General features: G+C 56.3%; 39 protein-coding genes, 1 tRNA gene, 2 rRNA genes and 5 pseudogenes (2 of these 47 cut by a window edge). 30 read left to right on the top strand and 17 right to left on the bottom strand.

Translation table 11 applies throughout. The annotated features are described in order from the left end of the window. From ETW23_RS18715 to ETW23_RS18750, 9 genes are all read right to left on the bottom strand, one after another. Window positions 1–231: the 5' portion of a hypothetical protein gene (locus ETW23_RS18715; RefSeq protein WP_134830893.1), read on the bottom strand. 624 nt of this gene lie to the left of the window's left edge; the window shows 231 of its 855 coding nt (coding positions 1–231); the start codon lies at window positions 229–231; its stop codon lies off the left edge, out of view. After that, window positions 189–434, bottom strand: coding sequence for an abscisic acid-deficient protein Aba4 family protein (locus ETW23_RS26235; protein ID WP_134830894.1), 246 nt, complete (start codon window positions 432–434; stop codon window positions 189–191). The genes ETW23_RS18715 and ETW23_RS26235 overlap by 43 nt, the downstream gene beginning before the upstream one ends. Window positions 435–917: 483 nt before the next feature. Next, window positions 918–2,636: an AMP-binding protein gene (locus ETW23_RS18725; RefSeq protein WP_134830895.1), complete on the bottom strand. Its 1,719-nt coding sequence runs from the start codon at window positions 2,634–2,636 to the stop codon at window positions 918–920. Window positions 2,637–2,661: 25 nt separating this feature from the next. Continuing rightward, the gene (locus tag ETW23_RS26240) at window positions 2,662–3,315 is read right to left on the bottom strand and encodes a flavin reductase family protein (RefSeq protein ID WP_254695079.1); all 654 of its coding nucleotides are present in this window, start codon (window positions 3,313–3,315) and stop codon (window positions 2,662–2,664) included. Continuing rightward, window positions 3,312–3,824: an FAD-binding oxidoreductase gene (locus ETW23_RS26245; RefSeq protein ID WP_254695080.1), complete on the bottom strand. Its 513-nt coding sequence runs from the start codon at window positions 3,822–3,824 to the stop codon at window positions 3,312–3,314. The genes ETW23_RS26240 and ETW23_RS26245 overlap by 4 nt, the downstream gene beginning before the upstream one ends. A 4-nt stretch (window positions 3,825–3,828) precedes the next feature. Further along, on the bottom strand, window positions 3,829–5,346 hold the full coding sequence (locus ETW23_RS18735; RefSeq protein ID WP_134830896.1) for an NAD(P)/FAD-dependent oxidoreductase: 1,518 nt from the start codon (window positions 5,344–5,346) through the stop codon (window positions 3,829–3,831). A 29-nt stretch (window positions 5,347–5,375) separates the two neighbouring features. After that, on the bottom strand, window positions 5,376–7,451 hold the full coding sequence (locus ETW23_RS18740) for an NADPH-dependent 2,4-dienoyl-CoA reductase (RefSeq protein ID WP_134830897.1): 2,076 nt from the start codon (window positions 7,449–7,451) through the stop codon (window positions 5,376–5,378). Window positions 7,452–7,535: 84 nt separating this feature from the next. Then, complete coding sequence (locus ETW23_RS18745) at window positions 7,536–8,402, bottom strand: bile acid:sodium symporter family protein (protein WP_134830898.1); 867 nt, start codon at window positions 8,400–8,402, stop codon at window positions 7,536–7,538. 79 nt (window positions 8,403–8,481) lie between these two features. Continuing rightward, window positions 8,482–9,093, bottom strand: a complete 612-nt coding sequence (locus ETW23_RS18750) for a TetR/AcrR family transcriptional regulator (protein WP_134830899.1) — start codon at window positions 9,091–9,093, stop codon at window positions 8,482–8,484. A 265-nt stretch (window positions 9,094–9,358) separates the two neighbouring features. Here ETW23_RS18750 and ETW23_RS18755 point away from each other — a divergent pair, with 265 nt between their 5' ends. From ETW23_RS18755 to ETW23_RS18785, 7 genes and pseudogenes are all read left to right on the top strand, one after another. Further along, a complete protein-coding gene (locus tag ETW23_RS18755; protein ID WP_134830900.1) occupies window positions 9,359–10,231 on the top strand; it encodes a fumarylacetoacetate hydrolase family protein in 873 nt (290 codons plus the stop codon). Next, complete coding sequence (locus ETW23_RS18760; RefSeq protein ID WP_134830901.1) at window positions 10,182–11,363, top strand: AraC family transcriptional regulator; 1,182 nt, start codon at window positions 10,182–10,184, stop codon at window positions 11,361–11,363. The genes ETW23_RS18755 and ETW23_RS18760 overlap by 50 nt, the downstream gene beginning before the upstream one ends. Window positions 11,364–11,463: 100 nt before the next feature. Further along, a complete protein-coding gene (locus tag ETW23_RS18765) occupies window positions 11,464–12,288 on the top strand; it encodes a luciferase family protein (protein ID WP_134830902.1) in 825 nt (274 codons plus the stop codon). 4 nt (window positions 12,289–12,292) lie between these two features. Further along, window positions 12,293–12,805 carry a hypothetical protein gene (locus ETW23_RS18770; protein WP_134830903.1) on the top strand — a complete coding sequence of 171 codons (513 nt, stop codon included), beginning with the start codon at window positions 12,293–12,295 and terminating at the stop codon, window positions 12,803–12,805. Continuing rightward, window positions 12,802–13,344, top strand: coding sequence for a lactonase family protein (locus ETW23_RS18775; protein WP_167738153.1), 543 nt, complete (start codon window positions 12,802–12,804; stop codon window positions 13,342–13,344). The genes ETW23_RS18770 and ETW23_RS18775 overlap by 4 nt, the downstream gene beginning before the upstream one ends. Before the next feature lie 255 nt (window positions 13,345–13,599). After that, window positions 13,600–14,100, top strand: a pseudogene (locus ETW23_RS18780) (transposase); the annotation flags it as partial. A gap of 421 nt (window positions 14,101–14,521) precedes the next feature. After that, a pseudogene (locus ETW23_RS18785) lies at window positions 14,522–14,746 on the top strand (integrase core domain-containing protein); the annotation flags it as partial. 232 nt (window positions 14,747–14,978) lie between these two features. On the opposite strand, the gene ETW23_RS18790 reads toward ETW23_RS18785, so the two are convergent. Beyond that, entirely contained in the window at window positions 14,979–15,902 is a 924-nt protein-coding gene (locus ETW23_RS18790; RefSeq protein ID WP_134830905.1) for a LysR substrate-binding domain-containing protein, read from the bottom strand. Window positions 15,903–16,099: 197 nt separating this feature from the next. On the opposite strand from ETW23_RS18790, the gene ETW23_RS18795 reads away from it, so the two are divergent. The 6 genes from ETW23_RS18795 to proC all read left to right on the top strand — a co-directional run bounded on the left by ETW23_RS18795 (window position 16,100) and on the right by proC (window position 21,126). Next, a complete protein-coding gene (locus ETW23_RS18795; RefSeq protein WP_247676922.1) occupies window positions 16,100–17,161 on the top strand; it encodes a low specificity L-threonine aldolase in 1,062 nt (353 codons plus the stop codon). After that, window positions 17,151–17,921, top strand: coding sequence for an amino acid ABC transporter ATP-binding protein (locus tag ETW23_RS18800; protein WP_275423092.1), 771 nt, complete (start codon window positions 17,151–17,153; stop codon window positions 17,919–17,921). The genes ETW23_RS18795 and ETW23_RS18800 overlap by 11 nt, the downstream gene beginning before the upstream one ends. 29 nt (window positions 17,922–17,950) lie before the next feature. Continuing rightward, window positions 17,951–18,751: an ABC transporter substrate-binding protein gene (locus ETW23_RS18805; protein ID WP_129369406.1), complete on the top strand. Its 801-nt coding sequence runs from the start codon at window positions 17,951–17,953 to the stop codon at window positions 18,749–18,751. A 69-nt stretch (window positions 18,752–18,820) separates the two neighbouring features. Then, entirely contained in the window at window positions 18,821–19,510 is a 690-nt protein-coding gene (locus tag ETW23_RS18810) for an amino acid ABC transporter permease (RefSeq protein ID WP_205877321.1), read from the top strand. Between the two features lie 10 nt (window positions 19,511–19,520). Further along, window positions 19,521–20,210 carry an amino acid ABC transporter permease gene (locus ETW23_RS18815; protein WP_129369408.1) on the top strand — a complete coding sequence of 230 codons (690 nt, stop codon included), beginning with the start codon at window positions 19,521–19,523 and terminating at the stop codon, window positions 20,208–20,210. Between the two features lie 106 nt (window positions 20,211–20,316). Further along, entirely contained in the window at window positions 20,317–21,126 is an 810-nt protein-coding gene (gene proC, locus ETW23_RS18820; RefSeq protein ID WP_134830906.1) for a pyrroline-5-carboxylate reductase, read from the top strand. Between the two features lie 258 nt (window positions 21,127–21,384). On the opposite strand, the gene ETW23_RS25445 is transcribed toward proC, so the two are convergent. Continuing rightward, window positions 21,385–21,786 (bottom strand): FAD-binding oxidoreductase, encoded by a 402-nt coding sequence (locus tag ETW23_RS25445; protein ID WP_205879917.1) that lies wholly within the window; start codon window positions 21,784–21,786, stop codon window positions 21,385–21,387. Then, entirely contained in the window at window positions 21,783–22,811 is a 1,029-nt protein-coding gene (locus ETW23_RS18825) for an FAD-binding oxidoreductase (RefSeq protein WP_205879918.1), read from the bottom strand. The genes ETW23_RS25445 and ETW23_RS18825 overlap by 4 nt, the downstream gene beginning before the upstream one ends. Window positions 22,812–23,389: 578 nt before the next feature. On the opposite strand from ETW23_RS18825, the gene dctP reads away from it, so the two are divergent. From dctP to ETW23_RS18905, 16 genes and pseudogenes are all read left to right on the top strand, one after another. Continuing rightward, complete coding sequence (gene dctP, locus ETW23_RS18830; protein ID WP_134830907.1) at window positions 23,390–24,388, top strand: TRAP transporter substrate-binding protein DctP; 999 nt, start codon at window positions 23,390–23,392, stop codon at window positions 24,386–24,388. Between the two features lie 132 nt (window positions 24,389–24,520). After that, the gene (locus ETW23_RS18835) at window positions 24,521–25,036 is read left to right on the top strand and encodes a TRAP transporter small permease (RefSeq protein WP_237456708.1); all 516 of its coding nucleotides are present in this window, start codon (window positions 24,521–24,523) and stop codon (window positions 25,034–25,036) included. After that, window positions 25,033–26,321 (top strand): annotated as a pseudogene (locus ETW23_RS18840) (TRAP transporter large permease). Before ETW23_RS18835 ends, ETW23_RS18840 begins: the two are co-directional and overlap by 4 nt. Before the next feature lie 777 nt (window positions 26,322–27,098). Continuing rightward, complete coding sequence (locus ETW23_RS18845) at window positions 27,099–28,232, top strand: Xaa-Pro peptidase family protein (protein WP_129369413.1); 1,134 nt, start codon at window positions 27,099–27,101, stop codon at window positions 28,230–28,232. 37 nt (window positions 28,233–28,269) lie between these two features. Then, complete coding sequence (locus ETW23_RS18850; RefSeq protein WP_129369414.1) at window positions 28,270–29,268, top strand: TRAP transporter substrate-binding protein; 999 nt, start codon at window positions 28,270–28,272, stop codon at window positions 29,266–29,268. A gap of 54 nt (window positions 29,269–29,322) precedes the next feature. Further along, entirely contained in the window at window positions 29,323–29,817 is a 495-nt protein-coding gene (locus tag ETW23_RS18855; RefSeq protein ID WP_167738154.1) for a TRAP transporter small permease, read from the top strand. Between the two features lie 2 nt (window positions 29,818–29,819). Further along, window positions 29,820–31,130 carry a TRAP transporter large permease gene (locus tag ETW23_RS18860; RefSeq protein WP_129369416.1) on the top strand — a complete coding sequence of 437 codons (1,311 nt, stop codon included), beginning with the start codon at window positions 29,820–29,822 and terminating at the stop codon, window positions 31,128–31,130. A gap of 3 nt (window positions 31,131–31,133) precedes the next feature. Continuing rightward, window positions 31,134–31,760 carry a TetR/AcrR family transcriptional regulator gene (locus ETW23_RS18865; protein WP_134830910.1) on the top strand — a complete coding sequence of 209 codons (627 nt, stop codon included), beginning with the start codon at window positions 31,134–31,136 and terminating at the stop codon, window positions 31,758–31,760. A gap of 125 nt (window positions 31,761–31,885) precedes the next feature. After that, window positions 31,886–33,244 carry an aminotransferase class III-fold pyridoxal phosphate-dependent enzyme gene (locus ETW23_RS18870; RefSeq protein WP_134830911.1) on the top strand — a complete coding sequence of 453 codons (1,359 nt, stop codon included), beginning with the start codon at window positions 31,886–31,888 and terminating at the stop codon, window positions 33,242–33,244. Window positions 33,245–33,249: 5 nt separating this feature from the next. Then, window positions 33,250–33,972, top strand: coding sequence for a haloacid dehalogenase type II (locus ETW23_RS18875; RefSeq protein WP_134830912.1), 723 nt, complete (start codon window positions 33,250–33,252; stop codon window positions 33,970–33,972). Window positions 33,973–33,990: 18 nt separating this feature from the next. Further along, complete coding sequence (locus ETW23_RS18880; RefSeq protein WP_129369420.1) at window positions 33,991–34,482, top strand: Lrp/AsnC family transcriptional regulator; 492 nt, start codon at window positions 33,991–33,993, stop codon at window positions 34,480–34,482. 122 nt (window positions 34,483–34,604) lie between these two features. After that, window positions 34,605–36,059, top strand: a complete 1,455-nt coding sequence (locus ETW23_RS18885) for an NAD-dependent succinate-semialdehyde dehydrogenase (protein WP_134830913.1) — start codon at window positions 34,605–34,607, stop codon at window positions 36,057–36,059. 12 nt (window positions 36,060–36,071) lie between these two features. Further along, window positions 36,072–37,135: pseudogene (locus tag ETW23_RS18890) on the top strand (tartrate dehydrogenase). An 11-nt stretch (window positions 37,136–37,146) separates the two neighbouring features. Next, entirely contained in the window at window positions 37,147–37,485 is a 339-nt protein-coding gene (locus ETW23_RS18895; protein ID WP_134830914.1) for a tRNA-binding protein, read from the top strand. Further along, window positions 37,485–38,369, top strand: a complete 885-nt coding sequence (locus tag ETW23_RS18900; protein WP_134830915.1) for a DMT family transporter — start codon at window positions 37,485–37,487, stop codon at window positions 38,367–38,369. Before ETW23_RS18895 ends, ETW23_RS18900 begins: the two co-directional genes overlap by 1 nt. Window positions 38,370–38,758: 389 nt before the next feature. Then, window positions 38,759–39,118, top strand: coding sequence for a hypothetical protein (locus ETW23_RS18905; protein WP_254695081.1), 360 nt, complete (start codon window positions 38,759–38,761; stop codon window positions 39,116–39,118). A gap of 83 nt (window positions 39,119–39,201) precedes the next feature. Here ETW23_RS18905 and ETW23_RS18910 read toward each other — a convergent pair. Together ETW23_RS18910 and ETW23_RS18915 are read right to left on the bottom strand one after the other, a co-directional pair. Next, window positions 39,202–40,331 (bottom strand): IS3 family transposase gene (locus ETW23_RS18910; RefSeq protein ID WP_134828802.1). Its coding sequence is split into 2 segments (ribosomal slippage): window positions 39,202–40,097 and window positions 40,097–40,331, totalling 1,131 coding nucleotides; the frame shifts between segments, so codons are not numbered across the junction. Window positions 40,332–40,472: 141 nt separating this feature from the next. Continuing rightward, window positions 40,473–41,598 (bottom strand): annotated as a pseudogene (locus ETW23_RS18915) (IS3 family transposase); the annotation flags it as partial. Window positions 41,599–41,767: 169 nt separating this feature from the next. Between ETW23_RS18915 and ETW23_RS18920 the strand changes: the two are divergent. After that, window positions 41,768–42,112 (top strand): hypothetical protein, encoded by a 345-nt coding sequence (locus tag ETW23_RS18920; RefSeq protein WP_134830916.1) that lies wholly within the window; start codon window positions 41,768–41,770, stop codon window positions 42,110–42,112. 7 nt (window positions 42,113–42,119) lie between these two features. On the opposite strand, the gene ETW23_RS18925 is transcribed toward ETW23_RS18920, so the two are convergent. The 3 genes from ETW23_RS18925 to ETW23_RS18935 all read right to left on the bottom strand — a co-directional run. Continuing rightward, window positions 42,120–42,196: transfer RNA gene (locus ETW23_RS18925), tRNA-Met, on the bottom strand. A 46-nt stretch (window positions 42,197–42,242) separates the two neighbouring features. After that, a 5S ribosomal RNA gene (gene rrf, locus ETW23_RS18930) occupies window positions 42,243–42,357 on the bottom strand. A 222-nt stretch (window positions 42,358–42,579) separates the two neighbouring features. After that, window positions 42,580–43,726, bottom strand: a 23S ribosomal RNA gene (locus ETW23_RS18935) (it continues 1,696 nt past the right edge of the window).

Below are 43,726 nucleotides of genomic sequence, written 5' to 3' on the forward strand. Positions count from 1 at the left end.
GAAAAAGATCGCGAAGCTGAACGCGAACTTCATAGGCTTCCCCCAAACCGGTGTGCCATCCACCAACCGGTGATCAGCGAAGCTCCACAGCCCGCAAATCACCATCAGCGCCAAGGAAAAGACGGTCAACACTCGGAACCGGGTGCAATTCTGATAGTTTTCCCGACAGTCAGCTTCTTTAGAGCCTGTCACAAGATCGTCCTTTCCGCGGTGGCTTGTTTTTCCAGCCATGCAGATCCGCTGAGGCCATAGACAATCAGGATGGTCAGCAAATAGCCAATCGGCCCCAGCATGAAAACCAATATCAAAACAGGCACCTGAACAATTCGGGTGACACCGGCGACATCCAGCCGTGCAGCTGCAAAGCAGCCCACAATCAGGTCAAATGCCAGGTAATGCACCCAGCCCGCCAGCAAGCCCCACTCGTTCGTCATGAACACAGCAAAGTCAGCGAGGCTGCCAAATCCCCCCCGGTTTCGGAAAAGCGGCTTAAGGCGACCGCCGTGTAAACCGCTGCAAGGATTGCAGGAATGAGCAGCCGCGGGAACAGGTTCAGCCAGCCGATACTGCGCGGACCAAGAACCAGAATGACCCAACCGGCTGTTGCAAGGCTGCTGGAATGCGAAAAAAGCGCTTCAGGCGTCAAACCCAACGTCTCCTGTTTTAGGCCAGGCCTCTATGGTACTTCAGCTTCTACAGCCTTCCACGATCTTGTTCAGAGCAAACATCTGAAAGCTCATTGCTGCGACAGATGCCGAGAAACCATGCACACGAAAATATGGTCGCGACAGCGATCAATTTGGCAGCCATGTAATACCCGGGGCGGTGCCGCATGAACGCTGCCGTGCAATGACGGCTCGCAAGGCACGGGCCGTCTTGCGTCAGGAACCGCTAAAGCTGCACCGTGAGAGTTCTGGCTACAAGTCTTTCCGCAAGATCTTTCCCACCGGGCTTTTGGGCAGTTCGGACAGGAATGTAACATGTGTCGGAATCTTGTACCCCGTCAGATTTGCACGGCAATGGTCAACCACCATCTTCTCAGTCAGGCCATCATTGTTACGTTTGATGAATGCATGAGGGCTTTCACCCCGCTCGCTGTGCGGTTTGCCGACAACAGCCACTTCATCGACCTGCGGCAGCGCCTGGATAACCGCCTCCAACTCATTCGGGTAAACGTTGAAACCGCTGACCAGAATCATGTCCTTCTTACGGTCGACAATTGTAACGTAGCCATCAGCGTCCATTGTTACGACATCCCCTGTCGCCATCCAGCCGTCCTGGAACGTCCCGCCGCTTGCTTCCGGCTGATTGCGGTACCCGGTTGCAATATTTGGTCCCCTTACATGCAATTCGCCGGGTTCACCGATACCCATTGGATTGCCCTGATCATCGGTTATCTTGGCATCTAGACCGGGCACAATGAAGCCGACCGTGCCTGGCTTGCCGCGGCCGTCAAACGGGCTGATCGCAATGATACAGGTAGACTCCGTCATTCCGTACCCTTCGGCGATCGGACCAACCGCCGCCCGCCAGCGCGACGCCGTATCCTCCTTCAACGCTGTGCCACCGCCGATCGTAAGTTCGATTTCAGGCTTCATCTCCTGGAACCAGTCCTGTGCCATCAGCCCATTGAACAGCGTGTCAACACCGGTCAGCCAGTCTATTCGGTAGTTCTCAAATGCGGGTTTGAGATTGGAAACCGGATTTGGGTTCGGGATCAGGATATTGCGCCCGCCTTGGGAGGTGAACAGCATCATGTTCACGATCAACGCGAAGATATGGTAGTATGGGATGACCGTAAGAATTGAGTTCTGCCTGTCTGGGTCCAGCGCGTCCCGGACGCTGCATTCAAGCATTTCAAGGACGTGTGCGACATTGTCATGTGTCAGCTCAGCGCCTTTGCTGGCTCCGGTTGTGCCGCCAGTATACTGTATGAAAGCCGGCGCAGAGCAGTCCTTGCCCTCTGCCAAGCAGTCTTTGCCGCGATGGCGGCCGCCCTTTTCCAGAGCGTCTGCAAAATTCTCATGGTCGAACGGCACGTCAGGTACCTGTTTGGCCACATTGCGCAGGTAGTGTTCCAGCTGCGACGACACTTCCTGCGGAAAAAAGTCCCAGACAGCCGCAACAATCACCCGGTCAACTGGCACATCTTCAAGCGCCTTGGCCAGCCGGTCCGCAAACAGATTGAACCCGAACAAGACTTTGGCGCCGGAATCCCGAAGCTGATGGGCGATCTCGCGCGGGGTATAGAGCGGGTTGAGATTGGTCACCGTCAGACCGGCACGCAGCGCACCAAACAAAACAACCGGATAGTGAAGCGAATTCGGCAACTGTACCGCAACTACATCCCCCGGCTGCAAGCCCAGATCTTCGCGCAGGTAGGCGGCCACCGCCTCTGCAGCTTGACCGATTTCCGCATATGTCTTGTCCAGGCACTGCCCGCCAGGCAGCACAAGAGAAAAGCCTACACGATCAGGAAACGCCTTTACCGTGTCAAAGAGAATGTCTGAAACATGTGCATAGCGCCGCGCGTTCGGATCATATGCGGCCTGTGCAGCTGTGTATGAGCGGTCCCACCAACGACTGTTCCCATCGATGCGCCGAGTGCTTTCTGCGAGTGTTTCCGTGGTTGGCATGTTCGTTCCTCCCTTATCGTTTTTCCTAAATCAGGATTTCAATATCGCTGAGCGCAAAGGCAACGCAGGCGTGCGTCCAGCCAAACGTGCGGTCAGAACTGCGCAGGTGGGATTGCGGCGGGTTGAATACATCGCCCGACAAGACCTTGACCCGGCACAGGCTGCATTCACCAGAACGGCAGGCATTTTCTGCCTGGTAGCCGTTGCGCTCCATCGCGTTCAGCAGCGGCTCGCCGACGGGCATCTTGAACTGTCCCCGGCCGCGCACGGTAACAGTGACTTCTTTACTGGTCTCAAGGCCCTGCGGCCAGCCGGTCAGTTTCTGCGGCGCTGGCGGCGGCCCGTTTGCTTCAATCCGAACGCGGCGGCCGGGCACTCCCAGTTTTTCCAATTCCGGCTTACAGAAGTCATACATGGCGTTCGGGCCGCAAAGATAAAACATCTTGCCGTCAACATCGCCGGTCAGACGCTGGATCATTTCCGCGCTGAGATATCCGGTGTGGCCTGTATAATCCGCGTCTGGTTCAGAGATAACCTCATCAACGGTCAGGAAGTCATGCTGTTTTGCCAGTGTCTTCAGCTGTTGCCGGAAAATGATGTCATCCGTGCTGCGCGAACCATAGATCAGGTGGAAGTTCAGCGGGCGCTTCTTGTTTATGATATCCCTGATCATGCTCATTGCCGGCGCAACACCGGACCCGCCGGCCAGGAAAACCAGATCCCCCCGTGGAACAACGGATTGTAGTAGAAGGAACCCATCGGGCCGGAGCTTTGCAAGATCTGGCCTTCGAACATCTCGCCGACCATGTAGGGGCTGACAAAACCTCCGGGCACACTGCGAACCGTCACATCATAATAGTCCCGGCTTTGCGGCGCGGACGAAATGGCAAACGGGCGGGCCGTCTCAACTCCGTCGACAGTCAGAAACAAATTGATGTACTGCCCTGCCTGAAACGGAGGCAGCGGTGAGCCATCATCGCTCAGCAAGCGCAGGCTGCACGCCGTCGGGGTTTCGCGGATGATTTCACCAACTGTCAGGGTCAGCCGCTTGGGGTGCAATTTGCGGATCTGCCGCGCGACCGCATTCCGGTCTGCGGCAAAGTTGCTGCCTTTTTGGGCCAGTTCAGCCTTCTCCGCGCAGACCTTGTCATAGGCGGCAATCACATTCAGTGTGGATTTTGTGCTCATGGTTTCACTCCGCAGCCAGAAGTTGAGTATTGTTGCGCACGACAGTGTTCGCCGCAGACAGCCCAGCCATATAGGTTGGCTGGAATCCGCCCGGACCGCTCCAGGCCCCTGCAAGATAAAGGCCTTCTGGCCCTCTAAGACGTTTGCGGAACACCGGGGTTTCCAACGCGTTCTGATCAAAGCCGTAAATCGCGCCGCCAGGCGTGTTGAGGTAGCGCATAACCGTCAATGGAGTGGCGACCTCGACCTCTTCGATATGGTCTTTCAACCCCGGATAGACCTGTTCCGCCAGCGCGATCAGGCGCTCTGCAAAGTCATATTTCGCATCAAAATAGACTTCCGGGTCCATCGCCTCCCATGGGGCGGCGTATTGGGCACACATCAGCCCGATCATCGACTTTCCGTCCGGCGCAAAGGACGGGTCGTCATAGTTGTAGCAGGTGAACAGGCAACCGGCTGGATCTGTCAGCGCGTTGGCTGTTTCAAAAACCACACGATCGTCCAGATCAGAGCAAATAAAGTTGGACGCGGCGGTCACGCCCAATTCCTCCGGCGAAACATCAAGCCCCATATAGACAATGAACCCCGAGACCCCGACCCGGCTGTGGCGGAATATCTGCTGCACCTGTTCTGGAGCCTCATCCCAATCCAGCAACTCGTTGAACGTATGGATCGAACTTGAATTTGAAACCACATGGTTACAGCTGAAGCGATCGCCATGTTCTGTGGTCACCCCACAGACCCGGCCACCTTTGGTATGGATGGTTTGCGCCGCAGTATTGAACCGCACTTCACCGCCGGCTTCCATAAAACTGTCCAGCAGCGCGTTGGACATCGCCTGCGACCCGCCCCGCATGTGGTAGGGGCGGTATTCGGCATAGAGAAAGAACATTGGCCCCAGTTCGACAAAAGGCAGCTCATCCAGGGGCAGCCCTAGATACGGCCAATATGCACCCAGCGCTGCCTTAAGACGCTCATCCGCAAAAAACTCATCCAGCACATCACGCGCTGTGCGCACTCCGTATTTGACGACATTGGGACAGCGCCGCTCCAATTCTTCCTGGTCTTTTAATGCCTTGGCCCGCGGGAACAGCACATAATATTCATGTGTCAGCTGTCCGCAGACCTTCATGAAATCGCGGATTTTCCCGGCTTCCTCCGGAAACTCGCGGCTCAACACCGCAACAATCCCAGGAATGCTTGCAGGCAGCGTGACATCCACCTTGCCCGGAACGCAGAACCGGTAGATTTCGCCTTCCTCGACAAAATCAACCTTATCCATCACGCCAAGTTCCTCAAATGTCTGGCGCAGAACAAAAGGGTTATCATCAGATCCCATCCCGCTCAGCTGGTGGAGCGCGACCTCGAACTCGAATTCTCCCCGCACGAAAGACGTCCCGCATCCACCAGGGATATTATGCCGTTCAAGCAGAAGCGTCCGCAGCCCCTTGCGCTGCATGCCCGCAGCGGCGGTCAGGCCGCTGTTGCCTGCACCAATGACAATCGCATCATAATCAGTCATGTGTTCGTTCCTCATGTCGGACTTTGCATTCAGGCGCATGCCTGGGCCTGGGGTTTGCTCAGGCTCTCAGCCAGTGTCAGCCCTTGCTGAATGGCGCGCTTTGCATCGAGTTCGGAAGCCACATCGGCGCCGCCGATCAGGTGCGCCGGGATCCCGCGAGCCTGCAGCCCCTCCAGCAGATCCCGCTTGGGAAGCTGGCCTGCACACACCACAACCGTGTCGACGTCCAGAACTTCACTTTGGCCATTCACGGTCACATGCAGCCCCGCGTCATCAACCTTTTGATACTGAACCCCGCCCAGCATCCGCACCTTGCCCAGCTTCATCTCAGCGCGGTGAATCCAGCCGGTGGTTTTGCCCAGCCCAGCACCCAGGGGCGTTGTTTTGCGCTGCAGCAAAGTGATATCCCGGAACGGAGCATCCGGTGCCGGCGCCTCCGCGAGCCCGCCGCGCAAGCCGCCTTCCCCCTGACCCCAGCCAGGGTTCACACCCCATTTCCGCATGAAAGAGGGAACATGGGCATGGTCATGCCCCGGCGCGGCCAGAAGAAACTCTGACGTGTCAAAACCGATGCCGCCCGCGCCGATGACTGCCACGCGTCTTCCCGCGACCACACGCCCGGTCAGAATGTCGATATAGCTGCACACTTTGGGCTGATCTGCGCCAGGAATGTCCAAGTCGCGCGGCTCGATCCCCGTGGCCAGAACCACCTGATCAAATCCGGCTTCCAGATCAGGCAATCCAACCCGAGCGCCAAGCCGGATCTCCACACCAGCGCGTTCAAGCCGGTTGCCGAAGTAACGCACGGTTTCATCGAATTCGGTTTTCCCCGGAACATTGCGCGCAATGTTCAGCTGCCCGCCAATCTTCTTTTCGGCATCAAACAGAACAACCTGATGACCCCGCTCCGCCGCTTCGCTTGCAAAGCTCATGCCCGCAGGGCCTGCTCCCACAACGGCAATCCGCTGCGGCTTGTCCGAAGGGGTCGTGGCAAAACGAGTTTCGTTACAGGCCCGCGGGTTCACCAGACAGGAACAGGTCTTCATGCTGAAGATATGGTCCAAACAGGCCTGGTTGCAGGCGATGCAGGTATTGATGGCCGCCTCATCCCCATCGAGGGCCTTGTTCATGAAATCCGCATCCGCCAGAAACGGGCGCGCCATCGACACCATATCCGCATGGCCATCACGTAGGGCCTCTTCCACCTGATCCGGTGCATTGAACCGGTTCGAGGTGATCAGCGGGATCGAAACCTCACCCATCATCCGCCGGGTCACCCAGGACCAGGCCTGCCGGGGCGTGGCCTGTGCAATAGTGGGCACTCTGGCCTCGTGCCAGCCAATTCCGGTGTTCAGGACAGTGGCACCGGCTTCTTCCAGCGCTTTGGCCAGTTGCACCACTTCTTCCCAGTCGGAACCGCCCTCAACCAGGTCAATCATTGATAGGCGGAACATGATGATGAAGTCCGGGCCGACCATCTCGCGGGTCTGGCGTACAATTTCAACAGGAAAACGGATACGGTTCTCATAGGCGCCGCCCCATTCATCGGTGCGGTGATTGGTGCGCTGCGCAATGAACTGGTTGATCAGGTAACCTTCTGAACCCATGATCTCGACACCGTCGTACCCACCTTTCTGGGCCCGCCGGGCGCATTTGGCGAAGTCATGGATCGTCCGTGTAATATCCGCACCTGTCAGCTCGCGAGGCACATGCGCTGAAATCGGAGCCTGAATTGCTGATGGCGCAACAGATCCGGGCGCATAGGAATACCGGCCAGTGTGCAGGATCTGCAACAGAATGCGGCCGCCTTCGTCATGCACAGCCTGTGTGACACGCTGATGGATCGCCAGGGATTTTGGTGAGTCAAGCCGCCCGTAGCTGTCTGGCTTGCTGGGAATACCGGTGCTGCCTTCTTCGTTCGGAGCAACGCCCCCAGTCACGATCAGCGCGCAGCCGCCGCGCGCGCGCGCCGCATAAAAGGCTGCTATGCGCTCACCCGTCTGGTCAATTTCTTCCAGGCCTGTGTGCATGGACCCCATGATGACCCGGTTGGGCAGGGTGACGTGCCCCAGTTCAATCGGCTCAAATGTCATTGGATATTTCATCTTGCTTCTCTTCGGCAGTCTTCGAACGCTTCAGCGCAAACGAAGATGTTACGATTCAGTGGCGAGGTTTGTTCCCGAGGCTGCTCAGGCCAGCGCCGGAGCACGGAGCTTGCGGACCAGGAAAGCAAAGCCTAAGCCCGTGACATAGGCCCAAGGCAGGTAGAAGAAGGTTGGTCCCAAAAGCTCAGGTGCGTTCAAGATTCCCATGATGACCACGATCGACATGGAGATATTCTGCATCCCGACTTCGACGGTCACCGCACGGGTTTCATCTTCCTTCAGGCGGGCCATCCGCCCAAGTACGAAGGCAAGCCCCATCATCAGCACATTCAGCACCACCACCGCGCCAAACGCATCAAACGCTGAAATCAGATGCATACGGCCAGCCACAAACAACAGGGACGTGATCAGAATGGTCACGAAGCCACCGATAAACATCGGCCGGCGGACTTTGACTGCAAACTCAGGGGCCACAGCTCCCACCACGATCCCGCTCACAACCGGCAAGAACGTCGTCAGAAATATACGAAACGCCGTTTCCCAGAACGGCAGGTGCAGCGTCGTGCTTTCGCCCAAGAAGAACTCAATTCCCAGTCCGATTATGAAAGGCACGGTCAGAAAGGCCAGAACACTGGCGACCGCTGTCAGTGACACCGAAAGCGCGACATCCCCACGGGCAACAGCGCAAACAGCATTCGATGGCGCCCCTCCCGGGCAAGCCGCAATGACCATTAACCCCACTGAAGCCGCCGGGGACAGGTCCATGGCAATAGCTATACCTGCAGCCGCCAGCGGCAGAAGCAGGATCTGTCCGGTGATCCCCAGAAAAAGCGCTTTGGGCTGCCGCAAAACGCGTAGAAAGTCGGCCGCCGACAGCGACGTTCCCATGGAAAACATGACCGACACTAACCCGGCAAGCGCGATGCTGGTGATGATTGCCCCGATATCCATCGGCTCCTCCTTCATATTGGGATTACACTGTAAACCTGAAGGGCAAAAATAACCTAGCCAGTTCTCCTGCGACGTAGCGTCAATCCAACTGCATAGCCCTTATCGACGCCGGAGCAGACCGGCAGATAATGTCCGCAAGTTCTTGTATATCAATATTAAAAACTAACTTCCGCGACAGGTGAAGCTGCAGCGCCCCATGCAGGGACGACCATAACCAATGCGCCGCTGCATTCGGTGAAACCGGCAGATTTTCCGCAGCACAAAACGCGGAAACCACGTCCAGATTCACTTGCCAGCTCAGCGATTCCCGATTGGCGGATTCACCAAAGTCACTAAGAATCCGCTCATAAGCGTCAAACTCCCAGGGGTCGAACATCAGGCGGTATTCGTTTGGATGCGCCAGGCCAAACAGCACGTATGCCCGGCTTACCTGTACCAACGCATCGTATGGATCCTCTGTGGTGCCCTGTGCCTTGCGCATCTGTTTTGTCAGGCCCTCAAACGCCTCGAGGCGTAACTCCATCAGGATATGATCTTTGCTCGGAAAATGCTTGTAGGGCATCATCTGCGATACACCGATGACACCAGCGACAGAGCGCATAGACACCGCCGAGACTCCGCCCTTTTGCAGCAGACTCTTTGTTGCCTTTAGTATCTGGCTGCGTGGTGCTGATGCCCTGTCGAACTTCATAAAACCGCCTCAGAATAAACACTGTCGACCGCCCTTGTCGGGCGGCTACCCCGCCGTGTCAATTCCCCGCTATTGCAGGCAGCTGTGCGATTGCCGCCAATGCTCCTGCAGTCTCACTGCACTTCTGCCACCTGACTGCATTTACCGGCACCTGCGCCAAAATCACCATAACGCTGATCGTTTCGCGCCTACACAAGCCTTCCGTCAGGAGCCAAATTCACCGGCATATCCATGAAACATCGCTATCAGTGAAAGAGACCATCCGATGAAGAAGGCCCCAGTTTGCGACATCAGCCATGGCCAACTGTCCAATTTCCACAGTGAAGCCGCTTTTTCCTACGCCTTCGGTCTCGCCTATGCCGACCACATACGCGAAACCGCCGAGACCATTCCGGAAAAACCAGTCATCTTCCTGAAGCACGGAACTCCTGTAGTGAACCAGGAAACCGTCAAGACACCCAGTATTGACGAAATGCTACAGGCAACTTTCAAGATTGAACCAGCAATCCGGGATCAGGTTGAGCCTCTGCGCGACAAGATCGGCCCGATGCTCGACTATGAAATCGAACTGGGTGTTCAGATTCTCGAGGACTGCAAGCTTCAAGATCTTGAAGCAGGTGCGCCACTGCCCAGAATTGGCTATTTTCTGGCAAATGACCTTACCACCAGAACGGTGCAGCTGTTTGGCCAGCTTTGCGACAGCCGACTGCCCTGCTGGACTGAATGCAAAAGCTTCGACGGGTTCTTTCCCACAGCCGATACGCTTTGGGTGCCCAACGAGGACGCTCGCGACAAATTCCCGGATGTGACGCTGCACCTGAAGGTTAACGGTAAGACACGGCAGAAGGAACCGGTCAGCAGCCTCATTTACACACCCAGAGAACTGCTGACACATGCTGCACGTTTTGCCCCCGGGCGCCGGCTCAACGCCGGAGACCTGCTGGTAACCGGAACTCCGGCAGGGGTGACCTTCAAGGTCAACCGCCTCAAGCGCCAGATCGCCCGAGCCCTACCCGCCCGCTTTTTGATCGGCGCTATGGTCTCTGCCGGGAAGGCAAACTCTGACTATCTGAAGCCAGGAGATGTGATTGAAGCTGACGCCGAATGGCTGGGCAGCCACTCCTTTACAATCACCTGAAAATCATGAAATTCCCTTGCCCGCTTCCGGTACTCATCGCTCTTGTCTGAAAAAGCCTATCTGGCTAGTGTCTCGGCCGATGGCACAGAATACTGGTGTGGGCATTGGGGATTTTTCGCTGCCCTTCGAATACGCCGAGCTCCTGATAACGTTTGCCTCGGACCAAGGGGTTCCCGCCAGCACTCTGCTGACGGGAACCGGGCTTACGATTCCTGATCTGCTGTCGCAACCCCGGTATATCCGCAGCGACAGCTACAGTACTCTGGCAGGCAATCTTTGCGCCGCTACTGGAGATCCGCTGCTGCCCTGGAAATTCGGTCGACTGTTGAGCCTCCAACCTCATGGCATGTTCGGTCTTACACTGCGCAGCGCTACCCGATTGTCCAAGGCCTATGAATACCTGCCAGAGTTCTTTTCCACGCGCACCGGTGGCAGCCAGGTCCTGCAAACCCGGCGTGATACGGAAACCTTCGATATTCTGATCAAATCGGGTAATCGCAATACTCCAGATCGTGTTGTCCAGTTCCACACTATTGCCAGCCTGGTCAACATGGCATGGATCAGCCGCACCTTGACCGGCATATCCAGAACCGAGTTGAGTGACACTATTTTTTTGGTCTGGCCTGCGCCGAGCCAAGATGGATGGACCGCATATCTGCCGCCCGGAACCAGAACAGTCTTTAACCACAAAGAAAGTTACTTCAGCCTTCCGTTGGCCATGATGCGACTGCGGGTAAGGTCAGGCGGGAAACAATTCAACTCCGCCGCAGTCTCCAAATTGAGGCAAGAACTGTCCCTCCCGCCGGAAACAATGGATATAGTCGGCCGTGTTGGCTGGGCAATCCACAAGACCGGCTTCAAAGGCAGCACAATTGAGACCGCATCAGAGCTTCTTGGGGTCTCGCCTGCGACGTTGAAGCGACGGCTGGGTGAAAAGGGAGAGACTTTTCTAGCCGTCAAGAACGCGCAGCGTTTTGGCGTTGTCCGCGACTTATTGCGTTCTACGACCCTGTCCTTGGACGAAATCGCATATCGGGCGGGCTACGAAAACTCCAGCAACCTGTCCAAAGCGTTTCGCCGCAACTTCGGCATATCCCCTGGCGTATACCGCAAGTCACTTAGCAAGTATTGAGCCAGTTGGACCAGACATCTGAACTTCTGGCACATGGTGAGCTGATCGGCATGAGATATCCCTAAGGACGTGATCAAGACGTTTCCAGGGGAGGTATGAAATGCGGGTGAACATTACACTATGGCTGGCCGGTTTGATCCTGGCCGCCTTGGGCATTCTTCAAACCTGCCACGGCTTTCTAGGCTGGCTAAATGATGAAGCAGCAATTGTGACCTGGATCTTTGGCGCTGCCGCTCTGATCTTGGGTACGATCGCCCTAATCCTTGTCTGTATAGCGGATTACCGCGCCTGGATCGCACTAGGTGAAGGAGGCCTCCCTTCTAATCTGCGCGGCTGGCTTACAGTGACCGCAATGCGGCCGTTGGCCGGAGACCCTCTGGACCAATCCGTCTTTTCTTCCAGGCTGGGCAGTGAGGCTGATGTCGCTTATCTGGATTGCCTGCCGGGCCGGGATATGCCGCGACCGACTGTTGCGCCGCACGCAGTACCACACCGCCAGATCGACCAGTTTCCAGACACCGCAACAATGAGTGATCTCTCCGCAGCCTTCGACGATATCGTCGCGAAGAATGCGGCCCGCCTCCAGTACAAGCTCAGCCGTTACGAAAAGCACAATCAGGCGATCTGGCTGCAGGATGTTGATGGCGGCAATCCAGCAACCGGAAAGGAAGGGGAAATAGGGCACTTCCACCCATCGGACGGCTCTATGCACACAATACTAAGTCCCAGCGACGCCAAACAGGTCATAGACAAAGGCTGGGGTGAACTGCATTCGATGGCGCGTTTCAAGCGTATCTTCCCCACAGACACCTTTCTCATGCTCTATGCACCAGCCAAGCCCGAGCATGTTCCCGTGATCAAATCCATCATCTTGGCAGCTACTCGCTACGCACTGCCTGTACATGACAATCAACTCAAAGGGTAAAAATATGCGACGCTGGCTTTTAATCGGAACTGCGGTTATCGCCCTTTCAGGGGTAGGCGGTGCAGCACTCATGTCCTCGATGGGTGCATTCAACAGCATCACAACACAATATGACGCCGCCTGCACCAGTGTCGGCGATATGGCAGGCCCAGAAGACCTAGCAATCGACTATGACGCTGGGGTTGCGTTCATTTCCTCACTAGACAGGCGTGCAGGTATGGCCGGGGATATCGCCACCGGCGCAATCCACCGGCTGGACTTGAATGGCAGCAACTCTCTGACCGAAATGAACGTAACCGGTCTGGATGCAGCTGTTCCGTTTCTCCCCCATGGAGTTGACCTGAAAACAATCGGTGGAACGCAGTATCTCTTTGCACTAAACCACCGCAGCGCAACCGATCCCGCTGCCGGGCATGATATATTTGTGTTTGAGGTGCGCGAAAATACGCTGGATCTTGTAGAGCATTATCAGAACAGCGGCATCCGCTCCCCAACGATCTGGCAGCCATTGATTTGAACACCGTCTATTTCAGCAACGACCGCGGCAAGTTCGGTAATTTTGCCAACCTCGTCGAAATGATGCTAGCCCAGAAAATCGCCGATGTTTCTGTTTACGATCAGGGTGAGGTCTCCCTTTCCGCGCCCATGGCCTTTGCTAATGGCGTGGCTACAATCGACGAAGGAAAAACCGTTTACGCAACCGCCATGCGTGAAAGCGTCCTGAAGGAGTTCAAACGTGACCCGGCCACAAACACTCTGACCTTGGTGCGCGAAATCTCTGTTGGCGAAGCACCTGACAATATCAGTGTTGCCGAAGACGGCAGCCTCTGGGTGGCCAGCCACTTGAACCTGATGGCCTTTGACGGCCACATCAAAGATGCCAGCGCACTGTCACCCTTCCAGGTCTACCGCGTTGATCCGGCCACCGGGGACAGCAAGCTGATGCTGGAGAATGACGGCTCTCTGCAGTCCTCAGTCAGCGTTGCAGCCCCATATAAGGACAAGATTCTGTTGGGGACCGCCTTTCAGTCCGGTATCAAGGTTTGCCCCCTTTAATCCGGGACATGCCTTCCATCAACCGGTCTCCCCCTCCCCAAGAGTGGGGGAGGCCCGCAAAAAGGATCCCCCATGCAGGCTTCCGGCATTGCTCTCCATGAGGCTCTGATGATGTGACCGCCCCCGACGGCATCACTGTGCCAAGGTGGGTCTGCATCGATCCACAAAGGTGTCTGACGTCAGCACCTGTGGGACAGATTTGAGGATTTGAACAACGGAGGATTTCTGGTTCATCGTAACCGTCAAGGAGTGAAGATGAACAAGAAATCCGGAACCAGCAAAGCCGCGGCTGGCCAGCTGGTCAAGAGCATCCGCCGCAAGATCCGTCAGGCCTATTCGGCGGAGGAGAAGATCCGCATTGCTTTGGCCGGCCTTCGAGGTGAGGAAAGCATTTCGGCACTGTGTCGGCGCGAAGGCATTTCCGGGAGCCTGTATTACAGCTGGTCCAAGGAGTTCCTCGAAGCAGGGAAACGCCGTCTGTCCGGCTAAACGGCCCCGGCAGGCGACATCGCCTGAAGTGAAGGATCTGCGGTCTGAGGCCCTGGCTTCGAAGGAGTGTGCCGCGGACCTGACCCTGGAAAACCGCCTGCTCAAAAAAAGCATGATCGGGGATGGGGAGTTCGAGGAATGAGATACGCCGCTTCAGAGAAGCTGGAGATCATCCGCACCGTTGAAGGCTCGCATCTGCCCACCAAGCAGACCCTCGATTTGTTAGGCATCGCCCGCACGACATTCTACCGGTGGTATGATCGCTATGCCAACGCAGCAAGCACCGCGATAGGGACAGGACGGAACCGGCCATCAGCGAAAAGGGCTAAACCCTTGAACCCCATTGGTCTCTTTCGCAGGGCGGTCGTTCGTGGTTAATGAGCCAACCTCCGGGCCGGAAGCGGCGAAATAGGGTGAAGAGCCCAATGTAACGAATGCTGCGCTAGACATAAACGGGCAAAAAACGCGCTAAGCCGCCGCTGGCCGAAGTAGTGTCGGCAATTATGCGGGCCTCGTCATGACCTGGCTGTTTCACGGCGCATCCCAGCTTTACGGTCTTTCGGACATCGTGCAGCCTTTTGGGAGTGCTAATGGGGGCAAGCGACTCGAAGTAACCTTTCGGCCCTGCGACCGCTGTGTCTCCCGGCTTGGCGATTTTGGCACCAGCTAGGTCACGGCAGACAGCACAGCGTACGACAATGCCCTGGCCGAGACGATCAACGGCTTGTTCAAAGCCGAGGTCATTCACCGCCGCGGCCCTTGGCGCAACTTGGAGGCAGTGGAATACGCAACACTCGAATGGGTGGACTGGTTCAACAGCCGCCGTCTGCTTGAACCAATCGGGAACATTCCGCCGGCAGAAGCAGAGGCCAATTTCTACGCCGCTCTGGAAACTGAGGACATTGCCGCATAACAAACTGAAATCAGCCTCCGGCAAACCCGGGGCGGTTCAACTCGCCGTGAAGCAGCTATCCAATTGCAGACGCTGACAGCGGCACAGAATAGGAGGACGTCTGGCGTGTTTCAAAATGCAGGTCAACATTTGCACGCCTCAAGAAGCTGGACGTTGAGGACGACTTCGGCTTACGTTGTCAGGTATTGAGGCGCTCAGAGAATATTCGGCAGCGCATACTGTCAATCCGCGCCTATCCAGTTTTGACTAGCTGGTTGATCTCTCGAAGATAGTTGTCTCGCGTTTCAAATAGGCCCGCTTCGAAGGCCTCAACAAGTGCGCTCGCTGGTTGGAACTTTGACCGCAGCAAAGTGCTCTTGAAAGGCAAAGTTATTGCGAACCTCCGGAAGACGACAGGCCTGTGATTGAAACTGAGGGCCGAAAACGGGTTGATAATTGCAACACCAACCCCCTGCGCAACCGCTTCTGCTGCCATTATGGAGTTATGCACTTCAATCGTTGTCGCAGGGACAACTCCCAAAGCCTCAAGCACACCGTTCAAACGCTGTGTATAGGCATCGTTCTGCCCTAATGCGACAAATCTCTGCTGGTCCAGATCCTGCGGGGAAATTTCCGCTTTTCTGCACAGCGGATGATCTTCAGGCAGCATGCAGATTTCCGGAGCATCCGTGAACGGCTGATGCACCGTTCCCTCTGGTTCAATCGCATAGGCGGCAAGCCCGATGTCGCATTGCCGGGACGCCACCAGTTCCGAAATTGTCGGGGTTTGCCGGGTCGTTACCACCGTTTGGACATCCGGTCTGCTGGAATTGAACGCCTTCACGGCTGATACCAGAAACCCCTGCGAGTAGGCCGGGGCACAAGCAATGTGGATTCTGCCTTGCTGTAGGTTGCGGATTTCCTCGGCAGCCCGGCTGATACGCCGAATGCTGCGAAAGGATGTGTCGACCTCCTCGTAAAGCAGAAGTGCTTCCTGCGTCGGCACAACGCGGTTCCCCGACCGATTGAAGAGCGTCATTTTCACGGCGTCTTCCAGCTGCCGGAGAGACCTGCTGACGGCAGGCTGCGAGGTGTTCAGGATCTCGGCTGCGCCGGTCACGGTGCCCACTGACATCGTCGCGTGAAAGCACTCCAGAAGTCTTGAATTCAGCTGCATCTGCTTTTCCGCCTTTAGAACCGCGCTCCGGAACTATCCTTGTTAGCATATCAAAAGTGAATGCTGAAGTCGCGAACTTGTATTGTTCTTTAGGCTAAAGGCCGGGCCACACTGCTCTCGAACCAAAAAACGGGAAAAGATTCAGGGATGCGGAACGGCGGTGCTGGCTGCTCTCTATCCAAGTCAGGGAAGAGCACATGACGATGTATGATTTCTACGCGGACACCAAGACCAAGCCGACGGCAGAAATGCGTAAGGCCGTGCTTGAGTGTGCTGTCGGCGACGAGCAGAAAGATGAGGACCCGACCACTTCGGAACTGTGCGCCCGTGTCGCCAAGCTTCTGGGCAAGGAAGCGGCAGTTTTTCTGCCGTCTGGCACCATGTGCAACGAGATTGCCATCAAGGTGCATACGAACCCCGGCGACGAAGTGATCTGCGAGCAAAGCTGCCACATCATCAATTTCGAAACCGGAGGCCCTGCAGCCATCAGCGGAGTGATGATACGGGCGATTGAAGGTAGCAACGGGATCTTCACCGCAGATCAGGTCCGCGCCTGCATCCGCCCCAATTCGCGCTACATGCCGGAAAGCACGCTGCTGTGCGTAGAGCAGACCGCCAATATGGGCGGTGGCGCCATCTGGCCGCTTGAACAGCTGGACAACGTGGCAAAGGCCGCGAAAGACGCAGGTCTTGCCACGCACATGGATGGTGCGCGTCTCATGAACGCGGTTGCCAAGACCGGTATCCCCGCCGCGCGCTATGCACAACACTACGACACGGTCTGGATTGACTTCACCAAAGGGCTCGGTGCGCCCGTGGGCGCTGTTCTGGCGGGCACGCAGGATTTTATCGTTCAGGCCTGGAGGTTGAAACAGCGGCTTGGCGGCGCGATGCGGCAGTCGGGCATCGTCGCCTCCATGTGCCTGTACGCCCTGGACCATCATGTGGACCGTCTTGCCGAGGATAATGACCTTGCGGCACACCTCGGGCAGGAAATCGCCAAGCTTCCGATGGTCAGCCAAGTGCTGCCGGTTGAAACAAACATCGTGATTTTCGACCTGACAAGCGACGCGCCAAATGCGGCCGAAGTGGTCGAACAGCTGAAAGCAGAAGGCATCCTGACGGGCGCGTTTGGCGAACGGCGCATCCGCGTAGTTACCCACATCGATGTCAACCCGGCTGCGGGCGAGGTGCTGCTTCAAAGCCTCTCAAGACTGCTCGGAACCCCCAAGAAAGAGGAAGTGTTCAATGATGCATGATGCTTTGACACCTGCCGAGGCGCTGGTTCGCGTCGAAGAGCTTTCCAAGGTGTTTCACACGGCGGACGGCCGGGCCATCAACGCGCTGAAGTCTGTATCAACCCACGTGAGCAGGGGGGAAGTGGTCGCCATCATCGGCCCCAGCGGATCCGGGAAAAGCACCTTCTTGCGGGCTTTGAACGGGCTGGACCCGTTGACGTCCGGCCATATCTACATCGATGGCGTCGATTTGGCCGACCGCTCCACGGACATGAATGCGCTGCGCGCGGACGTCGGCATGGTGTTTCAGCATTTCAACCTGTTCCAGCACAAGACATCGCTCGAAAACATTACTCTGCCTCAGACCCTGGTCCGCAAACGCTCCAAGAAAGAAGCCGAAGAGACTGCAATGGATCTTTTGCGCCAGCTTGGGCTGGATCATCTGGCCAACAATTACCCTTCACAGCTTTCTGGCGGCCAGCAGCAGCGCATTGCAATTGCCCGCGCCTTAGCGATGCAACCGAAATTGATGCTGTTCGACGAGGCCACTTCGGCACTGGATCCCGAAATGGTGGGTGAAGTGCTTGACCTCATGAAAGGTCTGGCAGCTGACGGCATGACCATGTGCCTGGTGACCCATGAAATGAACTTTGCCCGCGAAGTCTGCGACCGGGTCCTGTTCATGGACGGCGGCGAATTGGTGGAGACCGGCAAACCTGCCGAATTCTTCGAAAATCCGGAAACCGACCGGGCAAGCCAGTTTCTCGACAAAGTTCTCTAACCATCACGCAATCTTAGGGAGGAAATGTGATGAACTTCTTTAAAACTCTGCTTGCAGGGGCCGCTACTTTTGTGGCTGCTCACACTGCATCGTTTTCAGAAGCCGAGGCGGATACAGTCTCCGACATTGTGAACCGCGGCGCGCTGAACATTGCTGTTCAGACACAGGGCCCGCCGTTCAGTTTTGTTGACAAGCATGGTGAACGCACTGGGTTCGCCGTCGAAGTGGTGAAGCTGATTGCCCAGGATATGGGTGTCGAAATCGAATTTCACGACTACGAATGGAAAGGGCTGATCCCGTCGCTTCTGGCGAAAAAGGTCGACTTTATTGCCGCCGATATGACACCCACGCCGCAGCGGGCGCTGCAGCTCAACTTCACTGAACCGTTCTACTACAGCGAAGTCGTGGCTTACACCAATGGCAACAGCACCGCTGCCACTTGGCAGGACTTGAACCAGGAAGGCGTCAAGATTGGCGTTCCGCAGGCCAGCTCACACGTCAAATTCGTGCGGGACAACCTGCCCAATGCAACAGTTGTTGAGCTTTCCGGCGGCAGCCCGGCCGTCGCCCAGGCACTCTCTGTCGGCCGTGTGGACGCGGGTGTAACGGCCCGTGAAATCGCGGTCCAGTTCACCCGCGAATTCGAAGGTGTGCGTGTCGTTGACGGGGTGATCGTGAAGTCGCCGCTGAGTTTCCCGGTTCGGCCTCAGGACACGCACCTGCAGTCCTGGCTGAACAACTGGTTCCGGATCAAACACGCCGACCGCACAATCGAACGGATGCTGGAATACTGGGTCCTGACCGACGCCTGGGAAGCCGATCACAAGTAATCCTCTTCGACCTTCATCGAGGGGGCAGAAGCGGCCCCCTCGAAACGGCATGATCCAAGGGAGGCGATGATGAGCCTTATCGAAATCTATAACTACCGGGTCGTGTCCAAATACCTTCCCGAGTTCGCTTGGGGTCTTTGGGCAACGCTTTGGATTTCCTGCCTGTGCCTAGTATTGGCCTTGGTTCTGGGAACCCTGATTACAGTTGCCCGGCGCTCCCGCAAGCGGTGGTTGTCAGCTCCGGTGGCAATCTACGTCGAAGCCATCCGCAGTACACCGCTGCTGGTTCAGCTCTACCTTGTCTATTACGGGCTGTCTCAAATTCCCGTGCTAAACATTCCTGTCCCCGCGCTAGCCTGCGGTATCTTCGCACTGACCGTACATACGGCAGCCTACATGAGCGAAATCATCCGCGGCGGCATTGAGTCCGTGGACCGGGGGCAATTTGAAGGCGCCAAAGCAGTCGGCATGACCGAGCGCCAGGCTATGCTGCACATCATCTACCCGCAGGCTTTTGCAAACATTGTGCCAGCGCTGCTGGGCCAGACGGCGGTCCTGATCAAGGACAGCTCCATCCTCAGCTTCATAGCTGTATTCGAACTGCTGGGCGCCGGGCTGATGGTTCTGTCCGACCGGGTGATGCCCGTCGAAGCCTTCCTGACCGCGGCCTTCGGATACCTGCTGATCTACATTCTCATGCTGCAGTTGTCATCCATCGCCAAGCGCAAGCTGGCAGGCAACACCTGGCGCCAACGGTAAGGAGGCCACCATGTGGGAACTCACTCTGCAAACCATGCCATTCCTTCTGGAAGGCTTTCTGAACACGATCCTCATTTCACTGGCAGCAATCACCTGCGGCAGCCTGGTGGGCCTGCTGCTGGGGCTGGCACGGACTGTTGGACCAGGATACCTGGGAAACTTGGTCGGGCTTTACGTGCATCTCGTGCGGGCGACACCATTCCTGGTACAGATCTACATCGTCTATTACGTGCTGCCGACGTCAGGCTGGGGCATCTTCGATTTTTCGAACTTCGTAGCCGCAGTGATCGCGCTCACGATCTACACCTCCTCGTACACGGCCGAAATTATACGCGGATCTCTCGAGGCCGTACCGAAAGGACAATGGGAAGGTGCTGCAGCAGTGGGCATGACAATGTGGCAAAGGCTGCTGAACGTCATCCTGCCGCAGGCTTGGAAACTCACCCTGCCACCGCTTGCTGGGGTCTACGTCCTAGTTATCAAGGGCACTTCCATCTTGTCGGTGATCGGCGTGGTCGAACTGATGCGGCAGGGTGAGGATGCGATCCACCGCCATCCGGCACATATCATGTGGATCCTGTTCCTCTGTGCCGCCCTTTACTTCCTCTACTGCTTCCCGATCCTTCGCGGCATCAAGCATATGGAAGCCCGGATCGCCCTCCGCGGCCGCCGGAACCCGGCCAATGAGGAAGGCTGGTAAATCTAAGCCGTCCTAGCTTTCCGGTACAAGGGCGTCCACCCGAGACTCCCCGTGAGGCAGGCTGGCATTAACCCGTCGAGCAGTCCCAAATCAACGAGGCAAAGCCATGGTAAAACAATCAAAAACAACTCTGTTCATTGGGGCCGGGAACATGGCTCAGTCAATTCTGACTGGATATAAAGCCAGTGGCGGCGACATGGCCCACGTCTCGGTTCTGGATCCATTTGCGGATGTGGAATTGGCAGTTGGCCTGAACCTGAAAGGCCTCTACCGGCGGATTGACGAAATTGAACCGGACACGCTGTTTGATGTTGTCGTCCTGGCTGTCAAACCGCAGATTTTCGAGACTTTCGGCACTGATTGGGCTTCTGTTTTGATCGACGGTGGGACAGTCATTTCAATTATGGCGGGTGTCAGCAGCACGCGTATAACCGCCTGCGCAGGGAAGCCTTGCTCTGTCGTTCGCTGCATGCCGAACATGGCCGCTGCCGTCGGTAGATCAGTCAACGTTGCTTACACCGCGGACAGCACTCGGAAAAAGACCTTTGAAACGCTCTTCTCAGGCTCTGGTGCCATTCGATGGCTCGCAAACGAGGACGACATGCACCTTACCACAGCCATCTCCGGCAGCGGCCCAGCTTACTTCTTTGCGTTCGTCGAAGCTCTTGCGCAAGCGGGAACAAAGGCCGGTTTGCCTGCGCAACTTTCTCTTGATTTGTCGATTGACACAATGATCGGAGCCGCCGACCTGCTGAAAACGAAAAGGGCCCCAGCGGACCTGCGTCAAAGCGTTACGTCTAAAGGAGGAACTACTGCGGCTGCATTGGATGCCTTTGGACTGCACGACAATTTAAAGGCTATCGTTGAAGATGCCGTAGCAGCAGCCGTGGCCCGCTCCCGTGAACTCTCTCTTTGAGTAAGGCTCAGGCCCCATTGTTTTCAGCCGATAGCCATAGTTCATCCTCGGAAAATCGAGCTGTTACATGTTTGATCGTTGCGAACTAGGCAACTCCGAAAACTGAGGAGAGAGCCGCTTAACCAACTGAAATCTGCCTCCGGCAACCCCGGCGCGGTTCACAACAATCATCTATAGGCTATCAGTCCCGGCTTTATTAATGGGCTGCGTGTCCTGCGATTTAGGACACGCAGCCCGATAGGAGTTGCCATCCTACTCTTATTGACTATCCGCGCAGCGGTTGACCACTTTCCCTGGATTCATGACACCTAAGGGGTCAAAGGCATTCTTCAGTGCGTTCATGAAATGACGCTTGATCGGGTCTCCATAGTTTTGATCAAGCGGCAGCTTGTCCTGCCCAAGACCATACTCAGCGCTGAACGAGCCGTCGAGTTTTGCGACGAGATCGTAAATACAGGGAGAAACCTTTGCGCTCACTTCATCGAGGTAGGCTGGAGACTCGGCACCTTCCGGGGCAAGCACGTTGAAGTGTACATTGCCATCCCCAACATGGCCGTAAACAGAAAGACGGGCTCCTTGCCCGTACCGGTTGACGAGATCGGAGCCAAGTTCAATGAACCTGGCCATATCAGAGATACGAACAGAAACATCATGCTTCACTGAGCCGCCGTTGAGCACTTCACCTTCGGGATGTGTTCACGCAGGTTCCAAAAGTCCTGTCTTTGCTGTTCGCTTGTTGCAATGACACCGTCCACGATTATTTCGCCGGACATTCCATCCTCAAAGAACGCTTCGATGGCCTGGTCGAGGCCCAGAACCGGGGAGGACGATGCGGCCTCGATCAGCACGAAATGTTCGGAAGGGGTTTGAATGGGGCGGCGCAATTCAGGCTTGCCGGCAAAGAGAAGGTCGAGAGATGCACCAGAGATGTATTCGAACGACGTGACCGCCTCACCGGTATACCGCTGAGCTTTTGCCAAGAGCGGCATCAAATCACTGATCTCATTGATCGCCAGAAAGGCAGTGACGCGGCTCGCTGCAGGCAAAAACAGACGCAAAGAGGCTCCGGTGACGATACCGAGCGAGCCTTCCGCGCCAATCAGAAGCTGGTGCAACGCATACCCTCGATTGTCCTTCCGCAGCGGGGACAGGTTGCTGAGCACTTGGCCATCCGGCAGCACGACCTCGAGGCCCAGAACCAGGTCCCGGGTAATCCCGTAGCGAACTGCCGAAACCCCTCCGGCATTTGTCGAAATGTTCCCGCCAATTTGGCACGATTGCTGAGAACCAAGCGACAGGGGGAACATCAAGTTCTCCTGCTCCGCCGCTTCATGGATCTCAGAGAGAATGCATCCCGCATCAACAGTGATCGAGAGGTTGTCGGCATCCACCTCCCGGATCTTGTTCATGCGCTGCAAGCTGATCAGCAGTTGCTGGCCGCTTTCGTCCGGGGTCGCGCCACCGCAATATCCTGTGTTGCCGCCGACCGGGACAAGGGCGACGTTGTGCAGATTGCAAAGTTTGACAATTGAGGCCACTTCCTCAGTCGAACGGGGGCGCAACAGTGCTGGGCTTTCGCCGGTATACTTCTTCCGGAAGTCAGTTGTGTAGCCGTTGATTATGTCTTTGTCGTTCACCACGATCTCTGTCGGCAGCTCCGCCAGCACTTTTTCATATGGAGTCATCACGCACCCTCTTGTGTTTGACCGGCATGGTAATGGGCGCTCGTTTCATGAAATTCTGTTTTCTTGTCCCGAAAAGGCATTCTGTGCCGCCTTGGCTGAAGTTTGGGCCATCAAACTGTTTGCCGTCTCATAGATCGCTGAACGAACGCTCCGCCAAGATCACGAGATCCAGGCACCAAGCTGCAACCCGCCAAAGGCAGGCCGTCAGTAAAAAATAAGCGCTAGAATCGGCACCCTGACGGCAGTCGGCGCAAAACAAAAGATGGCACTGAAGGACTTGGTTAAGCCCACAGATTCTGCCGTTTCACTGCAGCCTTCAGCATAATCAGGATTTTCCGTGCTCCTACTCTGTTTGGACCAAAGAGGAGGAGGGGAACCTTTGGCGATGCCGGAAGCACCACAGTTTTATGACCTTGCGAACACAGGCGATTGGCTGGCGGTAATCTCGGCAGGCTGGACCGCAAACCGCTGCTGACCTTGTTCGCTCTGCTGACGCTCTCACAGCCGAGCACGAGAAAGCCGCGTGCGGGAACACCCTCGACCACGACATCCTTCGGTTATGAGGAGAGATACTGAAGATGAAAACATTCCTGAAATATCTGGCAGCTGGATCTGTTGCATTGCAGCTTGCCGCGCCCGCATTTGCCGCCGATATGCGGCTGAAGTTCGCCGGGGTTTTCCCGGTAGATCACCAGGGTTCCAAAATGATGGAACAAGTCAAAGCAGATATCGAGGCCGCAGATGTAGGCCTGAAGGTCTCGGTGTTCCCAGCAAACCAGCTTGGGTCCGGCGAAGCACTGCTGGAAGACGTCGCGCGCGGGAACATCGATTTTGCCGCTGCATTTCTTTATGCAGACACCGACCCGCGACTTGAAATCCTGTCCATGCCGTTTCTTGTGAGCGATTGGGACGAGATGAACTCAGTCATGCGCGACCTGGATTCCGAGTTCAACACCATCATTCAGGAAACTCTTTCTGACCACGGTGTGCGCCTTCTGGGTCAAAACCCCGAAGGTTTTGTCGGCATCGTGGCCACTGAAGAGCCGGCAAACTGGAACAACTTCGACGCTAAGAACATGAACATTCGTGTCTGGTCCTCGAACGTTGTGAAGTCGATGGTTGAGACCCTCGGCTACCAGGCGACAACCATGTCGTGGGGCGACATCTTCCCTGCAATTCAGTCAGGCATTGTTGATGGCGCAATCTGCTGCACGAAGACTGCAACTTACTCAATCTTTGCAAAGAGCGACGTGGGTTCGCATTTCGTCCAGTACAATTCGATCCCCGAGAACACGTCCTACTACGTTTCGGAAAAGACCTGGGAAGAGCTGAACGAAGAGCAGCGTGAAGTCGTGCAAGCGGCCTTCACCAAGGCATCGGATGATTTCTTCGCCTACAACCGTGAAAACGATGCGGTCTTCGAGCAGAAGCTGGTCGAAAGCGGCTACACCATTCTGAAGTTGTCGCCGGAAGAGCAGCAGGCCATGGCCAGCAAGGTACGCAGCGAAATCTGGCCCATGCTTGAAGAAAGCGTCGGTAAGGATAACATCGATCGCCTTCTCTCCAGCCTGAAATAAACTACTCAAAACACAAGAAGGGCCGGCCGTCACAGGTCGGCCCAAGTGTATGAATACAGGGGGAAATCTATGGCGCATATAGCCGAGATATTACCAAAGGGTATCGCAACGCCTCTTCAGGGCTCCCTGAGGATGATGCGCTGGATCGTGATCCTCAGCGGATTTCTGATGTCAGTCACGTTCTTTCTGGTCGTGATCATCAGATATGGTTTCAATGGTGATCTATTCGCCTATGAGGAATGGCTGCTGACAGCCTGTTTCTGGGGCTTCTTTGCTGGATCAGCTTTGGCCTCCGAACGCGGACACCACATCAATGCAGATATCCTCGGGATTATCATCACAAACCCAAGACTGAGATGGTGGCGCCGACTGATCGTGCTTACCATTGAACTGGTGGTGACCGCAGCCATTCTCTACTGGGGGTATCTGATGCTCGCCGAGGAGCTGGCCAAATACCCGATCTGGAAAACCACCCCGGCCCTGAAGATCCCATATTTCGCTTGGCGGGTCTCAATCTTCCTTGGCTTCTTCTTCATGACGGTTTTTGCCGCGGCGTATCTTTACGCGCACATCAGAGGCATCGAAATTGACTATGGGGACGACACAGACGCCGAAGATATGAACAAGAAAAAGGAGGCGGGCCAGTGATTATTGCAGGCAGTCTGGTCATTATCTGCGGCATGCTACTATTGGGTGTCAGCGTCTATGTGGCATTTGGTGCAGTTCTTCTTTTCCTTGCGGCCATGGGAGGGCACGAAGTTTCAGGCTACCTGCCGTCGGGCTCAACGAAACTGCGTTCCCTGGTTCTTCTGGCCATTCCTCTCTTCATGATTGCAGGGACAATAATGGAGCGTGGCAAAATCGCGGCTCCGCTTGTCAGCCTTGCCGAGCTGTTCATCGGCCACCTGAAAGGCGGGTTGAGCGCAGCAACCGTTCTGGCCTGCGGGATTTTCGGATCCATCTCCGGTGCCGCCAATGCGACGCTGACTTGTATCGGCAGTATCATGATGCCGCATCTTCGCCGCGCGAATTACCCGGAAGGGCAATCTGCCGCGCTGATCGTATGCGCAAGCCCCTTGGGCCTTCTGATCCCGCCCAGTGGAAACCATATTCTCTATGGCTGGGTGGCGCAGCAGTCAGTTCTTAAGTGCTTTCTATCGACTGTCGTCCCTGCGCTCATTCTGATAACTCTGCTTATCGCTGTGAACCAGTTCATGCTGCGTAAGTATGACGATATCGAACTGCTGGAGCGCCCGCAGGAATTTGGCATGGCATTCCGCCAAAAGGCCACTCTGGCCTTTCCGGCTTTGCTGATGCCGCTCATCATTCTGGGGGTATCTACGGCGGTATCATGACACCGACAGAAGCCGCCGGCGTTGCGGTCGTCTACGCTATTCCTGTGGCAATCTATGTCTACCGCGGCCTGACTTGGCGGGCTCTGGTTGAAGCGCTGACGGATTCAGGCGTGATCATCGGCGTCGTCATGGTGATGATCTTCATGGTGCTTATCGTCAGCAAATTCCTGATCTTTGAGGATATCCCGAACATCGCAAAGGATCTGGTCTACTCTGTGTCAGACAACCCGATTGTGATCCTGCTGATGGTCAACCTGGTCATGATCTTGATCGGTATGCTGATGGACGACATCTCTGGCCTTCTGCTGTCGACACCGATCCTGCTGCCGATCGTGCAAGGCGTAGGAATGGACCCGATCCATTTTGCCGCTGTGCTGGGGGTCAACCTTGGAATGGCAAACATTACGCCGCCGACGGCACCCTTGCTTTATCTCGGGGCGAAAATCACCAAGACGCCAGTATCCAGCATGTTGCTGCCGACGCTGATCTTTATCATCTTCGCGTGGCTTCCAACTCTGGCTTTGACGACATTCGTCCCGGAGATCGCTCTATGGTTGCCCGAGCTGCTGCTGGGGTGATCCCAAAATCCGGCTCTTCCGCAGCTGGAGCTGAGTTTTGAAGAAAAAACCGGCCGCACCTTCGCAGGTGCGGCCGGTTTGTCTTCTCCGCCTTTGGCCTCTGCCATTGGCGGCAGTGATTCCCGGAAACGCCTTTGAGTTCAGGAGTGCTTCAAATCTCCCTTGGTGGAGAGCTCCAGCAGAAATTGCTTCCTGCTAACACGGCTGCAGTACAAAATTCCACCAAAGGAGAGTGGCGCGAAACTCACTCCCTCAAGGCATGCGCAGCTGGCATACCGGGGATGATGACTTGGTGGTTTATTGAGTAAAAGCAGTGTCTTAAAAGTTATCCCAAGCTCAACAACAGAGCTTGCCAACATCATTCACAGGAGACGAAAATGACCAAAGACCTCAAGGATACGGTGGAACTTTTCGGGTTTGTTGCAACTGGCCTCGCCGTCATTGGAGCAATGGTTGTCGCTTCGCTGGCATGAGTTCTTCCGCGGAGTGTACCAGCACTGAAATTCCAAAACATACCTTTTGAAAGCCGGCCTAACCGCCGGCTTTCATAGTTTTGGAGGAACAAGTTTCGTACGAATGAGCTAAACTTCCACTTAAGCCTTAGGCTAAGGCAGAGTTCGGTCACGAGCTGCCAATTTCCCCGCCCGCCGGGGTGAAAACAGATTGTGCTGGCAACGGCTACTCCCAAAGCATCCTGTGCTGAATACCGGCTGAGAAGAGCAGAAAACACCGGGCAGAACAGTCCTCAATAAAGAAACAGTCAGTCCTGATTGTTAGTTGAGGAAGACCATGCTCGAACACCAAAACCGCTTCTCCGCTCTCGAAGAGAAAATCAAGAAGGCAGGCCTGGACGCCTTTCTGATTTCGACGAAAGACAGCATCTTTTACTTCACTGGTTTCCGCTACGAACCCTTTGAACGACCCTTCTTCATTGTCGTCCGTCCGGGTAACCAACCTGTCTTTCTGACACCCCGGATCGAAGCCGAAAACATGGCGACCATTGCTGTGCCGCACCAGATCGTCGAGTACATCGACTACCCCGCACCGGCCGGCGGCAGCTACATCGAAGCGCTGCAATCTGTGTTGCCTGCCGATGCAAATATCGGCGTCGAAATGTCGATCACCGGTGAATTGCTGGTGGCGTTGTCCAGCTGGTCGCCTCAGGTTCTGCCTTATGTCGAACAGCTCCGCATGGTCAAAAGCCCTCACGAGGTTGCTGCCATCCGTAAGGCGGCGAAGTATTCAGACCGTGGCCTGAAGCTAGCGATGGATTTGGCCCGCCACGGCGGCCGCATTGCGGACACCGACAAGGCGAACAGCCTGTTGCGGGAGGAAATCACGCAACAAGAAGGGTATCTTGACCCTTATATTTCAAACATCTGGCAGGGTATTTGGTCCGCACCCTTCAGTGCCCAGCCACACCGCTTTCCAGAGCCCTCGGACACCCTGATAGAAGGGCCGAATGTCGGTCTCTCTTTCCTGCGTGTGAATGGGTATTCCGCGGAAACCGAACGCACCTTCTTTGTGACCTCTCCCAGCAAAGAAGATGCTGAGGTCTTCAACACCATGGTCGAAGCCGGAAAGATAGGCTTCGCAGCTCTGCGCCCAGGCGTCAGTTGCCACGATGTCGACCACAAGGTGATGGAGTTTCTTCGCGCCGAGGGCTTTGGAAACAATCTGCTGCACCGTACCGGACATGGGATCGGCATGGGAGGTCACGAAGGCCCCTGGGTTGCCGAAGGCAGTGACGACGTCCTGCAGGAGAACATGGTGATCAGCATCGAGCCAGGCATCTACTGGCGCGGTCAGGGCGGGTTCCGCCACTCGGACACCGTTCTGATCACCAATGACGGCTACGAGATGCTGACCGACATGCCCCATGACATTGCGTCAATGACACTGGGCAGCTGACGTCCAAATCAAAACGAAACCAACAAGGAGAACCCAAATGAAACACATGCTTCTCGCAAGCGTCGCGGCGCTGTCGTTTGCTGTCACTGGCACCACAGCAATCGCGGACAATGTCACGCTGAACCTTTCCAACGAGTATTCGGCCACGTCCATCCACGGGGTTGGCGATGCGCGCTTTGCCTCATTGGTCGCCGAAAAGACCGGCGGGTCCGTCGAAATCGTGGTCCACTACGGTGGTGCCTTGGGCTACAAATCGGCTGATCACTTTGACGCCGTCGGTGAGGGAGCCCTGGAAATCGCCGACACCTACGGCGGCGCGCTTGGCGGCATTGATCCGCTTTTCCTGATCTCTTCGTTGCCTTTCTTCGTGACCACAGTGGAAGAGGCCGAGTTGCTCTACAAGGTGGCTGAACCCGAGTTCAAAAAGGTCTTTGAAGAAAACGACCAGATCCTGCTCTACGCCTCTCCCTGGCCGCCGTCAGGCATCTGGGCCACTGATGCGAAGAACTCGACCGATGCATTGGCGGGACTGAAAATCCGCACCTATGACAAAAACGGCACCACTGCTCTGAACGAACTGGGCGCAGCCGCGGTTCGCTTGTCCTGGGCCGACGTTGTTCCGTCTATCTCGACGGGAGCTATCGATGCGGTCCTGACCTCTGCTGAGGGCGGGGTCTCTGGCAGTTTCTGGGAACACTTCGACACGTTCACTGAAATCTACAACTACGCGATCCCGCTGAATTTCGTCCACATCTCGAAGGATACCTTCGACGGTCTTAGCGAAGAGCAGCAGGCTGCCGTCCTCGAAGCCGCCGCCGAAACCCGCGATCAGAACTGGGCTGCCATCCCGGACCGTCTTGCGGAAACTTACGGTCATCTTGCTGAAAACAAGGTGTCCGTGGTCACATCAGACGACGACACCTACCGGACCGCTCTTCAAACCGCCGGCGAAGCTGCTCTGAAGGACTGGCTGGAGACCACCGGCGACCGGGGGCAAGCCCTGATCGACGCCTTCAATGCAGCGAAAGCTCAATAATACCCCACAAGTCGGTGGCGTCCCCTGATGCCACCGACGATCCTGGAGAATACCATGCGACTTCTTCTGCGTGCGATTGATGCTGTGTCCTATTCCGCCCTGATTTGCGCGGCTGCCATTCTCATCTACGCCGTTTCACACATCCTGCTCGAAACCGTCATGAGGACTTTGTTCGATACCTCGACCCACGTTCTGGATGAGTTCATTGGCTTCGCGGTTCTGTCCATTACCTTCTTGTCGCTGTCCTGGACACTGCGGGACGGAGGCATGATCCAGGTGAACCTGCTGACACTCAGGTTCCCGCGCAGAATTAAGCAAGTGATCGAATTCATCGTGGCCGCCTGTGCAACAGGTCTGGGTGCCTACTTCTGCACTTTCCTGTGGCGCAACCTGATCAAGAACTGGAAGCGCGGCGCAGTCAGCGAAAGCGTGGCCGAAGTTCCATTGTGGATACCCGATGCCATCGTTTTTGCCGGGGCCTGCTTACTGGTGTTGCAGTTATCGGCCCTTGCCATCCGCCCATTCATTCCAAAGACACAGGAGGGCTAATCATGGACCCCGTTACAACAGCACTCGCCGTTTTCATTCTGATGCTCGCTGTTTTGGCGACTGGTATGTGGGTATTTCTTGCCCTCGCCACCGCAGCGTCAGTTTCGCTGTTCGCCTTCATGGGTTTCCCGCCTGACAAAATCGGAGCGATTGCCAGCCGGATCATTGTGCGAAGCGCCTCCTCCTGGGAACTTGCTGCTGTTCCAATGTTCATCTGGATGGGAGAAATCATGTTCCGGACGGATATTTCCGAACGGCTCTACAAAGGTCTCTCTCCGCTCGTATCAAAAATTCCTGGAGGGTTGCTGCATACCAATGTTTTGGGATCAGCTCTCTTTGCCGCCGTTTCCGGATCCAGCGCGGCGACAACTGCCACTGTGGGCCGGATCACCACAAGTGAGTTGAACCAGCGGGGATATTCCCAAAGCCTCGCGCTTGGTTCTCTTGCCGGTGCCGGTAGCCTTGGGCTTCTCATTCCGCCATCCATTGTCCTGATCATCTACGGGGTTCTGGCCGAAGTTTCGATTGCAAAGCTGTTTATCGCTGGTGTGGTTCCTGGCCTCATGATCGCAGCATTTTATGCTGCCTATTTGGCCGCAAGATGCGCAATTACACCAGCACTTGCACCCAAGGACGCAATCAGCAAGGAAGACGCCCGGCCAAGTGCTATTCTAGGAAACCTTGCTCCGGTCTTTGGCCTTATCCTGGTCGTTCTGGGGTCGATTTATACCGGGTGGGCAACGCCCTCTGAAGCAGCAGCCATCGGTGTCTTTGCCGCACTCTGTTTCGCGGCAATCAGCAAGCAAATGTCACGCGCCATGCTGGCAGAGTCGCTGATCAATGCGCTCAAAACCTCATGCATGGTCTGTTCAATCCTGATGTGCGCAGCCTTTCTGTCGTCCGCTATCGGCTACATGCACATCCCGCGAAATATTGCAGTGGCGATCGATGCACTGAACCTGTCCCCCTATGTCCTGATCGCTTCACTGGCTCTATTCTACATTCTGCTCGGGTTCTTCCTGGATGGCATTTCGATCATCGTGATGAGCCTGCCGATCACTCTGCCTGTTGTTGTCGCCGCTGGCTTTGACCCGATCTGGTATGGCATTTTCCTGGTTATCATGATTGAGCTGGGCCAGATGACACCGCCTGTTGGCTTCAATCTGTTTGTCATTCAGGGTTTCTCCGGCGTGCCGATCCACAAGGTGGCCGTCTATGCGATACCTTTCTTCCTTTTGATGTGTTTCGCCGTACTGCTGATGGTTGTCTTTCCGCAAATTGCGCTTTGGCTTCCAGCGTATCTGGCAGGCTAAGACATGACAGCATCCAGCAAACCAAGGCGAACACAGGCTGAACGGTCCGCAGCGACTCAGGCCCGGATTTTGGAAGCAGCACAGTTCCTGATCGTTGATCGGGGGCTGGCGCACACGTCAACACAAGACATCGCTCGTCAGGCCAACGTGTCGCGGGGTGCGATGCTGCACCACTTCCCTTCACGCAAGGAACTCATTCAGGCGGCCTATGCTGGGATGCTTTGCCGCGAGGCGGATCTGCTGCGCAGTTTCACTCGGGCACTGCAACCTGGCCAAAACCGACTGAAAGCCCTTACCGAGTACATCTGGGAAAGATATCAAAGCGGAATTTTTCAGGTGTCCATGGACTACCTGTCCGAGGCCCGCGTGAATGAGACAGAACTGGCTTATGTCGCTGCAGAATCCCAAAAATTCAACGAGGCGCTCAATGACGTCTGGCACGTCGAACTCGCGGCGTTCGGCTGTAGCGCAGACATACGGCAAGCCATGATGAACGAATTCATGTGCCTCGTTCGCGGCATGGCATTCCAAAGCCAATGGCGCGATGATCCGGCGTACTTTCAGAATATGCTGCAAAACTGGCTTCTTAGAGCACGATCCACTTTAATTCCCGCAAAGTCAGCCGGGTAGGTGCAGCACAAAATGCTGTCAAAGGAAAAACGACGGCTGAAAATGCCGTTCCCGGCTGCAAAACGCACTTTCCTTCCGGCAGTTTCCCTTACCCTCGATTGAAAGCTCATACGGGAAAGAAACCGATGCGATCCAACTCTCTTATCGAAAAAGACCGGGCCCACTATTTCCACCCTGTGGTTCCAATCCGCGCTCACGAAAAGCGGGGCGTAACTGTCATGCAGTCGGGGAAGGGTGTGTTCCTGACTGACTCCGAAGGCAATGAACTGCTCGACGGCTTTGCCGGTCTGTGGTGCGTGAACGCAGGCTATGGCCACGAGAATGTTGTTGCCGCTGCCACTGAGCAAATGCAGCGCTTGCCCTATGCAACCGGGTATTTCCACTTTGGCAGCGAGCCGGCAATTGAACTGGCAGCCAAGCTCGCCGAGTTGTCTCCTGGCGATCTGGACCACGTGTTCTTCACCCTGGGCGGTTCGGACGCGGTGGATACCGTGATCCGCATGGTGCGCTACTACTTCAACGCCCGCGGCGAAAGCTCCAAGAAGCACTTCATCGCGCTGGAAAAGGGCTACCACGGCTCCAGTTCGAACGGGGCCGGGCTGACGGCTCTGCCGGTCTTCCATGATAAGTTCGATCTGCCGATGCAATGGCAGCACCACATCGCCTCACCCTATCCCTATCGCAACGAAGCTGCGTCGACGGACGAGGAAATCATCGCGCAGGGTGTTGCCAACCTGAAAGCCAAAGTGGCTGAGCTTGGTGCTGAAAACACTGCTGCGTTCATCATGGAACTGGTCCAAGGCTCAGGTGGTGTGATCGTACCGCCGGAAGGTTATGCCAAGGCTATGCAGGACACCTGCCGCGAGTTGGGTATCCTGTTCATCGTGGATGAGGTTATCACGGGCTTTGGCCGGACCGGGCCGATGTTTGGCTGCGAGCACGAAGGGCTGACGCCTGACTTCCTGACAACCGCCAAAGGCCTGACCTCGGGCTATGCGCCTATGGGTGCGGTGTTCGTTTCGGATGCCATCTATCAGGCGATTGCAGATGCGGCGCCCGAGGGCGTGCCCTTCGGCCATGGCTTCACCTACTCAGGTCATCCGGTCAGCGCGGCTGTCGCGTTGGAGGTGATCAAGCTTTATGAAGGTGGTATGATCGAGAATTCGAAAAAGGTTGGCGCCTATTTCGAACAGCAGCTTAAAACCCTGCTGGATCATCCGGTTGTTGGCGAAGTGCGCGCCAAGGGACTATTGGCCGCCATTGAGATCGTCTCGAACAAGGAAACCAAGGCGAAACCCGCCAAGGACAAGAATGTTGCGGGTCGTCTTGCCACAGCGGGCTACGAAAATGGCGTAATTTTCCGGGCCTTTGCCGATGACGTCATCGGGCTCGCCCCGCCCATCTGTATCACCGAAGCTGAGGTGGATCTATTGATCACCCGACTTCGTGCAACACTGGACACTATTCTGGACGTAGAAGGATAATCCTCATGAAACTGTCTGACTTCAAAGCCCTCACATTCGATGTCTATGGCACCCTGCTTGATTGGGAAACCGGCATGGTCACCGGCCTGAAGCCGCTGACCGACCGTGTGAGCCGCAGCCTGACACGCGACGACATTCTCGAAGCGCATGCCTTCTACGAAAGCACGACTCAGCGCTATACGCCGTCGAAGAAATACTACGAGCTGCTGCCCGTGGTGTATCGCCGCCTGGCCGAAGAATGGAACGTCGAAGTGACCTGGGAAGAGTGCGAAGCCTATGGCCGTTCCGCACGTCACTGGCCCGCGTTTGACGACACAATCGAGGCGCTGACCTACCTGAAGAAACACTTCAAACTGGTGGTTCTGACCAACACCGATAACCTCACCTTCTCGGGCGCCAATACCCGCCTTGGTGTGCATTTCGACGGCGTCTACACCGCCGAGGACGTGGGCAGCTACAAGCCGTTTGATCGGAACTTCGACTACATGATCGAGATGCTGGCACGTCAGGGCATTCAGAAGCATGAAATTCTGCATACCGCAGAAAGCATGTTCCATGACCACGCACCTGCCAACAAATATGGCCTGTCCAACTGCTGGATCTACCGCCGCCACGACCAAGAAGGTTTTGGCGCCACCATGAACCCCGGCGACATGCCGAAATATGACTTCCAGTTCAATAGCATGATGGACATGGTCAAGGCACATCAGGCAGAGTTGGCTGGCTAAACTCCAGGAGGGAAGAATATGGTGGGGACGCCGAAACTCGACCGGATCGACATCAATATTCTTTCCACCCTGCAAGCGCAGGGCAATATCACCAATGTAAACTTGGCAGAGGCTGTGGGATTGTCTCCCAGCCCCTGCCTGCAAAGGGTGAAGCGGCTTGAGAAAGCGGGCTACATCCAGAACTACCGGGCCGTCATCAACCTCAAGAAGCTGGCTGAGCACGTTACGGTTTTCACTGAAGTCACACTGGCCGACCACCGCCGCAAGGACTTCGTGAGGTTCGAGAACGAAATCCGCAAGCATGACAACGTAGTGGACTGCTATCTGCTGAGTGGCGGATATGACTACCTGCTGAAGTTTGTCGCGCGCGGTGTGTCCCAGTATCAGGAGATCATGGAGGATCTTCTGGAGCGGAACCTCGGCATCGATAAGTACTTCTCCTACATCGTGATTAAGCCGGTGGTAGAAAAGCATAGCGTGCCGATCCAGGACCTGGTCGACCGGGACTAAGGTGCGGCACAAAATGCTGAAGCCCGGCCAAATGCGGCGCAGGATGCTACCGGATTGGCAAATTCAAGACTTCCCCTCGCGCAAACCCGATAGGATTTTCCTAACTGCTGGAGTTGGAAATTATGAACCTTCAAGACATCTCTCTGTTTCGTCAGCAAAACCTGGTGGCGGGCGAATGGATCGACGCCGACAATGGTGCGACGATCGAAGTTGACAACCCTTCAACACTTTCTGTTGTCGGCACTGTGCCGAACTGCGGTTCCGACGAAACGCACCGCGCAATTGCAGCTGCCGAGGCTTGCTTTGCGACCTTCCGCAAAACCACTGCAGCACATCGTGGCGCACTGCTGGAGAAGTGGTTCGACCTGATCATGGAAGCTCAGGATGACCTGGCCACGCTTATGACCCTGGAGCAGGGCAAACCTTTCGCTGAAGCCAAAGGCGAAATCGCATATGCTGCGTCGTTCGTGAAATGGTTCGCGGAAGAGGGGAAGCGCGTCTATGGCGAAACCATCCCCAGCCCGGTTCAGGACCGGCGTATCATCGTGCAGAAACAGCCTGTCGGCGTCTGCGCCATCATCACGCCCTGGAATTTCCCGGCGGCGATGATCACTCGGAAAATCGCCCCGGCCCTGGCCGCAGGTTGCCCGGTTGTCATCAAACCGTCGGAGTTCACGCCTTTCACTGCCCTTGCACTCGGTGTGCTGGCGGAACGCGCGGGTTTCCCGACCGGCGCTGTCAACATTGTCACCGGAGATCCTGCAGGCGTTGGCGGCGCGCTGACCGGCAGCTCCGTCGTACGCAAGCTGTCCTTCACCGGCTCCACCCGCGTGGGCAAGCTGCTTATGGAGCAATGCGCAGGCACCATGAAGCGTCTCAGCCTTGAGCTGGGCGGCAACGCTCCCTTTATCATCTTTGACGATGCCGATCTGGATCTGGCCGTCGAAGGTGTCATGGCCTCAAAGTTCCGCAACGCGGGGCAGACCTGTGTCTGTGCCAATCGGATCTTTGTCCAGGCCGGTGTCTACGATGCCTTCGCTGAAAAGCTGGCAGCTGTAGTTGGAAACATGAAGCTGGGTGACGGGTTTGAGGACGGCGTCGAAATTGGTCCGATGATCAATGAGGCGGCCATCGCCAAGATCAAATCGCATCTGGACGATGCCACGGCCAAGGGCGGAAAGGTCATCGTTGGCGGCACCCAGAACGACACCAGCACACGCTTCATCAGCCCGGCGGTCGTCACAGGTGTGACCACCGATATGATCGTGGCGGACGAAGAGACCTTTGGCCCGGTCGCGCCGCTCTTCAAGTTCGACACCGAGGAAGAGGCGCTTGCTGCGGCCAACGCGACCCCCTACGGGCTGGCGGCCTATTTCTACACCAATGATCTGACCCGAACGTTCCGCGTCAGCGAAGAACTGGAAACCGGTATGATCGGCATCAATGTCGGCGGTTTTGCAACTGAGGTCGCGCCCTTCGGCGGCATCAAGGAAAGCGGCCTGGGCCGTGAGGGTGCGCATCAGGGTATCGATGAATACCTGGAAGTCAAAACCCTGCATATCGGCGGCATCGCGTAAGGAAATCTGGCTATGACAAAAACATATCGTATCGCTGCCATTCCGGGAGACGGGATCGGCAAAGAGGTTCTGCCGGTCGGTCAGCGCGTCATTGACCTTGTGGCGCAAAAGCACAACTTCACTGTGGACTGGACCGAATTCGACTGGTCCTGCGAACGCTATCACGAAACGGGCCGGATGATGCCCGAAGATGGCATCGAGCAGATGAAGGCGTTTGACAGCATCTTCCTTGGTGCGGTCGGCTTTCCCGGTGTTCCGGATCACGTGTCGCTTTGGGGTCTGTTGATCCCACTGCGCCGCGAATTGGATCAATACGCCAATGTCCGGCCTGTGCGACTGCTGAAGGGCATTACCTCGCCCCTGGCCGGGCGTGGTTCCGATGATATCGACATGATCATCGTGCGCGAAAACGTCGAGGGGAATACTCCGAGATCGGCGGGCGCGTCTATCAAGGCACGGAAAACGAGGCCGCTATTCAGGAAAGCATCCTGACCCGCCGCGGCACGGACCGGATCATGGACTATGCGTTCAACGTGGCCAAAACCCGCAAACGCAAACATGTGTCTTCGGCCACCAAGTCGAATGGCATCATTCACACAATGCCGTTCTGGGACGAACGTTTTGCCGCCGCGGCCGAGCGCCATCCGGGCATTGATACGGCTCAGTTCCATATTGACATCATGACCGCGAACTTTGTCCTGCATCCGGATTGGTTCGACGTGGTTGTGGCCTCGAACCTCTTTGGCGACATCCTGTCCGACCTGGGTCCGGCTGTCGCTGGATCGATCGGTATCGCGCCCTCGGCCAACATCAACCCGGAGGGCAAATACCCTTCGATGTTTGAACCGGTCCATGGCTCGGCGCCTGACATCGCAGGAAAAGGCGTCGCTAACCCGGTTGCCGCAGTCTGGACCGCTGCCATGATGCTGGAGCATCTGGGCGAAGCAGACGCCGCAGCTGAGATCGAACAAGCCATTGAAACTTCTTTGGCAAGCCCTGATACCAAGACACGCGATTTGGGCGGCACTGCCGACACTGCAGGATCGGAAGCAGCCATTCAGGCCGCACTGTCGTAAGGAACAAAGACATGAAAAAAGCAGAGATCGTTTATGATGATTTTGCCAAGGTGGAAATGCGCCTGGGCAAAATCGTCGAGGTCAAGGATTTCACCCGCGCGCGCAATCCCTCCTACAAGGTCTGCGTAGATTTTGGTGAGCTGGGCCAACGCTGGTCCAGCGCTCAGATCAAAAACTACTCCGAAGAAGAACTGCTTGGACGGCACGTTGTCTGCGTGGTGAATATGCCGCCGCGCAACATTGCCGGTTTCAAATCTGAAGTCCTGATCATGGGTGTCCCGAACGAAGCTGGTGAGACTATCCTGCTGCAGCCCTCGCAGGATGCGGTTCTGGGAAGCGAAGTCTTCTGATGTCGGCCCGGCACACAGGATTGGGGTCACTGGCGGTTCTCTCATGGGGCACATTGGGGGTTCTTGGCGCCTTTTCAGCCTCCCTGCCGCCCTATCTGGTCCTGACGTTCTGCTTTGCGATCGCGGCGGGCATGGGGCTTGCTATATGCGCCGTCACGGGCCGCAAGCCAGTGCGTCTGCTGGACCGCAGCACCCTCTTGTTTGCCGGGCTTTTGGCCGCCTACCATTTGGCCTATCTGGAAGCTTTCCATCACGCAGATCCCATCCCAGTGTCGCTGATCAATTACCTCTGGCCTGCTTGCCTGATCATCCTTGGCAACCTGTTCTTCCAACTGCGCAGCGGGTTCCCGGGTTACCTTGGAGCCGCGCTTGGTTTTGCCGGGGTGTTAATCCTGATCGGCAAAGATGGATTTGCACTCCAGCTATCTGAGACACTCGGCTACGGCCTTGCCTTTGTTGGCGCAATTCTCTGGGCGTTGTTCTCAAACCTGCGCCGCCATGATCAGTCAGATGCTATCTCTGCAATGACGACAATCTGCTTTGCCTCCTCATTGCTTTGCGGTCTCTGGTGGATTGCAAAAGGGGCGGACCTGCCTGCGCTGAGCGCCTCGGATGTTTGGGTCATTGCAGCGCTTGGTCTGGGGCCTGCCGGGGGAGCGTTTTTTCTCTGGGATCTGGGTATGCGTCAGGGTCATGCCGCTCTGCTTGGCGTCCTAGGGTACTCAGCTCCGGTATTCTCCACCATACTCATGCTCGCGCTCGGGTTGGGTCAGCCAGGCTGGGAAATCTTCGCTGCGATAGCCTTCATCACTGCAGGCGGGATCGTGGTTCACACCGGATCAAAAGGCTCGGCGAAGAGCGCTGTTGAAGCTGAAACCAGGTGAAAGGGAAATGGAACAACGTCCGCTCTTGCCTCAGAACAAGCAGATCGTCTCACGCAGATCAACAATGCTGCTTTGCTGGGGCTTTTGTGTTTTCGTTCTGATCTCTGTGGGGGCCGCAATCCTGCTTGTCTGAGTTTAGGTGCAGTTTCCTTTTCGTTTTCCTGCGGTTTGCTGAACGTTCACAATTTTGCAGTGTGGTGAGACGAAGCTGCCGATAATGCTCAAAGTAGCGAGCGCCCGCCTCCGGCTCTTACAGTGGGTTTTCACAGGCGATTTGCGTAGATCGACGCCAATGGAGCAGCTGTAGTGCCTTTTACTTTGTCCCAAGCTCCAGTCGCGTAGAACCGGCCCAATGAAGGCCCCCTTCTTTTTGCACCTTCACAAACGCGATGACTTTCGTGGATCTGCGAAGCTGTTCGACCGCTCAGCCCCTGGAGCATCCCTCTCGATTGTTCTGCCTGCGGCTACCACACGGACTCGCACCCTTCCTCATGCTGTGCTACGGCTGCGCAGGGGCCCGCAACAAGGGCGCTGCGGTCTGCACCAACCGCGCCACCATCGGCCGGGCAGAAGTGGAAGAGCGGGTGCTTTCCGGGCTGAAGCAGCGCCTGCTGGCACCGGACCTGCTGGCGCAGTTCGCGGAGGAATACCGTAAAGCCTTCAACGACGCCGCCGCGGGGCCTGCCAGGACCGGCAGAAGGCCGAACACTCCCTCAAAAAGGTCAAGAACCGGATCGCCAACATCCTGACAGCTATCGAGGACGGCATGTACACCGCCTCGATGAAGGACAAGATGGACCTGCACCGTTTTCGTTCCGGTGTGTAGCTCATGTTAGGCGGCGATCTTTTCGAAAGCCACGGGTGATTTCCAGCCGATGGCCGAATGCCGTCGGCGTGGGTTGTAGAAGCCGTTGATGTATTCGAAGACGGCCAGTTCGACCTCTCTGCGGGTCTGCCAGGTCCGGCGCCAGATTAATTCGGCCTTCAGCGACTTGAAGAAGCTCTCGACGGCCGAATTATCATAGCAATTTCCCTTTCCGCTCATCGACGGCACCAAGTCGTGCTTGCGCAGACGCTTTTGATACTCGTGGGCACAGTATTGGGCGCCGCGATCAGTGTGGTGGATGCAGCCCGGGGGCGGCTTTCGTAGGGCAATCGCCATGTCCAAAGCGCGCAAGGCCAGATCCTGTTTCATGCGGTTGCTCAGGGCCCAGCCGATCACCCGTCGCGAATAGAGGTCGATGATCACAGCAAGATAGGCCCATCCCTCGCGGGTCCAAATATAAGTGATGTCTCCCGCCCACTTCTGGTTCGGGGCGCTTGCGGTGAAATCCTGACGCAACAGGTTGGGCGCGATATTGAAGGTGTGATTGCTGTCGGTCGTGCGCTTGAACTTGCGGCTGCGCAGCACCTGGATGCCGTTATCACGCATGATCCGCGCCACACGGCGTTGCCCGACATGGATGCCCAGTTCATTGAGTTCCTGCGTCATGCGCGGACGACCGTAGCTGCCCAGGCTCAAGCGATGCTGCTCTCGAATATGCGCCAAGAGCACCATATCCCGACGTTGGCGGCGTGACGGCGGCCTGTGCCGCCAGGCCCGAAGACCACGATCCGTCACCTGCATCAGGCGACACAAATGGCTGCGTGGCAAATCCCCGCGGTAATCCGCAATGAACTGAAATCTCATTGCTTTTGACCCGCGAAGAAGATTGCCGCCTTTTTTAACACCTCCCTCTCCTCCCGAAGAATGCGGTTTTCTTTGCGTAGGCGTTCGTTCTCGCGCCGAAGCTCAGAATCCTGGGTCGCGGTAGAAGGATCGTCCGAGAACTGACGTATCCATTTGCCCAAGGTCGAAAGGCCGACCCCCAGATCCGACGCGACTTGGCGACGCGTCAGCCCGCTGCTTGTCGCGATCCGAACCGCTTCGCGTTTGAAATCGTCACTGTGTTTGGGTGCCATTTCCGGTCTCCTCTATGGCGAGCATTGCTCGCAGAAAACCGGAACAAAAGTGAAGCAGGTCCATTCTGGCGTAATTTAAGCTACTCTCTGCTCCTGCTGATCGGGTTGGGTTTTGTGTTTTCTCGGCCAATAGACCACGGCCGGGGGTTTGCCGCCAAGGGCGGAATGTGGGCGTTTTCGGTTGTAGAACTCGATCCACTTTCCGACGCCGACCTTCGCCTCTGATCCGGTCTCCCAAGCATGCAAGTAGACGCATTCGTATTTCAGGCTCCGCCAAAGCCGCTCGACGAAGATGTTATCGAGGAACCGGCCTTTGCCATCCATCGAGATGCGCACACCGGATCGCCACAGCCTGTCCGTCCAGGCGAAGGACGTGAACTGGCTGCCCTGATCTGTATTCATGATCTCGGGCGGGCCGAACTTGTGGATGGCCTCGTTCAGCGCCTCGACACAGAAGTCCGCTTCCAGCGTGTTCGAGATGCGCCAGGCCAGCACCTTGCGCGTGTGCCAGTCAATGATCGCCACCAGATACAGGAACCCCTTGCGCATTGGCAGATAGGTGATGTCTGCCGCCCAGACCTGGTTCGGGCGCCCCACCCGCAGACCACGCAGCAGATAGGGGTAGGTCTTGTGCCCCTTCGCAGCCCTGCCCCCTCTCGCACATGCTTTGCATGTGCTGCCGGGCAGCGGGTGTTGGGCTTCTGGTAGATCGGCATGAGCCCCATCACCCTCATCAGCCGCCTGATCCGCTTTTCGTTCACCAAATGACCTTCATTGCGCAGATGCCAAGTCATCTGCCGCACACCGAAGAACGGCGTTTCCAGGAACTGTTCGTCGATCCGGCGCATCAGCATCAGGTTCAGAGCCGTCTCGCCTTTGGGCTGATAATAGAACGACGACCGCGAGATCGACAGCAGCTTGCACTGCTTGCTAATGGGCAGATTGGCATTGGCAGGCTCGATCATTTTCCTCCTCACTTGCCGATCCACGGTTTGAGCTTTCGTGACAAAAAATCGTTGGCAACGGCCAGCTCCCCAATCTTGGCGTGCAGCTCTTTGACCTGTTCTTCGTCAATCTCCTGGGGCTTCCTGCCGCCGCGCTTGAACACGCCGGACGCGCCCTCCAGAAGAGCCCGCTTCCAGCTGTGGATCATCGTTGGGTGAACGCCAAACTGGCTCGCCAGCTCAGCAACAGTCCGCTCGCCCTTCAGAGCCTCAAGCGCGACTTTCGCTTTGAAATCGGGCGAATGGTTCTTCCGTTTCGACATCTCTGATCTCCTCTTCGTCGAAGATCAGCAGACAGCAAATCGCAGCTTACGTCAGTGTCCGAAATTCAGGGGGTAGCTCATTCTTCTGTCCGTTTCAGTCCCATAGTTCGTCTCCTTTGCTGCAATAAATGCTATCAAAGGAGCGGCATCAAACCGCGACACGTCCAAGATGTCTGAGCTGGAGAGGGAGAAGGCCCGCCTTGAGGCGGTCATCGCGGACAACCCGGAGCCCCCTGCCCTGCGGCTGCATCCGAGCCTATCGTCCCGGTACCGGGAGCGGGTGTCGCGGCTGATCCGGACCCTTGGCTCCACCGAAGGCATGGAAGAGGCCAAGGAGTCACTGCGGGCATTGGTGGAGCGGATCGTGCTGACGCCTGCGGCGGCGGGCGCTGGCCTGGATCTGACGCTGGAGGGGGATCTGGCCGGGCTGTTGCGGCTGGCGTCGGTTGCGGAAGGCCTAAACACGAAGAAGGCCCCGGATGGTAGATCCGAAGCCTTTGATATGTCAGGTTAATTAGTGTTGGTTGCGGGAGCAGGATTTGAACCTGCGACCTTCAGGTTATGAGCCTGACGAGCTACCTGGCTGCTCCATCCCGCGTCAGGTTTTTTTGAGACCGTATTGAGAGATTATTGGATTTTACTAGGTTTGGCGGTGACCTACTCTCCCAGGGCTTGAGCCCAAGTACCATCGGCGCGACAGTGCTTAACTTCCGGGTTCGGGAAGGGACCGGGTGTTTCACTTGTGCTGTAGCCACCAAACCAAGAAAAATCCAATTCCGACGGCCTTGCGAAGCAAGGCTGGCGAGCGGCAGGCAGCGTATTTGCTTCAGCAAATGCGCGAGATGCCGCCCGGTTGCTGTGTCACCGCCGGGTGGCGGCAGGCACGGGCAACTTGCGTCGGTTACAATCAACGTTGTCCAAGTCTTGCACTTGGGATGTGTTTGCTTGTTTGGTTTTGAGTAACACTGTCTGTTACTGGATCAAATCAAGCCTATCGGGCGATTAGTACCGGTCAACTGAATGCATTGCTGCACTTACATCTCCGGCCTATCGGCGTGGTGGTCTTCCACGGCCCTCAGGGATACCTTGTTTTGAGGGGGGCTTCCCGCTTAGATGCCTTCAGCGGTTATCCTGTCCGAACATAGCTACCCTGCACTGCTGCTGGCGCAACAACAGGTCCACCAGTGGTTCGTTCACCCCGGTCCTCTCGTACTAGGGGCAACTCCTCTCAAGTATCCTACACCCACGGCAGATAGGGACCGAACTGTCTCACGACGTTCTAAACCCAGCTCACGTACCTCTTTAAACGGCGAACAGCCGTACCCTTGGGACCTGCTCCAGCCCCAGGATGAGATGAGCCGACATCGAGGTGCCAAACACTGCCGTCGATATGGACTCTTGGGCAGTATCAGCCTGTTATCCCCGGCGTACCTTTTATCCGTTGAGCGATGGCCCTTCCACTCGGGACCACCGGATCACTATGGCCGACTTTCGTCTCTGCTCGACTTGTCAGTCTCGCAGTCAGGCTGGCTTCTGCCATTGCACTCAACGAGCGATTTCCGACCGCTCTGAGCCAACCTTCGCGCGCCTCCGTTACTCTTTAGGAGGCGACCGCCCCAGTCAAACTACCCGCCACGCAGGGTCCCGGATCCGGATAACGGACCGCGGTTAGATATCAAGAGTGCGAAGGGTGGTATCTCAAGGGAGGCTCCACCGCGACTTGCGTCACGGTTTCGATGCCTACCACCTATCCTGCACATCACAATCCTGATACCAGTGCGAAGCTGTAGTAAAGGTGCACGGGGTCTTTCCGTCTAACCGCGGGAAGCCTGCATCTTGACAGGCAATTCAATTTCGCTGAGTCGATGTTGGAGACAGCGGGGAAGTCGTTACGCCATTCGTGCAGGTCGGAACTTACCCGACAAGGAATTTCGCTACCTTAGGACCGTTATAGTTACGGCCGCCGTTTACCTGGGCTTCAATTCGGAGCTCTCACCCCTCCTTTTAACCTTCAGGCACCGGGCAGGCGTCAGACCCTATACGTCGTCTTGCGACTTCGCAGAGCCCTGTGTTTTTAATAAACAGTCGCCACCCCCTGGTTTGTGCCCCCGGATTCCACTTGCGTAGG

Source organism: Leisingera sp. NJS201, from assembly GCF_004535885.1.
Classification (GTDB): domain Bacteria; phylum Pseudomonadota; class Alphaproteobacteria; order Rhodobacterales; family Rhodobacteraceae; genus Leisingera.

Coding starts and splice junctions, on each gene's coding strand:
- ETW23_RS18750 (WP_134830899.1), bottom strand. CDS start 9,093: ATGAAGTTCGACAGGGCATCAGCACCACGCAGCCAGATACTAAAGGCA.
- ETW23_RS18745 (WP_134830898.1), bottom strand. CDS start 8,402: ATGGATATCGGGGCAATCATCACCAGCATCGCGCTTGCCGGGTTAGTG.
- ETW23_RS18875 (WP_134830912.1), top strand. CDS start 33,250: ATGAAACTGTCTGACTTCAAAGCCCTCACATTCGATGTCTATGGCACC.
- ETW23_RS26240 (WP_254695079.1), bottom strand. CDS start 3,315: ATGAGCATGATCAGGGATATCATAAACAAGAAGCGCCCGCTGAACTTC.
- ETW23_RS18870 (WP_134830911.1), top strand. CDS start 31,886: ATGCGATCCAACTCTCTTATCGAAAAAGACCGGGCCCACTATTTCCAC.
- ETW23_RS18900 (WP_134830915.1), top strand. CDS start 37,485: ATGTCGGCCCGGCACACAGGATTGGGGTCACTGGCGGTTCTCTCATGG.
- ETW23_RS18850 (WP_129369414.1), top strand. CDS start 28,270: ATGAAACACATGCTTCTCGCAAGCGTCGCGGCGCTGTCGTTTGCTGTC.
- ETW23_RS26245 (WP_254695080.1), bottom strand. CDS start 3,824: ATGAGCACAAAATCCACACTGAATGTGATTGCCGCCTATGACAAGGTC.
- ETW23_RS18815 (WP_129369408.1), top strand. CDS start 19,521: ATGTGGGAACTCACTCTGCAAACCATGCCATTCCTTCTGGAAGGCTTT.
- ETW23_RS18855 (WP_167738154.1), top strand. CDS start 29,323: ATGCGACTTCTTCTGCGTGCGATTGATGCTGTGTCCTATTCCGCCCTG.
- ETW23_RS18895 (WP_134830914.1), top strand. CDS start 37,147: ATGAAAAAAGCAGAGATCGTTTATGATGATTTTGCCAAGGTGGAAATG.
- ETW23_RS18765 (WP_134830902.1), top strand. CDS start 11,464: ATGCGGGTGAACATTACACTATGGCTGGCCGGTTTGATCCTGGCCGCC.
- ETW23_RS18735 (WP_134830896.1), bottom strand. CDS start 5,346: ATGACTGATTATGATGCGATTGTCATTGGTGCAGGCAACAGCGGCCTG.
- ETW23_RS18795 (WP_247676922.1), top strand. CDS start 16,100: ATGACGATGTATGATTTCTACGCGGACACCAAGACCAAGCCGACGGCA.
- ETW23_RS18800 (WP_275423092.1), top strand. CDS start 17,151: ATGATGCATGATGCTTTGACACCTGCCGAGGCGCTGGTTCGCGTCGAA.
- ETW23_RS18755 (WP_134830900.1), top strand. CDS start 9,359: ATGAAGAAGGCCCCAGTTTGCGACATCAGCCATGGCCAACTGTCCAAT.
- ETW23_RS18825 (WP_205879918.1), bottom strand. CDS start 22,811: ATGACTCCATATGAAAAAGTGCTGGCGGAGCTGCCGACAGAGATCGTG.
- ETW23_RS18920 (WP_134830916.1), top strand. CDS start 41,768: ATGTCTGAGCTGGAGAGGGAGAAGGCCCGCCTTGAGGCGGTCATCGCG.
- ETW23_RS18805 (WP_129369406.1), top strand. CDS start 17,951: ATGAACTTCTTTAAAACTCTGCTTGCAGGGGCCGCTACTTTTGTGGCT.
- ETW23_RS18835 (WP_237456708.1), top strand. CDS start 24,521: ATGATGCGCTGGATCGTGATCCTCAGCGGATTTCTGATGTCAGTCACG.
- ETW23_RS18860 (WP_129369416.1), top strand. CDS start 29,820: ATGGACCCCGTTACAACAGCACTCGCCGTTTTCATTCTGATGCTCGCT.
- ETW23_RS18725 (WP_134830895.1), bottom strand. CDS start 2,636: ATGCCAACCACGGAAACACTCGCAGAAAGCACTCGGCGCATCGATGGG.
- ETW23_RS18865 (WP_134830910.1), top strand. CDS start 31,134: ATGACAGCATCCAGCAAACCAAGGCGAACACAGGCTGAACGGTCCGCA.
- ETW23_RS18880 (WP_129369420.1), top strand. CDS start 33,991: ATGGTGGGGACGCCGAAACTCGACCGGATCGACATCAATATTCTTTCC.
- ETW23_RS18810 (WP_205877321.1), top strand. CDS start 18,821: ATGAGCCTTATCGAAATCTATAACTACCGGGTCGTGTCCAAATACCTT.
- proC (WP_134830906.1), top strand. CDS start 20,317: ATGGTAAAACAATCAAAAACAACTCTGTTCATTGGGGCCGGGAACATG.
- dctP (WP_134830907.1), top strand. CDS start 23,390: ATGAAAACATTCCTGAAATATCTGGCAGCTGGATCTGTTGCATTGCAG.
- ETW23_RS18790 (WP_134830905.1), bottom strand. CDS start 15,902: ATGCAGCTGAATTCAAGACTTCTGGAGTGCTTTCACGCGACGATGTCA.
- ETW23_RS18885 (WP_134830913.1), top strand. CDS start 34,605: ATGAACCTTCAAGACATCTCTCTGTTTCGTCAGCAAAACCTGGTGGCG.
- ETW23_RS18905 (WP_254695081.1), top strand. CDS start 38,759: ATGACTTTCGTGGATCTGCGAAGCTGTTCGACCGCTCAGCCCCTGGAG.
- ETW23_RS26235 (WP_134830894.1), bottom strand. CDS start 434: ATGACGAACGAGTGGGGCTTGCTGGCGGGCTGGGTGCATTACCTGGCA.
- ETW23_RS18770 (WP_134830903.1), top strand. CDS start 12,293: ATGCGACGCTGGCTTTTAATCGGAACTGCGGTTATCGCCCTTTCAGGG.
- ETW23_RS18740 (WP_134830897.1), bottom strand. CDS start 7,451: ATGAAATATCCAATGACATTTGAGCCGATTGAACTGGGGCACGTCACC.